General features: G+C 60.2%; 50 protein-coding genes and 5 pseudogenes. 32 read left to right on the top strand and 23 right to left on the bottom strand.

All coding sequences use genetic code 11. The features are described 5' to 3' along the window. Positions 1 to 977: IS66 family transposase (gene tnpC, locus NKH57_RS22590; protein WP_352947436.1), on the top strand; the 977-nt coding region annotated here is incomplete at its 5' end. A gap of 2 nt (positions 978 to 979) precedes the next feature. Then, positions 980 to 1213 (top strand): hypothetical protein, encoded by a 234-nt coding sequence (locus NKH57_RS22585; protein WP_352873429.1) that lies wholly within the window; start codon positions 980 to 982, stop codon positions 1211 to 1213. Between the two features lie 17 nt (positions 1214 to 1230). Here the strand turns inward: NKH57_RS22585 and NKH57_RS22580 are convergent, their stop codons facing one another. The 10 genes from NKH57_RS22580 to NKH57_RS22535 form a co-directional block, all read right to left on the bottom strand. Then, positions 1231 to 1596 carry a winged helix-turn-helix domain-containing protein gene (locus NKH57_RS22580; protein WP_352947433.1) on the bottom strand — a complete coding sequence of 122 codons (366 nt, stop codon included), beginning with the start codon at positions 1594 to 1596 and terminating at the stop codon, positions 1231 to 1233. A gap of 34 nt (positions 1597 to 1630) precedes the next feature. After that, positions 1631 to 2698, bottom strand: a complete 1068-nt coding sequence (locus NKH57_RS22575) for a hypothetical protein (protein ID WP_352947430.1) — start codon at positions 2696 to 2698, stop codon at positions 1631 to 1633. 1 nt (position 2699) lies between these two features. Beyond that, positions 2700 to 4304 carry a restriction system-associated AAA family ATPase gene (locus NKH57_RS22570; protein WP_352947428.1) on the bottom strand — a complete coding sequence of 535 codons (1605 nt, stop codon included), beginning with the start codon at positions 4302 to 4304 and terminating at the stop codon, positions 2700 to 2702. Further along, a complete protein-coding gene (locus NKH57_RS22565; protein WP_352947426.1) occupies positions 4301 to 5992 on the bottom strand; it encodes a restriction endonuclease subunit S in 1692 nt (563 codons plus the stop codon). Before NKH57_RS22565 ends, NKH57_RS22570 begins: the two co-directional genes overlap by 4 nt. Beyond that, positions 5989 to 7524, bottom strand: a complete 1536-nt coding sequence (locus NKH57_RS22560) for a class I SAM-dependent DNA methyltransferase (RefSeq protein WP_352947424.1) — start codon at positions 7522 to 7524, stop codon at positions 5989 to 5991. Before NKH57_RS22560 ends, NKH57_RS22565 begins: the two co-directional genes overlap by 4 nt. Positions 7525 to 7589: 65 nt before the next feature. After that, positions 7590 to 11003, bottom strand: coding sequence for a type I restriction-modification system endonuclease (hsdR, locus tag NKH57_RS22555; RefSeq protein ID WP_352947421.1), 3414 nt, complete (start codon positions 11001 to 11003; stop codon positions 7590 to 7592). Between the two features lie 343 nt (positions 11004 to 11346). Continuing rightward, positions 11347 to 11997, bottom strand: a complete 651-nt coding sequence (gene thcA, locus NKH57_RS22550) for a Thoeris type III anti-phage system protein ThcA (protein ID WP_352947419.1) — start codon at positions 11995 to 11997, stop codon at positions 11347 to 11349. After that, complete coding sequence (gene thcB4, locus NKH57_RS22545) at positions 11997 to 13157, bottom strand: Thoeris type III anti-phage system protein ThcB4 (protein ID WP_352947416.1); 1161 nt, start codon at positions 13155 to 13157, stop codon at positions 11997 to 11999. The genes thcA and thcB4 overlap by 1 nt, the downstream gene beginning before the upstream one ends. Continuing rightward, positions 13154 to 13750, bottom strand: coding sequence for a TIR domain-containing protein (locus NKH57_RS22540; protein WP_352947413.1), 597 nt, complete (start codon positions 13748 to 13750; stop codon positions 13154 to 13156). The genes thcB4 and NKH57_RS22540 overlap by 4 nt, the downstream gene beginning before the upstream one ends. A 15-nt stretch (positions 13751 to 13765) precedes the next feature. After that, the gene (locus tag NKH57_RS22535; protein WP_352947410.1) at positions 13766 to 14275 is read right to left on the bottom strand and encodes a toll/interleukin-1 receptor domain-containing protein; all 510 of its coding nucleotides are present in this window, start codon (positions 14273 to 14275) and stop codon (positions 13766 to 13768) included. Positions 14276 to 14971: 696 nt separating this feature from the next. On the opposite strand from NKH57_RS22535, the gene NKH57_RS22530 reads away from it, so the two are divergent. Continuing rightward, positions 14972 to 16084 (top strand): GmrSD restriction endonuclease domain-containing protein, encoded by a 1113-nt coding sequence (locus tag NKH57_RS22530; protein WP_352947408.1) that lies wholly within the window; start codon positions 14972 to 14974, stop codon positions 16082 to 16084. Beyond that, entirely contained in the window at positions 16084 to 16548 is a 465-nt protein-coding gene (locus NKH57_RS22525) for a HEPN domain-containing protein (protein WP_352947406.1), read from the top strand. Before NKH57_RS22530 ends, NKH57_RS22525 begins: the two co-directional genes overlap by 1 nt. A 431-nt stretch (positions 16549 to 16979) precedes the next feature. Here the strand turns inward: NKH57_RS22525 and NKH57_RS22520 are convergent, their stop codons facing one another. Continuing rightward, positions 16980 to 17198 carry a hypothetical protein gene (locus NKH57_RS22520; protein ID WP_352834168.1) on the bottom strand — a complete coding sequence of 73 codons (219 nt, stop codon included), beginning with the start codon at positions 17196 to 17198 and terminating at the stop codon, positions 16980 to 16982. 1 nt (position 17199) lies between these two features. Between NKH57_RS22520 and NKH57_RS22515 the strand changes: the two are divergent. From NKH57_RS22515 to NKH57_RS22500, 4 genes and pseudogenes are all read left to right on the top strand, one after another. Further along, a pseudogene (locus NKH57_RS22515) lies at positions 17200 to 17565 on the top strand (RpiB/LacA/LacB family sugar-phosphate isomerase); the annotation flags it as partial. 181 nt (positions 17566 to 17746) lie between these two features. Further along, a complete protein-coding gene (locus NKH57_RS22510) occupies positions 17747 to 18823 on the top strand; it encodes a sugar ABC transporter substrate-binding protein (protein ID WP_352947403.1) in 1077 nt (358 codons plus the stop codon). Between the two features lie 8 nt (positions 18824 to 18831). Beyond that, on the top strand, positions 18832 to 19869 hold the full coding sequence (locus tag NKH57_RS22505) for an ABC transporter permease (protein ID WP_352947400.1): 1038 nt from the start codon (positions 18832 to 18834) through the stop codon (positions 19867 to 19869). Next, entirely contained in the window at positions 19866 to 20654 is a 789-nt protein-coding gene (locus tag NKH57_RS22500) for an ATP-binding cassette domain-containing protein (protein WP_352834162.1), read from the top strand. Before NKH57_RS22505 ends, NKH57_RS22500 begins: the two co-directional genes overlap by 4 nt. 7 nt (positions 20655 to 20661) lie before the next feature. On the opposite strand, the gene NKH57_RS22495 is transcribed toward NKH57_RS22500, so the two are convergent. After that, a complete protein-coding gene (locus tag NKH57_RS22495; RefSeq protein WP_352834159.1) occupies positions 20662 to 21903 on the bottom strand; it encodes an ROK family transcriptional regulator in 1242 nt (413 codons plus the stop codon). Between the two features lie 225 nt (positions 21904 to 22128). Between NKH57_RS22495 and tkt the strand changes: the two genes are divergently transcribed. From tkt to NKH57_RS22470, 5 genes are all read left to right on the top strand, one after another. Then, positions 22129 to 24189 carry a transketolase gene (gene tkt, locus NKH57_RS22490; protein ID WP_352947397.1) on the top strand — a complete coding sequence of 687 codons (2061 nt, stop codon included), beginning with the start codon at positions 22129 to 22131 and terminating at the stop codon, positions 24187 to 24189. Further along, positions 24186 to 25781 (top strand): FGGY-family carbohydrate kinase, encoded by a 1596-nt coding sequence (locus NKH57_RS22485; RefSeq protein WP_352834153.1) that lies wholly within the window; start codon positions 24186 to 24188, stop codon positions 25779 to 25781. Before tkt ends, NKH57_RS22485 begins: the two co-directional genes overlap by 4 nt. 196 nt (positions 25782 to 25977) lie before the next feature. Then, positions 25978 to 26994 (top strand): substrate-binding domain-containing protein, encoded by a 1017-nt coding sequence (locus NKH57_RS22480; protein WP_352834150.1) that lies wholly within the window; start codon positions 25978 to 25980, stop codon positions 26992 to 26994. A 102-nt stretch (positions 26995 to 27096) separates the two neighbouring features. After that, on the top strand, positions 27097 to 28107 hold the full coding sequence (locus tag NKH57_RS22475; RefSeq protein WP_352834147.1) for an ABC transporter permease: 1011 nt from the start codon (positions 27097 to 27099) through the stop codon (positions 28105 to 28107). Then, positions 28107 to 28928, top strand: a complete 822-nt coding sequence (locus tag NKH57_RS22470) for an ATP-binding cassette domain-containing protein (protein ID WP_352834144.1) — start codon at positions 28107 to 28109, stop codon at positions 28926 to 28928. The genes NKH57_RS22475 and NKH57_RS22470 overlap by 1 nt, the downstream gene beginning before the upstream one ends. Positions 28929 to 28935: 7 nt before the next feature. Here the strand turns inward: NKH57_RS22470 and NKH57_RS22465 are convergent, their stop codons facing one another. After that, positions 28936 to 29133, bottom strand: a complete 198-nt coding sequence (locus NKH57_RS22465; protein WP_352947392.1) for an SDR family oxidoreductase — start codon at positions 29131 to 29133, stop codon at positions 28936 to 28938. Next, positions 29130 to 29285, bottom strand: coding sequence for an SDR family NAD(P)-dependent oxidoreductase (locus NKH57_RS22460; protein WP_352947390.1), 156 nt, complete (start codon positions 29283 to 29285; stop codon positions 29130 to 29132). Before NKH57_RS22460 ends, NKH57_RS22465 begins: the two co-directional genes overlap by 4 nt. Here NKH57_RS22460 and NKH57_RS22455 point away from each other — a divergent pair. Beyond that, positions 29218 to 31152, top strand: coding sequence for a helix-hairpin-helix domain-containing protein (locus tag NKH57_RS22455; RefSeq protein WP_352947388.1), 1935 nt, complete (start codon positions 29218 to 29220; stop codon positions 31150 to 31152). The two genes, NKH57_RS22460 and NKH57_RS22455, sit on opposite strands and share 68 nt — an antisense overlap. 64 nt (positions 31153 to 31216) lie before the next feature. After that, entirely contained in the window at positions 31217 to 31558 is a 342-nt protein-coding gene (locus NKH57_RS22450) for a hypothetical protein (protein WP_352947385.1), read from the top strand. 1363 nt (positions 31559 to 32921) lie between these two features. Here the strand turns inward: NKH57_RS22450 and NKH57_RS22445 are convergent. Beyond that, positions 32922 to 33128, bottom strand: coding sequence for a helix-turn-helix domain-containing protein (locus tag NKH57_RS22445; RefSeq protein ID WP_031260989.1), 207 nt, complete (start codon positions 33126 to 33128; stop codon positions 32922 to 32924). Between the two features lie 434 nt (positions 33129 to 33562). On the opposite strand from NKH57_RS22445, the gene NKH57_RS22440 reads away from it, so the two are divergent. Then, positions 33563 to 33952 carry a hypothetical protein gene (locus tag NKH57_RS22440; RefSeq protein ID WP_352487005.1) on the top strand — a complete coding sequence of 130 codons (390 nt, stop codon included), beginning with the start codon at positions 33563 to 33565 and terminating at the stop codon, positions 33950 to 33952. 109 nt (positions 33953 to 34061) lie between these two features. Beyond that, positions 34062 to 34418, top strand: coding sequence for a hypothetical protein (locus tag NKH57_RS22435; RefSeq protein ID WP_352487004.1), 357 nt, complete (start codon positions 34062 to 34064; stop codon positions 34416 to 34418). Positions 34419 to 34561: 143 nt separating this feature from the next. On the opposite strand, the gene NKH57_RS22430 is transcribed toward NKH57_RS22435, so the two are convergent. From NKH57_RS22430 to NKH57_RS22410, 5 genes and pseudogenes are all read right to left on the bottom strand, one after another. Beyond that, the gene (locus NKH57_RS22430) at positions 34562 to 35149 is read right to left on the bottom strand and encodes an NADPH-dependent FMN reductase (protein ID WP_352487003.1); all 588 of its coding nucleotides are present in this window, start codon (positions 35147 to 35149) and stop codon (positions 34562 to 34564) included. A gap of 593 nt (positions 35150 to 35742) precedes the next feature. Then, positions 35743 to 36021, bottom strand: coding sequence for a hypothetical protein (locus NKH57_RS22425; protein WP_352947381.1), 279 nt, complete (start codon positions 36019 to 36021; stop codon positions 35743 to 35745). A gap of 197 nt (positions 36022 to 36218) precedes the next feature. Next, positions 36219 to 36560, bottom strand: a complete 342-nt coding sequence (locus NKH57_RS22420) for a hypothetical protein (RefSeq protein WP_156938616.1) — start codon at positions 36558 to 36560, stop codon at positions 36219 to 36221. Positions 36561 to 36572: 12 nt separating this feature from the next. Further along, positions 36573 to 36818 (bottom strand): annotated as a pseudogene (locus NKH57_RS22415) (MFS transporter); the annotation flags it as partial. Between the two features lie 395 nt (positions 36819 to 37213). Further along, positions 37214 to 37372, bottom strand: a complete 159-nt coding sequence (locus NKH57_RS22410; protein ID WP_156938615.1) for a hypothetical protein — start codon at positions 37370 to 37372, stop codon at positions 37214 to 37216. A gap of 113 nt (positions 37373 to 37485) precedes the next feature. Here NKH57_RS22410 and NKH57_RS22405 point away from each other — a divergent pair, with 113 nt between their 5' ends. Both NKH57_RS22405 and ligD read left to right on the top strand, forming a co-directional pair. Then, positions 37486 to 37662, top strand: coding sequence for a hypothetical protein (locus NKH57_RS22405; protein ID WP_023762019.1), 177 nt, complete (start codon positions 37486 to 37488; stop codon positions 37660 to 37662). A 495-nt stretch (positions 37663 to 38157) separates the two neighbouring features. Next, positions 38158 to 39165, top strand: coding sequence for a non-homologous end-joining DNA ligase (ligD, locus tag NKH57_RS22400; protein WP_352834122.1), 1008 nt, complete (start codon positions 38158 to 38160; stop codon positions 39163 to 39165). A gap of 29 nt (positions 39166 to 39194) precedes the next feature. On the opposite strand, the pseudogene NKH57_RS22395 reads toward ligD, so the two are convergent. Both NKH57_RS22395 and NKH57_RS33855 read right to left on the bottom strand, forming a co-directional pair. Further along, a pseudogene (locus NKH57_RS22395) lies at positions 39195 to 39781 on the bottom strand (SOS response-associated peptidase); the annotation flags it as partial. Then, positions 39760 to 40083: a hypothetical protein gene (locus NKH57_RS33855; protein WP_502907329.1), complete on the bottom strand. Its 324-nt coding sequence runs from the start codon at positions 40081 to 40083 to the stop codon at positions 39760 to 39762. The pseudogene NKH57_RS22395 and the gene NKH57_RS33855, both read right to left, overlap by 22 nt. A gap of 539 nt (positions 40084 to 40622) precedes the next feature. Between NKH57_RS33855 and NKH57_RS22385 the strand changes: the two genes are divergently transcribed. The 12 genes and pseudogenes from NKH57_RS22385 (at position 40623) to NKH57_RS22330 (ending at position 53386) form a co-directional block, all read left to right on the top strand. Further along, positions 40623 to 41624, top strand: a complete 1002-nt coding sequence (locus tag NKH57_RS22385) for a LacI family DNA-binding transcriptional regulator (RefSeq protein ID WP_352947377.1) — start codon at positions 40623 to 40625, stop codon at positions 41622 to 41624. Positions 41625 to 41816: 192 nt separating this feature from the next. Next, positions 41817 to 42830, top strand: a complete 1014-nt coding sequence (locus tag NKH57_RS22380) for an SIS domain-containing protein (RefSeq protein WP_352947375.1) — start codon at positions 41817 to 41819, stop codon at positions 42828 to 42830. A gap of 28 nt (positions 42831 to 42858) precedes the next feature. Then, positions 42859 to 44181, top strand: coding sequence for an ABC transporter substrate-binding protein (locus NKH57_RS22375; protein WP_352834118.1), 1323 nt, complete (start codon positions 42859 to 42861; stop codon positions 44179 to 44181). An 8-nt stretch (positions 44182 to 44189) separates the two neighbouring features. After that, on the top strand, positions 44190 to 45152 hold the full coding sequence (locus tag NKH57_RS22370; RefSeq protein WP_352834115.1) for a carbohydrate ABC transporter permease: 963 nt from the start codon (positions 44190 to 44192) through the stop codon (positions 45150 to 45152). Continuing rightward, positions 45149 to 46009: a carbohydrate ABC transporter permease gene (locus NKH57_RS22365; protein ID WP_352834113.1), complete on the top strand. Its 861-nt coding sequence runs from the start codon at positions 45149 to 45151 to the stop codon at positions 46007 to 46009. Before NKH57_RS22370 ends, NKH57_RS22365 begins: the two co-directional genes overlap by 4 nt. 21 nt (positions 46010 to 46030) lie before the next feature. Then, positions 46031 to 46885 carry a sugar phosphate isomerase/epimerase family protein gene (locus NKH57_RS22360; RefSeq protein ID WP_352947371.1) on the top strand — a complete coding sequence of 285 codons (855 nt, stop codon included), beginning with the start codon at positions 46031 to 46033 and terminating at the stop codon, positions 46883 to 46885. Continuing rightward, positions 46882 to 47748, top strand: coding sequence for a PfkB family carbohydrate kinase (locus tag NKH57_RS22355; protein WP_352947369.1), 867 nt, complete (start codon positions 46882 to 46884; stop codon positions 47746 to 47748). The genes NKH57_RS22360 and NKH57_RS22355 overlap by 4 nt, the downstream gene beginning before the upstream one ends. Continuing rightward, on the top strand, positions 47745 to 49163 hold the full coding sequence (locus tag NKH57_RS22350; RefSeq protein ID WP_352947366.1) for an NAD(P)/FAD-dependent oxidoreductase: 1419 nt from the start codon (positions 47745 to 47747) through the stop codon (positions 49161 to 49163). The genes NKH57_RS22355 and NKH57_RS22350 overlap by 4 nt, the downstream gene beginning before the upstream one ends. A 307-nt stretch (positions 49164 to 49470) precedes the next feature. After that, positions 49471 to 50298, top strand: coding sequence for a transporter substrate-binding domain-containing protein (locus NKH57_RS22345; protein ID WP_352486984.1), 828 nt, complete (start codon positions 49471 to 49473; stop codon positions 50296 to 50298). Between the two features lie 144 nt (positions 50299 to 50442). Continuing rightward, complete coding sequence (locus NKH57_RS22340; RefSeq protein ID WP_352486983.1) at positions 50443 to 51723, top strand: NAD(P)/FAD-dependent oxidoreductase; 1281 nt, start codon at positions 50443 to 50445, stop codon at positions 51721 to 51723. 19 nt (positions 51724 to 51742) lie between these two features. Continuing rightward, a complete protein-coding gene (locus NKH57_RS22335; protein WP_023762005.1) occupies positions 51743 to 52714 on the top strand; it encodes an amino acid ABC transporter permease in 972 nt (323 codons plus the stop codon). Between the two features lie 181 nt (positions 52715 to 52895). Beyond that, positions 52896 to 53386 (top strand): annotated as a pseudogene (locus NKH57_RS22330) (SOS response-associated peptidase family protein). Positions 53387 to 53461: 75 nt separating this feature from the next. On the opposite strand, the gene NKH57_RS22325 reads toward NKH57_RS22330, so the two are convergent. Continuing rightward, entirely contained in the window at positions 53462 to 53704 is a 243-nt protein-coding gene (locus NKH57_RS22325) for a DUF982 domain-containing protein (RefSeq protein ID WP_352947363.1), read from the bottom strand. A gap of 409 nt (positions 53705 to 54113) precedes the next feature. On the opposite strand from NKH57_RS22325, the pseudogene NKH57_RS22320 reads away from it, so the two are divergent. Further along, positions 54114 to 54694: pseudogene (locus NKH57_RS22320) on the top strand (hypothetical protein); the annotation flags it as partial. Positions 54695 to 55258 lie beyond the last annotated feature (564 nt).

Genomic DNA, 55258 nt, shown 5'->3' with positions numbered 1-55258 from the left:
TCAGCCTGTCGACGCTCGCCGACCAGGTCGGCGCCGGCGCCGCGGCGCTGATGCCGCTGTTCAAGCGACTCGAAGCCCATGTGCTGGCCGCGTCACGTCTGCACGGCGACGATACGACGGTGCCGGTCCTGGCCAAGGGCAAGACCGATACCGGCCGATTATGGACCTATGTGCGTGATGACCGACCATTCGGCGGTGTCGATCCGCCGGCGGCGGTGTTCTATTATTCCCGCGATCGCCGAGGCGAACATCCCGCGGCGCATCTCGCCGGCTGGAGCGGCATTCTGCAGGCCGATGCCTATGGCGGTTATGGCGATCTCTATGCGGCGGCCCGTCAGCCGGCGCCTATTCTGGAAGCCAGCTGCTGGGCCCACAGCCGGCGCAAAGTGTTCGAGCTGGCCGATGTCGAAGCGGCGGCGCGCAAGAAGGCGCACGGCGAGAAGCCCAACCTGGTCTATCCGCTGGCGGTCGAAGCCGTGAAGCGCATCGATGCCCTGTTCGATATCGAGCGCGCGATCAACGGCCTGTCGCCGGCCCAACGCCACGCCGTGCGCCAGGAGCGGAGCGTGCCGCTGGTCACCGAGCTCGAGACCTGGTTGATTGAGACGCGCGACAAGCTGTCGCGCGGACATGATCTGACCAAGGCCTTCAACTACATGCTGCGCCGCTGGTCATCCTTCGCCCGGTTCCTCGACGACGGGCGGATCTGCCTATCGAACAATGCAGCCGAGCGAGCCCTGCGCGGCATCGCTCTCGGCAGAAAGTCCTGGCTGTTCTGCGGTTCCGATCGCGGCGGACAGCGCGCTGCCGTTCTCTACAGCCTGATCGTCAGCGCCAAGATGAACGATATCGACCCGCAGGCCTGGCTCGCCGATATCCTGGCGCGCATCGCAGCCCACCCAGCTCATCGGATCGATGATTTGCTGCCGTGGAATTGGAGATCCGCACAACTGCGGACCCAACCAGCGGCGGCCTAATCATGCAGCGCAATAAGGTGCATCACGTCTATACCGTCGACCGTGTCGCCAGGGACCTCGGCGTCAGCGAAGCGCTCATCCAGGACCTGACCCTCGGTCTCGAGCCCGAGGACGGCGTCATCTGGGTGTACGGCGCCAACGATGACGGCGGAATCTTGGCCTTCGCCGATGAAGGCATCGAGGAGGTCAAACTCCTTCTCGAAGAATATCATCGCGTCTCCCCATCGAAAGCTTGACCTCAGCACCGCGGTGCTCAAGGCCGCCGGATACGCACGTCTGCGGTCTTCACCGGATGCGTACGAAACTCCGGCTCCCGCATCAGGAGAGGCACATCGATCCGCTCTGGCTTGGTGTCCAACAGCGCCTTTCCTCGATCTGTCGCGACAAAGCGGCCACGCGCGGGCGAGGAGATCAGGCCAGCCTTGCTCATGTAGAACTTCGCCCAGTGAATGCGGTTGTGCAGCACGCGCTGCCGCCCGCTGGGCAAGAGCTCGTCCCGCTCCTCCGGCGTAAGTTTCAGATCGTCGGCGATCCGCTCCGCGACGTCAGCGACGCGGGATTCGCCGACAGCAGCGATGCGCAGAACCGGGAGCATGAGGCTCTGATAGTCCGGGATCATGATATCGCTCTCCGAAGAGTACCTGTCCGGCGGATCACGCAGATTCGATCAGGAAATTGTGCATTCGATCTCCGCCGACTGGATCGTTAAGCGCATTCTCTACCAGCGCGAAGAAACTAGCCTTCAGCCGAGCGACCGTGGGAAGGCTTTCCATGTCGCATGTAGCCTTGAATTTCGCTATCGCCTCAATCGCTCCGTCCTTCCCTGCGATGTCTATTCCATTTCTCTTCGCATAAACGGTGAAGTGCTTAAGCCACATCTGATATTGCTTCTCGAGAACGTTCGCCCTGATCCGGGCTTCGAGTTTGAAGATGCGCCGCCAGTTTAGAGATTTTAGATCTGGATCGAAGGTTAGCGCCCACGCGGGCCCAGCGCCCCCACCAGGAAGAAGCACTGTGCCATCCAATGACAGTGTAACATGTTCGTTCCCATATGGATCAAAGCACTCCGCTTTTTGGTGTTGTTCATCCAAGAGGATATCCTGGGCACCTTTGTATGAACGATTACAGTTCGTTCCCATCGCTGTCAGATTGCGGAGATTTGCCCCCGCGAAAGGGTATTTCGATACGGCCAAGTAATGGTCGAGATCCGGGTCCACGAGATCCGGATCCGGTGCCTCCATAATTTCAAGCCCGCAGAACGGGCAGCAACCGCTCGCAAAATGATCGTGGACGAGGTGGTGGTAGCGGCCTCTTACAGTTTCACCGCTGCCTGGCGTCTTGAGGTCCGAGAGCTTCCCGAATGCATATTCAAACAGGCTTCGAGCCGCATCGTGAACGGTGGGGAGGGTACCCGCAATGCCGTGAGATGGAGCATTGATGGCAAAGAGTTCAGGGAACTGGTTTTGCCCCGCCAGCGCCAACACAATGTCGTCCCGCTGTTCCGCTTGCAGAGGCCGGCACGTTTCGACAAACGCACCATAAAGGGCCGGAAACTTGTGGCACCGAGCGAATTCCGATTTGTAGGGCTCTGGAACCGACGCCTGGAAGCCGAGTGGCTCTTCACCATGCTGAAGTGCTACCAACGCGTCATGTAGGACTGCCAACAGTGTTGAGCTGAGCCAATTGTCATTTGTGGCCGCGATCGGATACGTGAAGAACATGCTATTTTTGGCTTTTCAGTTCGAATAGGCGGTCCGCGAGCAGCGCTTTCTCGACCGAGGAACCGATCCGAGGCATTTCTTCCTCGATCTCGTTGGCGGATGCGGTCGTTTTCAAGCGGTTGATCTTCTCCTGCGCTAAGTGTGAGATCGGGGGATCAATGTCGAAGCAGTGACTGAGGATGGCGTCGTAGGTCGCCCCGAAGGTTTCGATCTCCGGTTTGCGAGCCGATAATTTTTCGTCTTCCTTGGAAAAAATACGGACCTGCTCACGACGCATGTCAGAGGGAACGAAGGGCGCGTGCGTAGTTAGAATGAACTCTTGTTCGCCCAGTCCCTGTATCGGCAGTTCCATCAGTCTGGTGATCAGCTTGGCGCGCCATTGGGGGTTGAAGTGCGATTCAGGCTCATCGAGAAGGAACAAGGTATTTCTGTCCCGAAACATTGCAACGATCCCGAAAAGCTGGGCCTGTTGATGTTCCCCATCCGAAAGGGAGACATAGTCAAGATCGGACGACGTACCGGATTGCCCCGTTTTCTGAAAGCGAACTTCCTCGATCTTGAAAACCTTCGTCTCATCCTGAGGCTCCGGAAGCTTGGAAGCGAACTTTCGGACCTTGATGTTCCTCCGTAGGCGCTCTCGAGCCTTCTTCGGTATCATGAGGTCGTTCAGCATCGCGAGTTTATGCAGCGACCTGAATAGCCCCACCGTGTCGGACCAGAGTTCACGAAACGCCTTGCGGCTCTCGGCGTCGACCAAGTAGTCGAGCGTGTATACCTCCTGTTTGGGATCGTAGTCCCAACACGTCGCGGCATTGCAAAGGCGTTTGATGTACCCCTCCAACTCGTCAGTTAGTTGAATTCCCTTCCGCAACGATTTTTTTGCTCTGACTTTGGGCGCATCTGGATGGTTGAGTTGGATCACCAACCGGAAAGAATGCAGGGCTGCTAATCCGGCGTGCCGCACCAGGTCGACCCGAAGGTCGTCCGTACCGGACATCAGGTTGGCGATGAGCACCTCGAGATGTGTAGAATAATCTAGCAACACCAGTCTGTTGTCGGGGACAGTCGCATTAGAATCCTTCATCGCGGCGGTCGCGACAGATGCAGCGTAGCCTGATCGGCTGACATAGAAAGGAACGCTCAGGGTTTCATTGTCGCCCGACGTGTACGCCACGACGAGAGGCGGAAGATGTTGTCCAAACTCGATGTCTTGGTTGTCCGCCAACGGACGATAATCGTCGTCCCGTTTGACCTCCATCCGCATCTTGCCGATACGACCTGATGGATCCCGTACCCTACTCAGCTTGACGCGCCGGACGCCCTGGTCTCCTGGCAACTCTACCTCGTAGATGATCTCAAATAGCAGTTCGGGATTGGCCGCCGCCGCCTCTTCCTGAGGGCGATGCTCATGCCATGCGGCCTGAAACAACTCTGCAATGATTTGTAAAAATTGAGACTTCCCGGTGCCGTTCTTTCCCAACAGGCAAATCGGCAAGAAATGTGCATTCTCATGGCCTGTGCGAGGCCGAACTAACTCAATGTCCAAACCGTCCAACAAGCCGCCGCAACTAGCGGCCTCGAAAATCTTCACCCTGACGATCTTCATCGCCTATGCTTTCTGAGCATCATTAACGACCGCGTTTCGTCGAAGACCTGCTGCAACGTCGGCTTGTCATCGGAGATAGAGGCGAACACCGCCTCCTTGAGGTCATCATAGTTGCCCCTGAACTCCCCCCGAAGATCCTGGAAGCTGACCCCCTCTTCTGGCCAATTCTGCATGTTTTCTTTCAGGAATTCTCGAGCCGTCAACATGGCGCTCTTCCGTCTAAATGGTTTCGGTTTTTCTTTCGCCTCCGCCGCGCGCTCGGCGCGGATGCGCGCGAGCAGGCGTTCGGCGGGTTCGTCGTTTTCTACCTGGGGGACCAGTACGCCGCGGAAAGCCTTTGCCAGGATCGCCTCGTCCAGTCTGCCCACCAGCTCCAGCGCGCGCTTTGCCTCTCCCGCCAGCCGGTCAATTCTGGCGAAAGCGGATTCGATGCGGCGGACGATTTCGTGTTGTTCTTCGAGGGGCGCGAGGCATATCTGCATCGCCCGCACCTCGGGGAAATAGATTGTTGTGTGGGTGGTCCCCTTGCCGAACTCTCGGATGTCTTCGCCCTCTGCGATCAACGCGTACATCAAGAACTTTGGCACCAAGGCTTCTGTGCAAGTCCAAGTGACGAAATCCTGGCTTGTCGCCATAGGCTTGCCCATGATCGTCACGTAACCAACGGAGGCCGTTCTAGAAAGGCAGACGGTTCCGGCTGGTAAGAGGCGTGCCGCGGAGTTGGCCAAGCCTTCTTTGTTGGTTGTCTGGATCGTATGTTCGATTACCTTTCCATGATGCGCTCCGGCATCCTTGATTCCGATCCATGGGATGTCACCGCCCCACCACTCGGGGTGCGACCGGCTTGGAGTGTGTCCCGTCTCCTGCCGCGTGATACGATTTAGGGGGACCCACTGCCATTTTGGAGGGGCTTGACGAGTCGAAGTGTTGACCGCCAATGCAGCCTTTCCTTGGATCGCCCTATCGGTTGCCTCCCTGCCGCCTCTGGGCTGATGCGGCGTCGGGGTGCTGGCGATTAGAGCTGATGCAGCCTGGAGGTTTATCTTCTTTGCCCTCCACTCCGATGTCATCCTCCCTAGGAAGGCAGACCTGAGCACGACCTGCCTATAGCGGGACACGAGAATTTCGACGCGTGCGAGTTCGGTGCGGGCGCGGGCGGATTTCGCGTTCAGCGCATCCAGTTTGGCCACGATGCGCTTTTGCTCGGCTAGGGGCGGGAGGGGAAGCTTGAAACTTCGGCACTGAGACAGCGATATATTTACTTGGCCTGCTGAGCCGCGGGTCTCATTGATCACGCTCTTGACACTGTCTCCACCGCAAAGGAAATAGTATAGCCATTCAGACGTAATGGATGCGTTCGGGCGAAAAATCGTCAATGCTTGATTGACGTTCCAAGTCGGGTATGTATCGGGTACTACGGCGACTTTTCCCAGGGGTGGTCCTACGATATTCATCAGCACGTCACCAGGAAATGCCTGTGATTTCGCCATCGAAGAGTGATGAATGTCGACATTGATGAACTGAGGCCTGTACTCAAAGTCGATCTTCTGACCAACGATGTTGTACACCTTCAGAAACGGCACGCCGGGCCTGTCAATAAAGCCCTCTTTGGGAGTGCCTCCACTTTGCACCAAGTCACAGATTTCAGAGGCTTCGTATTCGACCCACCCCCTCGGCAGCCCGGTCATTCCGCCGCCTCCGGAATCTCATCGGCCAGTTCCGCCATCAGCGCCTCGATCTCCAGCGTTGCGGCCTGCAGATGGCCGAGGATGGCGGCGGCGATATCCTCGGGCTCGATCAGGCCTTCTTCGGCCTCGTCCTCCGCCTCGCGCAGCCAGGCGACATCGAGATTGTCGCCACGCTTGGCAATATCGTTGCGGGCGAATAGGCGCCAGCGGCCGGTCTCGCCTTCGTCGGGGCCACGCTCGGCGCCAAAGGGGTCGTTTCCGAAGGCCTTTTCGAACTTCTCGAAATGGGCGGCCGTCAACGGCGTGGTTTTGCCGAATTTCGGCATCTGGGCGCGAAGGTCGTAGATCGACACGGCCTTGGTGTTGCCTGTCTCGGTCTTGCCGCGCGTCAGGAAGATGACGTTGGTCTTCACCCCCTGCGCATAAAAGATGCCCGTCGGAAGCCGCAGGATGGTGTGCAGGTTACACCAGTTCATCATCATCTGGCGAAGCTGCTTCCCTCGTCCGTCTTCGAACAGAACATTGTCCGGCACGACGATGGCCGCGCGACCACCAGGCTTCAGGGCGCGAATGCAGTGCTCAACGAACGGAAGCTGATAGGACGAGACACTAGCCGTTACGGAGAGATCGTCCCGCGTCGGCGCGCCGCCTGCCGGGCCAAAGGGAGGATTGGTGAGGATGAGGTTGGCGCGGCCGAGGCTCTTGCCCTTGTCCGACAGGGTGTCCCCCAGATCGACATGATCGCTGTCCAGGTCGTGGAGGTAGAGGTTCATCAAGAGCAGGCGCAGCGTGCCCGGGACGTTTTCCATGCCGTGGAAGGCATGGTGCTTTTGGAACTCCTGCTCCTTCTCTCCGAGATCAAAATAGTTGTCGGTGCGTGCGCGCATATAGCGGTCTGCGGCGATCAGAAAACCGCCCGTGCCCGCCGCGGGATCCTGGATGACCTCACCCGGCTTCGGCTGCATGAGGCGCACGAGGAGCTCGATCAGCACGCGCGGGGTGAAGTACTGCCCGGCACCGCGTTTGGTCTCTTCAGCATTCTTCTGCAGCAGGCCTTCATAGAGATCGCCGAACTGGTCGCGCTCCTCGGAAAACCAGTCCAACTCGTCGATGGCGGTCACCAGCGTCGTCAGGTTCTGCGGTTCGCGGATGAAGGTGGAGGCGTTGTCGAAGATCTCCTGCACCATCTCCGGCAGGGGTCTCGCATCGGCATAGCGCTTGCGCTCCTCCGGCGAAGCCCCATCGGTGGGAGGCAGAACCAGGGCGTCCTCCTTGCCGAGACGGGTGCTGGTGGCACCGAGCGTCACCAGGACCTTGCGGTAGTGCTCCAGCTTGGCGAGGCCGTTCGTCGCCACCAGATCTGTCCAGCGCATGCCCTTAGGCAGGCTGCCCGTCTCGCGGTTGCGCTCTGCCATCATCTTGAGGAACAACAAGTAGGTCAGCTCGGTGACATACTGCTGATAGGTGATGCCGTCCTTCCTGAGGACGGTGCAGAGGCGCCAGAGTTTCTGGACGATGGCATTGGCATTCATGGTTGCGGCGCAGCCTGTCTCTTGTTGGGTCGCATGCTTGTAAGGGATGAGCGATCTGGGTCAACTCATGCCGCGGAAGGGCCCCAGATTGCCTCGTTGAATTGGTGCAGCACATCGTCCAGCGCGCCGTCGAACTCCTGTGAGATTCGCTTGAAGCCGCCCTTGTCGGCGAAGACGCCTTGGTCAAGCAGCGTGGGATCGGCCACGGGCTTGTCCTTTAGCGCCCGGCCGATACGGCGCAGCCAGTCCTTCTGCTTCGGCGTCCATGTGCGGGACTTTTCGATGGCGAGGATCGCCCGCTCGACACGTGTCGCGTAGGGCACCAGCGGATCGCCCAATGCGGCCTGCCGGACGAAGCCGATGATGTGGGCGGCGATGTCGGCGTTGCGCGCCTTGCCATAGGCCGCACGCAACATGGATTCGGAGTAGTTGCCCTCGTCGAGCAGACCAGCCAGTTCCGACAGCTCCCGTCGTGTCAGGTCCCGCGGCCGCTGCGTGACGGCGATCAGTGCCGGAACCTGGTTCATGTTCTCGCGGACGAAACGCTCGAAGCCGGAAATGTAATCTTCGGGCGTGGTGTTCTTGCCGAAGATCTCCTCGATGCGCAGCAGCTCGTCCTCATGCGTCGAGATCACCACGCCGTCGTTATTGCGGACCGTGCTGCCGGAAGGGCGACGCTCCAGGATTTCAACCGCGCGCGGATGCGCCGAGAGCCAATCGGCAAGATCCGCCCCGCTCCGGGTAGCCAGCCGTTGGATGGCAGGCTCTGCCTGTTCGCCTGTGTGGCGTTCGAAGCTCTCGCGGGTTTCGGAGTCCATGCGCTTGGCAAGCGCACGCATGCGAACGATCACCTGGCCCGCAACCCAGCGCCTTTCCTCATCGTCCGCCGCCTCACCGAGATCGGTGACGAGCTGGCCGAGCGAGATATCCGGTTTCAGCACCACCGGGCGCATGTCGGTCATCTCTTGCAGCTCGGCATAAAGGTCGACGGCGTCGAAGATACGGAAGTGCTCCTTGCCGATCTCGGGGCAAAGCCGGGTCGCACGGCCGATCATCTGGTCGTAAAGGATTCGGCTTTTCACCCGCCGCACAAAGACGAGGTTGGAGATCGCTGGAACATCAATGCCGGTGGTGAGGAGGTCGACAGTGACGACGTACTTCGGGAGAGGATCGTTCTTGAACCGCAGGATCAGCTCGTCGGCCTTGTCGATCGTGCCAGTGATCTTCGCCACCATCTCGTGAGGGATGGCGTCCTTGCCGTACTCATCCTGCAGTTCCTCGGTCAGGAGCCGCACGATGTCGTCAGCATGGGTGTCGCGGGCGGCAAAGATCAGCGTCTTACCAGGCTTGTCCGGGGGGATCTCGGTCGCAATGGCTCGGCAGACGATGCGGTTGAAGGACTCCGAGTAGACGCGCCTGTTGAAGTCGGCGAGATCATAGTCGAGGGACACGTCGTCGGGCAGAGCGAAGAGGTCAATCTGTCCGGTCTTGCGATCGACGATTTCGACTTCTTCGCCGCCCTCGAAATGAATGCCCGCTTCCGAGAGCGCTGTCGTGACGCGCCGCGGCGGCAGGTGGTCGGTGAGATAGCCTTCGACGACCGCCTGGCGGTATCCATAATGGAAGACTGGGTGTCCGAAGATCTCGCGCGTGTGGAGCGCGGGCGTCGCGGTGAGCGCAATCTTCACCGCGTCAAAATAGTCGAGAATCTGGCGGTAAGCCGACTGGTAATCCTCGAGATTCCGAAAGCCGATGTCGCTCTCGCTTAACTCGGCATCGAGCGTGTAGCCGCGATGAGCCTCGTCAACGATGATGCAGTCGAATGTACCTGGAGTGGGTCGCTGCGAAACGTCCGGCTCATTCAGGATGCGGGCGATCAAGGACTGCACGGTCGCCACCTGAACCTGATCTTCCGGTTCCGGAACCTTCCTATCGAGGCCTGCCACCTTGTAGATCTGAGCGAAATTCAGGAGCCCCTCGATCTCGGTTGTTTCTAGCGCATCGCCCGCCTGTTTGCCGAGAGCTTTGCGATCGACCAGGAAGAGGATGCGCCGGAAGCGCTTATGCTTGAGGAGGCGATACATAAGCGCGATAGCCGTACGGGTCTTGCCTGTCCCCGTGGCCATTGAGATCAGAATTTGACGCTGGCCCGCCTCAACGGCGTGTTCGATCGCGGCGACAGCATCTTCCTGGTAGGGGCGAAGCTTGCCCTTGCCTAGGCTTTCCTCAGCAAGCCCGCGAACGGCGGCATCGACGTCGGTCCGCAGCTTGGCGACAAGATCGTTAGGGGAAAACCACTGCGGCAGAGCCACAGGATGGTTGGTCTCTCGTCGCACGTCCCGGTACCAGATGCCGGATTTCGTAAGCCATTGCCGGACAAAGGGGCGACCGTTGGTGGCGAAGACGAAAGGAACGCGAAACGGCTCGTCGAGTCCGTGCTGCCATGGCCCGTCTGGTTGTTGCTGCCCCGGCGCAAGCAGGATGGTTCGGGCATAGCGTTCAGCCTGGACGAGGGTGGAAGGGACGTCAAAAGACCCGCGCTTGGCCTCGACCACGCCGATGCAGACCATGCCGACGAAAAGGGCATAGTCGACGCTTCCGCCCACGCAAGGCCATTCGGCGATAGCCAATGCCCGTCCGTCTTCCGGTCGTGTGCCAGCGGAATGGCGCAAGGCGTCCGAATCGGCTTCCCACCCCATCTCGCTCAGCTGAACATCGATCAGAAGGCGCGTCTGCTGCTCGTCGAGCTCGACCCGACTTGCTGCTTCGAAGCCTGCCTGTTTCAACTCTAGCCGCTGCTGCTCGGGCACGGTCTCGGCCGTCGCCTGAAGCTCCGACAGCCTGCGTGTCAGTTCAGCCTGGTTGGCTTCGAGTTCGACCGCCGTCTGTTCCCAGACGGCGCTTTCTTCGGAGGCTTGGCGCGCGAGTTCCTCTGCCGCTGCGCGAGCCTTGGAGAGGTCCTCGGCCGAGGCTTCGAGTGTTCGAAGCCGTTCCTCTGATTCCCTCACTTGCTGACGCAGTTTGTCCAGTTCCTGTCGCGTCGAATCGTCGGTGTCCTTCGAGGGCTTCGGAGGAACGAAGGGCCCCGGCTTGAACTGCGGGTCGCTACCGTATGTTCGCCGATACCAGACGCCGAGTGTCCGGCAGAATTTAAGCGCGGCCAAGGCCTCCGCTGGGGTTCCCCCGAAGTCGTGATTGGCTTCGTTCCCGCTCTTGCGGATGGCATGGAAGATGTCACCAATCTCGCGCGGAACGATCTGCGCAGCCCGAAGGCGCCGCAGCAGTTCGAACGTTGTTTCACGACGATCCGGATTATAGGCCCCGGAGAGCGCCGCAATCTCCTTAACCATGTATTCGCCAAATTGGCGGCTCTTGACCAGCGAGGTATTAGCGTCCAGCGCAAAGAATCGCTCGGCAAGTACAGCGAGACGATGGAGTTCAGGACTGAGCTCCTTCAAGTAATCGAAGTTGGCCGACAATGCCCCACTCACATGCATTCTATGCCCCGCACCTTGACGATGGCACATCTCACAAAGGTAGGCAAACAAGCGCCGCAGCCACTAGCTGATGATGGAGTGGATCGTTGCTACCACTCGCTGTTCGTCCGTAACGTCCGGTTTCGGCCCCGGCTACGTTTACCCATTCGTCTCACATGTGGCGCGTGCCCCCATCTGCTTCGCGCCAGCGTACAGTCCGCTTTCGGGCGAAGGCAAAGTTTGCCAATAGGTCTGACTTGGGCGCAATGCTGCCCGGCAGCATTGGGGCACGTTAGCGGACTGTCCGCTTCTCAATCACGGTTGGCGATAAGCTGCCATTCGCCATCTAGTTCGCAGGTCGCCAGAACCGCTCCTCGACGACCGCTGGTTGATCTCCAGGAACTCTGAAGCGCTCCTCTCTCACGGAAATGCCGAGGTGCTCGTGGAACAGCGCGACGTAATCGCGTTGGTCCTGGAAGTCAGACGGCACCTTGCCTAGCTTGCCGGCTACGTCGAGGGATGCTCCTCCGGTAGAGGTCACCGGGATGACTTTCGCATGCGGCTGAAGTTGCCTGAACATCTCGTATTCCGCGACGATTCCGCCCATGCCGCCGATGAAGACCGCCGCCCTGAACTCGTGCTCCTCGAACATGCGTTGCCGCATGAGCCTCAAACTCGCCTCACGATCATTATTGAGCCTCTCCGTGAAAACGACATTCCGGAAGCGCTTGTTGTCTTCAGGGAACTCGTCCTTGAAAAACTCGGACTGATAAAGCGTCACCCATTCCGCGTAGTTGATGCTCATGCCCTCGGACATGACGAAGATCATTGGAGTGATCGCCGGATGGCCGCCCCAGATAAGGCGCCTGCGCCCCAGCGCCACGTATACGAGAGCGGACACCGCGGCGGTTATGGCAACGGTATCTGCTGTCGCCGCGAATTCCGGGCCACGCCGCGGATCGGGAACCCCCGCCGATAAGAAGATCGCGTCAGCCATTAGTCGTCCATACCTGCCAAGGCCCATCCTGCCTCGGACACCCGTATCGTCTTCACTGCCTTAATCTGGTCGTCCAACCACGCGAGATGCGCAATCCAACTATCGCGAATTCCGATGTGATCGTAAACAAGTACGGGCACCCCGCCCTGTTCGGCCTTCTTTGCCTTCGTGGCGACGTCGTTCAAGGTCTCGGCCGATGGGATACCAACGATCGGATAAGCCCAGATAAGGCGATCGTTCAGCAGCCGCACGGCAATTGCCCGGTGGGCGCCCACAGCTTCGACCGCGGCGCCGATTTTCTCGACGTCCGCCCTAAGCTTGCCTGTGATCGACATGTATCGCGCGGCGATGCTCATGCTCCGGAGTCGCTCGACGCGAAGCACGATCGAATCTGCCGTTGCATCGACGATCGGGCCATCAGGACCGAGGAGTTCTTCAGGATCGAGATATACAGTCTCAGCCATATCCATCAGACGACTCGGCGTATGCTCCGGCCAGATGACACGAATGACTTGAATCTCCTTCGCCCGAGCACGACCAATCTCCTGCCGCGTCCATCGGCTCGCGAAGTAGCTGGGGGTATCAAGCATAACGACAACGTCAGAGTCGACCAGCCGATGCCACAGCACATCCTGGAAAGGTTCGCCGGGGCGTATGTCATGCGTGTCGAGGAAGACGTCGAACCCACGAGAGTTGAGGAGGTCATGAAGCTGCAACGCCGCCGCTCGGGACTCCGTTCGTCTGTAGCTGACAAAAACCCGGCGCTGCGCACGCAGAAGGCCAACGCATTCCAAGGCAACTCCCGAAAGCTCCGTCAGAGCCGGATCGTCGGACCGGCGTCTCAGCCCGTTCGCGAACTGCAGCGAGGGCGGGATCGCAGCGCCAAAATCGCCCAAGTGATCGACCGTAGGGATGATTGGCAAGCTTGCATCTTTGAGTTCGTTTGCCACGTCGACATCGAGTTCCTTGTCACCGCCGAAATAAACGGCCGCAAAAGCGTTTCGTGGATCTCGCTTCCGAACGGACTGGCCGTCATGAAGCAGAACTTCCGTCCCGACCGACAAGCCAAAATCCGCGATCATTTCTCCGATCGTGGCCGCGAGCACGATGCGTTCTTTCTCGGTCGGCGATCCAAGTATTGCTAGTTCGTAGAAGCTCATCGACCTGCGAGCCCCGCGGCGGTTTCAATCCATCCGCCTATGTTCTGATGTCCGCGCTGCTGCGTGTAGTCATATGCCATACAGTGCTTCGAGATCTGGACGACGCCCGCCTTGGGAGCAGCGAACCATAAGTCACGCTCTGGGACGGCGCGTGTATAGTCGGAATAAGACACCCACTTTCCGCCTTTCCACTCGGCGAGATAGATGGAGCCACCGCTCCGGTAGACACCCATCTGCGCCAGTGGATCGAGTCCCTTGGTAGAAGTGTATCCGCTCCTGTCCTTGACACCATGGATGTAGACCGTCAGCAAACCGTTGCCCTTGATGATGCTGCGCGCGATCTCGTAGCGCACCCAGCGCCTCCGCCAAGTGTCCGTTCCAGTCAGGACGCAAGTCACCGATGTATTCTCGAGTCCTTTGCGGAGAAAGGCCTTAAGCGTGTCGTCATTTTCGCGTTTGGAAGCCTCGAACACGCTTCTATCGAAAAATCCGACGCTGACATGGTCAGGCTTCGCCACCCATGAATTGCGAACATTCCACCCACGCCAGACGTCGGATAGATAGTGGAAGGAAAAGAAGGTTTTACGCGCCAATGGCTATTTTCCTACTCAGGGCGTCTGACTGCCGTAAAGGCGGATACCCTTCCCCGCCACGTCGAAGCTCCCAATCCCGCCAGTCGGAACCTTATCGAGATGTCGGTAGAGCTCCAGATATTCATTGCCGTGCGTGACGCCCCGGCCGTCGCGTGTCGGAATGACAAGGATGCGATTCAGGATTTTGACTCCGTCCGCATACCCGACCTCCCAAGGACACCAACGGCTGCCCATGGAATTCTGGGTCGCGAGTAAGAAGAACATCTCGAGGTCACGTATCTTCGCCTGGATCTTTTCCGCTGTTCGGCGATCCGGTCGCTCCGGCATCGTCCCGTCTTCCCAGTCGATGTAGACCTCCCATCCATTTCTGTGGAGGTAGCCCTGCAATCCTTTGGCGAGTTCGGCGTCAAGGTGGCTGTGACACAAAAACGCCGTACGTTTGTTTTGCGCCCGCCCTTCGCTCGCTGATTTCCTTACCGTCGAGTAGCTCGCCGAGCTACGAATGTCGTTTTGGTCAATGGCCATGTAATCCCCGCGCTCTAGCAAGGGTTCTTGCCTGATTCGGCACCCTCAGGCGAGCTCCCTATCTCGATCTTAAAGCGAAATTGTCCGTCTGCGACCACAAAGTGGATCAAACCAAATAGTCGGAAGCAAAATGTTATTTAACGCAGAATCAGGTTTGAATTCATGCTAAGTTTTTGGGTAAATATTTCTCTGAGCTTCTTTTTGGGATCTGACACAATCGACTCTATTGCAATTCGCATCGAATAGGATGACCGATCAAAAATCGGCTTGGCAGAGAGCAGTCCAACAGCCTGTTACGGAAGGGCCGTAATTCCAATCTGCGAACGTATGCTTCAAGACAAGCTAGCTGACTGTTAAAGGTCCGGGATTGGGCGCATTGCTGCCTGGCAGCCCTGGGCCGGAAGCGAACTGGCCGCTTTCAGGCGTCGATCAAGGGTTGGTGGAGTCGCCAGCGTCAACTTCCGAACGCATTGTTGCCGCTCGTAGTGTCTCTATTGCAGCCCGAGACTTGCCGCTCGTCCAGTTTCGCGAAACAGCGGAATTGTGGACTATTCGGTCTGGCTACTATCCCTTGGCGATTGTCGCGAAGCCGCTTTCGCGATGATCGACAATACCTTAGCAGATTCTAGGTTCTCCTTGCGGCGAGGGACGGGGTGTGGTGTGTGTAATCTAACCATTCTTTTGAGGACGTAGTTCGTGAGCATCGGCGCGCTAAATGACATCCGAGACGATGACGTTCGAAAGGACGAGTATGATCTGGCGCTGGAAGAAGGCATCGATGACGAAACGCTTCGCGACGATCCGGGGGCAACCAAATTCAGCATCTCAAGCTACGGAGCCGACTACACAGTAGACAGCCTCGTCAAGCGGATGCGCGGGGGAGCGTTCCGCATCCCAGAATTCCAACGCCAGTTCGTCTGGACCCCAAAACACGCCTCGAAATTCATCGAATCCCTGCTCATGGGCTTACCAGTTCCGGGTGTCTTTCTCTACAAAGAGGCTGATACGAACGAGCATCTGGTGATCGATGGACAGCAGCGCCTTCGAACACTGGAAGCGTTTTACGACGGCGTCCTCCGCGGCAAAGAATTCAAGCTTCAAGGCGTTCGCGAGCCTTGGGTCAATCAAACTTATAAGACGCTCGACCCCGCCGACATTCTGAAGCTCGATGACTCGATCGTCCATGCCACGATTTTTAAGCAAGACAAGCCGGAAGACGTACTAGACAGCATCTACTTTGTATTCGAGCGCATCAACACGGGTGGTATCCGCCTGTCGCCGCAGGAAATCCGCAATTGCATAAGCCTCGGCCCGTTCATTGAGCGCGTGCACCAATTGAATACATTCCCTCCATGGCGTTCGGTGTTCGCCAGCCAAAACAACCGCGCGAAGGACGAAGAGTTGATTGTGCGTTTCTTCGCGATGTATCGTGACGGAGACAAATACACCCGACCGATGAATGGCTTCCTGAACAAGTTTTCTGCCGCCATGAATAAGGTCGGAAAGGACGAGCTAGACCGGCTGTCGAAGGTTTTCCAGACTACGATCGGTAAAGTTAACACGGCGATAGGCGCACGTGCCTTCCGCATCATCCGCTCGCTTAACGCTGCTGCCTTCGATGCGGTAATGGTCGGGTTGGCGAAACGCCTTGATGCCGGCCCAGCCCCCACAGACAACGATGTTGGCGCAGCGTACGATAAGCTGATCGCGGATGATGAGTTCAAACAAGCTTGCGAGCGAGCAACTGCCGACGAGGAGAATGTGCGTAAGCGCTTGGCGCTCGCCACTGCCGCTTTCGCAGGCATCTAGTGCAGCACTCGATCGAGAGCCGTCAACGGAAGCTCGATACCTTCTTTGGGCGCGCTAACGCCGTGAAGGACGACGAGCTCAAGTCGGATATGGCGCGCTACGGCATTGTGCTGGTGTGCGGCTATGTCGAGCGGTGCGTCGAAGTCATCATTCTCGATAGGCTGACCACGCGAGCACAGCCACAAGTGCTGCAATTCATTAAGACGCATTTCAAGAAGGGAACGAACTATGACTGCGAAGCAATCTGCCAACTACTGATCCGCTTCGACCAATCCTGGTCAAATGCTTTTCGAACGACGATCGAAGCGAACGAGCAATGGGACGCTTCGCTCACCTCGGCTTACGCCATCCGCAACTCAATCGCCCATGGAGGGGAAGGAAACAAAGGCTTGCCAGGTGTCGAGGCGTTCTATTCCGACTGCAAGAGTATCGTCGCCGCCCTCATCGAGGCTACAAAGAAATAGAACGAGACTCAAATGTGACGGGCTCACTATCGAGTAGCGAGCGGTCTATAGGACAAAGCCAGCAGGACGGCGAGACCTGCGCTGGAAGCAGCATCGTGTCGTATTGCTGCCGAGAACCAGTACCGGAGGAAAGGCAGCCTTCACAAAATAACCACCCACGCAGTCCGTCCGCAAGCCACCTCATGTTGGCCATCGACCCCCCTCGGTGGGTATGGCAGTTTTTGGAAGATGAGTGTCCGGCCCTTGAGCGTCCGAAACAAGGCGCGAAGCTGACGCCAGCGGCGAATTTGAACCGAATACCCCGTCATCCCAGGTTCATGATTTGTGCTTCGAAAGTCGCATAAAAGGCAGTCTGGAACGTTGCAGCCCGGAGGTATTGAAGCGGCCATAGTTTCGGTGTGATGGCAAGCTTGGGAGCATCTGCGGCTTCATCAAGAGCGATCCTGGAATCGGTCCCAGCCGTGCATACGGTTGGCGACCTGCACCGCGATCGGATGGAACGGGACCGGCTTCATATTGGTGACCGGAAGCGACATCTGCTCATTCGTGCGCCGACCTGCCGCCCAGCGACCGATTTCCTGGCCAAGCGACATGGAGAGTGCCACACCGCGACCCGAATAGACGCCACCAAAGACAAGGCCGGGCGCCAACGCCGGCGTCTCGGTAACGGATCTAAGCCAGCCTGGCCTTTACGCCGACATCTTGCAGAGGCTTGCTCAACGGGTTGTCGATGGCGAATTCGAGCGCGGTTTGCTGTTCTGCGGAACCGGCATCGGAGTTTCGATTTCCGCCAACAAGGTGCCGGGAATACGTGCCGCCCTGACCCACGACACCTATTCGGCAGAACGGGCCGCCAAGTCCAACAACGCTCAGATCATCACCATGGGCGCACGCGTGATAGGGCCCGAACTGGCGAAAGCGATTGTCGACAAATATCTGGCCTCCAGCTTCGACCCTGCCGGCGCTTCGGCGGAGAACGTCAAGGCGGTCGACCGCCTCGACCAGATCAAGCGCTAGTCTCCGGCGATCACGGGCAATTGGCTGACCGAACCTCTGACAGAGGTACGCGGAAGGCCATCGATCTTTGCCCTCCAGTCCGTCACGCTCTATCGCACGACCGGTTCAATCGGGAGCCGGAGCAAACCTGCGTCGGCATAGAGTTATGCTTAAAAATGAACAAAATCAGCCCATAATTTAGATGAAGATAGACATATTGGTGGAGATGGCGTATCGTCAGATGGAGGCTGACTTCGGGAGGGCCTCGACACCCAGGGAGGAGATAAAAATGAAATCGAAGCTGGTTTTGCACGCTTCCGTCGCGACCTTGCTTGCGGCAGGCTGCTGCGTTGCCTTTGGCGCTTTTGCAGGTGAAAAGCCCAAGGGGCTGATGCTCTTTTCGTACCTCGGCGATCAGGCCTATGTTCGCCAGTACAATGTCGCCAAAGGCCGGGCAGGCAAAATTGAAGATGTCCAGATCGACGTCAAATCGGGTACCTCGCGCGGCGACGTCAATTTCTTCATTCAGGAAATCGTCAACGCCCCCGCTGAAGGCTACAACGTTATCGGCGTCAACACCGGTGCCACCTCCAAGGAACTGGTAAGCGCGCTCAACGATGCGACCAAGCAAGGCATCAAGGTGCTGTCCTTCGACGGCGCGCCACCGCCGATCGACGACCTGACGGCGCAGGTGAATTATGATCCCGTCGGGGCCGAGAAGGCAGTCGTGCAGGAGTTTGCCAAACAACTCCCTGCGGGAGGCGAGATTGGCGTCATCCGCTGTATTGCGGGCCTGGCGGATACCGACGCGTTCATCAATGCTTTCAAGGATGCGTTGAAAGGTACGAAGTTCAGCATCGTTGCCGAGGGCGACGCCCGTTGCGACCCCGAGAAATCGCGCACGATCGCCGAGGGCATGTTGAACGCGCATCCAAATCTGGTCGGCATCTACGATATCTTTGACGTCTCGGCACAGGGCACGCTGCAGGCGCTCGAGGCAACCGGCTCCAATGTCATCGTTGGTTCGGTCGGCGGCCAGGAGTACGCGCTGAAGGCGATCGCTAAGGGCAACAAGAACTGGAAGTTCACGGTCCCTTACCCGTTCGAGGTGATCGCCAGAACAGCCACGGACACCACTGCTGACCTGGTGCGCGGTAAAAGCGTTGAAAAGCTTGTGGTGGTGCCGGCGCAGCCCGTCCAAACCTCGGAGAATGCTGGCGGCATGCTGAAGACGGTCTCCGACGTGGTGGCCGGCAATGTTGATGACGTCGTGAAATAGCGCCATCCATGGAAGCACATGTCGACATTGTGGGGAAGTCGCCTGACACGGCGGCAGGACGCCGCGACCACCTCTCTGTCTTGCTGTGGCTGTTGCAGGCCGGCCCGATCATAATTCTGGTAACGCTGATCGTGGCATTCGGCCTGCTTGCCCCACATTTCCTATCGGTGCGCAATCTTCAGAACCTGCTGGCCCAAAGCGCGATTGTCTGCGCCTTGGGCCTAGGGCAATTCCTCGTGATCCTGGTTCGCGGCATCGATGTCTCGGTCGGCAGCGTCATAGCGCTGAGCGTCGTGACGGCGGCCACGCTCACCGGTGTCGATCAACCCAGCTCGATTGCGCTGGTCATCTATCCTCTTGTTGGTCTGATTGTCGGACTGATCAACGGCTTCCTCATCGTCAAGGGCGGCATTCCGCAGCCCCTCGTGGTCACCGTCGCGATGCTCGGCATTGTTGCCGGTGTCGCATTGCTCATCAGCGGCGGCAACACGCTCGTGGGTGTTTCGCCCGCCGTGCATTGGCTGGCAAACGGCAAGATGCTGGGCATACCTGCCGGCGCCTTGATGGTCCTGGTTCTTGCAGGGTTGTTCTGGCTCATGTTGCGGCGTACGCAATGGGGCCGCTGGCTCTATGCGGTTGGCGGCAATCCGGATGTCGCGCAATGGGTTGGGCTTCCGCGCGACAGGTTGATCATGAGCGCGTATGCCATCTGTGGTACCACAGCGGGCATTGCAGGCATGCTGTATCACGGTCGGACCGGGTCGGCTTCGCCTCTTTCGGGCGTCGGCTATGAGCTGGACGCCATCACGGCGGTGGTTGTCGGCGGCGCAAGTCTCTTCGGCGGTCGCGGCAGCATCACCAACGTGCTGTTCGGCGCGCTCGTCATCGCCACGATCCGCAGTGGCCTTCAGCAACTCGACGTCTCTCCGTTCTGGTCATCGGTGGCAATAGGCATCGGCATCCTGCTGGCACTTGAACTCGATGTCTTGCGCAAACACATCGAGACCCGCATTCGAACGCTGCGCGCGAGACAGGTGAGCCAATGAGCATCGCCTCGCCAGACAGCATTTCCAACGTGGCCTCCGATGCGCGTCTGGTTCTCTCGGTGCGGGACGCGCGCAAGGCCTACGGGTTCGTCACGGCGCTGGCTGGTGCGTCGCTTGACCTTCATGAGGGCGAGATTGTTGCCTTGCTCGGCGATAACGGTGCCGGAAAGTCGACACTCATCAAGGCGATCACCGGCATCGTAACGCTGGATTCCGGTGACATCGAGCTTGACGGACGCCCACTGCGGCTGCGTTCGCCCGCCGACGCGCGTGCATCGGGCATCGAGACCGTATTTCAGGATCTTGCTGTTTTCGACAATCTGACCGTCTCCGACAACTTCCTGATTGGACGCGAGCAGACGTGGCCACGCTGGCTTGGTCCGCTGGGCTTCCTTTCCGCCGGACAAGAGCAGAGACAGTGGCGGGAGCATGCGAGCGCGCTAAGCGTCAGCCATGTCTCACCCTCCCAGGAGATCGGACTGATGTCGGGCGGCCAGCGTCAAGCTGTGGCAGTTGCACGGGCGGTGGCGTTCGCCCGCCGGGTGGTCATTCTGGATGAACCCACGGCGGCACTTGGTGTGCGCGAATCCGACGAGATATTGACGATGGTAAGACGCCTGCCGGAGCGAGGCCTGTCAGTCATTATTGTAAGCCACAACATGGACCACGTCGTGCGCGTGGCGGATCGTGCTGTCGTCATGCGGCAAGGCCGAAGTGTCGGCGAGATGACTATACGCCAAGGCGTTCAGAAGGATCTTGTCGCGATGATCATGGGTGTCACCTGAAACAGCGTCATCCGGAAATCCTGCCGCCTTGTGAAAGTGGATTGGCGCGGTCGATGGCAAGTCGATCGATGAGTTCCTCCACTTTCCTGAGGCTGAAGATATCCTCAAGCGCCAGATAGGTAGCGCCAAAAAGGGCACTATCCTTCTGCGGGTTGGCAAGCACGATCTGCAACTCGCGCGTAGCAAGTGGAAGGCATCGCTGGTAGACGAGTTCGCGGATACCCGACAACAGAAACTCTCCACCCTTGGCGAGTGTGCCGCCCACCACGATCAGGTTTGGGTTGAGAATACTGACGACATCTGAGGCGACTTCGCCGATCACCCGCCCAGCGCTGCGCAGCAGCATCAGGGCTTCCGGCTTCTGTATTTCGACGAGCGATATGACATCGCGTGCGTTCTCCGCCTTGAAGCCTTTGCTCGAGAGATCCCGGGCAATCGCCCAGCCGCCGGCGCGGGCTTCGACACAACCGAGCTTGCCACAGCGGCACAACGGCGGGTTCTCGGAGTTGAACTGGATATGGCCGATGTCGCCGGCCGCGCCCTGAGCGCCGCGAAAGATCTTGCCGCCGGCGATGATGCCGCTGCCGATACCCGTTCCAGCCTTGATGAAGAACATGTCATCGACATGCGGGAAGTTCTGGCGATGCTCGTGGATCGCCATGAGGTTCACGTCGTTTTCGACATAGATTGGCACATCGAAGCGACGGCGCAGCCAGCTGATGATGTCGAATTCGTCCCACCCGTGAAGCACCGAAGGACCGACGACGCGGCCGCGTTTGAAATCGACCGGCGTGGGCATGCTGAGGCTGACCCCGAAAAGCGAGCCATGGCTGGTCCGGGCCTTCGCTGCGAGGATGTCGAACCCGTCGGCAATCTGCTCAAGGGAAACCGCCGGTCCGTCCGACGCGTTGAACGGTATTGTACTTTGCGAGACGACAGCGGGTTCGAGGTCCATGGCGGCAAGATGGATGTAGGTTTCGCCGATGTTGGCGACGAGAAAGAAGCCCGCCCGTTCATTGATTCCAAGCACGCGCGTTGGCCTCCCGCCGCTCGGCATGGTGCGCGCCGTCTCGCGGATCAGGCCGGAGTCGATCAGCGCATTCAGGCGCTGGGTGACGGTCACGCGCGACAATCCCGACGCCTCGAGCAACGCCGACCGGGACGTGGCGGCGCCGGTGGCAATCAGCGAGAGAATTTGCCCGCTGTTTGCAAGGGCGGGATGCTCCGCCGTACCATTTGTCCTGACCATTCCGCACTTTCCCGTTCGCCCTGAGATTTAGCCATAAACCCCGGGGAGATAAAGGCATGTCTGCAAGAAAGCTGCATAACTTTTGTACAAAAACATGCAATAACACGTTGACTTAAAGATATATCGGCAGCTAAGAGGATGTCGTCCGGGAGGAACGGATGAACTTGCGTGGGCCGCCCCGCGCTGTTGCGATGTTTCTCCGTCACTCGATCGACGGAATCTCACATGTTGTCAGCGCAAAAGGACTTCGCCCGCCCGGATCTCCTGGCGAATGCCATCCGTGCGCTGTCAATGGATGCGGTCGAGAACGCCAAGTCCGGCCACCCAGGCATGCCGATGGGCATGGCCGAGATCGCAGTCGCGCTCTGGCACCGGCACCTTCGTCACAATCCATCCAATCCGGCCTGGACCGACCGCGACCGCGTTGTGCTCAGCAATGGCCACGGCTCGATGCTGCTCTACAGCGTGCTCCATCTCACTGGGTACGATGTCTCGATCGATGATCTGCGGCAGTTTCGGCAGCTTGGTAGCAGGACGCCGGGCCATCCCGAATTCGGCTATACGCCGGGAGTTGAGGTTACGACCGGGCCGCTCGGGCAAGGCCTCGCAAATGCTGTCGGCATGGCAATTGCCGAAAAGACGCTGGCCGCGAAATTCAACCGATCCGGACACGACATTGTCGACCACCACACCTTTGTCCTGGCAGGCGACGGCTGCCTGATGGAAGGCATTTCGCATGAGGCGTGCTCGCTTGCCGGAACGCTCGGTCTGGGCAAGCTGATCGTGCTTTACGACGACAACGGCATTTCCATCGACGGCCATGTCGGCGGCTGGTTTTCTGACGATACGCCCAAGCGCTTCGAGGCCTATGGCTGGCAGGTCATTGCCGATGTGAACGGGCACGATGTCGAGGCGGTCGACCGGGCGATTTCCGCGGCAAAAGCGCATGCAACCCGCCCGACGCTGATCTGCTGCAAGACCACGATCGGCAAGGGAGCGCCGACGAAGGCGGGCAGTCACGATTGCCATGGATCTCCGCTGGGCGCCGCCGAAGTCGGCGGGGCTCGGCTTGCTCTCGACTGGCCGCATGCGCCGTTTGACGTTCCAAGAGAGATTGGCGACGCGTGGAACGCCTCGGTCAGAGGGGCTATGCTCGAGGCCGACTGGCGCCGCCGCTTCGAGACATACCGCGAGGTCTACCCCAATGAAGCGGCGGAGTTCGAGCGGCGAGCCAAATGCGATCTTCCCACGGCCTTCGCCGCCAAGGCGGATGCGTTCGTTGCGCAAACCGTCGAAAAAGCCGAAACGCTGGCCACACGCAAGGCAAGCCAGAACGCCATTCAGGCCTTTTCCGGCTTCCTTCCCGAGCTGATAGGCGGTTCGGCAGATCTCGCCAGTTCGAACCTCACCCTTTGGAAGGGAGCCGAGCCGATCACCTCCGTCTCGGGTGGCAACTACATTTACTACGGCGTTCGCGAGTTCGGAATGGCCGCGATCATGAACGGCCTGATGGCCCATGGCGGGTTTCGTCCATTCGGCGGCACGTTCCTGATGTTTTCGGAATACGCGCGCAACGCCCTGCGGATGGCAGCGCTGATGAAGCTCGGCGCCATCTATGTCTTTACCCATGATTCCATCGCGCTCGGTCAGGATGGTCCGACGCATCAGCCCATCGAGCAGGTGGCGACGCTCCGGCTGATGCCCAACATGGACGTATGGCGACCATGCGACACCGTTGAGACGGCGGTTGCCTGGCAGGTTGCGCTGGAGCAGGCGGCGACGCCGACAAGTCTCGCGCTTAGCCGCCAGAACCTGCCGTTTCAGCCGCGCGACCAGGCCCAGGTTCAAGCTGTGCGCAGGGGCGGGTATGTGCTGCGCCGGGAAGATGGCCGGCTGGACGCCGTCATCATCGCGACCGGGTCCGAAATACAGCTCGCTGTCGGCGCACAGGAGCAGCTCGCGAAGCAAGGAATCCAGGCTCGTGTGGTCTCCATGCCGTCCACCAGTGCCTTCGACCGGCAGGATGACGGCTACAAGGCCGAGGTGCTGCCGCGCGGCGTTCCCCGCATCTCCGTCGAAGCCGGCGTCACCGACTATTGGCGCAAATATGTGGGCCTTGAGGGTGAGTGTGTCGGCATCGACTCCTTTGGCGAATCGGCCCCGGCCGAGATGCTCTACGAGCATTTCCACCTCACCGTTGAGGCGGTCAAGAAGGCGGTTTACAGGGCGCTTGAGAAACATCGTCGCGCTGCGTCGCCGGAGTTGGGAGGGCAGCAGGCGAGATGACCGCAACTTACGTTATCGGACTGGATTACGGCACCGGCTCAGCTCGCGGCGTCCTTCTGGATGCAGCAACCGGCGAGCAGATCGGCAGCCACACGCATGCCTACCGTCATGACGTCATGACCCAAAGCCTTCCTGATGGCACGCCGTTGCCGCGGTCATGGGCGTTGCAGAATGCCGCCGACTATCTTGAGGCGACGGAAGAAATCCTCGGCGTGCTTGGGCGTGGCCGGGTCATCGAGTCGATTGGGCTCGGCTTTTCGGCAAGCTCGCCGATGCCGACCACCACCGACGGCACGGCCCTTTCCGACCTTTACCCAAGCGAGCCTCATGCCTATGTCAAACTGTGGAAGCATCGCGCCGCGCAGCCCTATGCGGATGCGATCAACCGCCGGGGCGGGGCCTTCCTGCGCAATTTCGGCGGCAAGCTTTCCGGCGAATGGCTGCTGCCGAAGGCGGCCCAAATCGCGGACGAAGCACCGCGCATCTGGAAAGCGGCCGGACGGTTCATCGAATCCGGCGATTGGCTTGTCTGGCAGTTGACTGGCTGTGAAGTGCGCAGTCTGGGTTTTGCGGCCTACAAGGCCCAGTATTCCGAGGCGGAAGGCTATCCCCAGGGGATCGTGCCAGGTCTTTCCGAAAGGCTGTCGGAGCCGCACCGTATTGGCACTCCGGCTGGAAGCCTATCCGAGCCATGGCGGATGCGCACGGGGATCACTGGCCGCGCCGTCGTGGCGGTGGCGGTGATTGATTCACACGTCGTGCTGCCCGCGGTCGGGGCCGTGTCGTCCGGCTGTCTCGTCGGCGCGCTCGGAACATCGGCGGTCTATCTCTTTTTGAACGAGCAGTTCCGTCCATTGCCACCCGGCATCGAAGGCGTGGCCAAGGATGGATCGGTTCGCGATCTCTGGTGCTACGAGGCCGGGCAGGCGGGGTTTGGCGACACGCTCGCCTGGTTCGTGAAGGCCTTTCCGCGTGGTTCCGACGAGGCGGAAAGTTTCCGTATCTACAACCGCGAGGCAGCCACGCTCGAACCCGGCACCAACCATCTCGTGGCGCTCGACTGGTGGAACGGCAACCGGGTGCCGCTTGCGGATTCAGACCTCAGCGGCCTGCTTCTCGGTCTCACCACCGAAACCACCGGTGCGGGCATCTACCGTGCACTGATCGAGTCGCTGTGTTTTGGCGCTCGCACGGTGGTCGACCTCTTCGAAGCCGGCGATTTTGCCATCAACCGCGTCATCCTGACCAGCGGGCTGGCCCAGAACAATCCATTGCTGGTGCAGATCATGGCCGACGTGCTGGGGCGCGTCGTGGAGGTTCCAAGCATTGCCCATGCAACGGCCGTCGGCGCGGCGGTTCATGGTGCGGTCGCGGCCGAACTGGTGAGCGGCTTCGCCGAAGGCACGGCCCGGTTCGGCGCGCGCACCTTCACGCCCTATCACCCCCGCCGCGAAGGCGCGGCCGCCTATCGGTCCCTCTACAAGAATTATAGGCAGCTCAGCGACAGCCGGACCGTACGCAACGCCATGCACGATCTGAACAGGGCGGCGTCGCTCGAGCGGCCGGAGGAAGAAGCGAAATCGGTGGCCTGAACAGAGCGATTGCCAGCCCCGTCGTTTTGCGGAATCGCCGTCCTCGTCGTGCAGAGCACGTCCGATATGGGGCGCGTATCGTGGATTATGTATAAAAACATACATAATTCACGATATAATGTTTGACTGTATGCAAAACATGTGCGTAACTCGGTGAGCCTTTGAGGAGAAAGGTTCAACAACTTGGGAGGAGTTCATGTCCACTTTGCCTATGTCGACCGGTGCGAAATCCGGAACCATCGCGAAATCAGCCGTTGCGGGCCTGGTGTTCTTCGGGACCGCCTTTGCAGTGAGTGGCCATGCCTCGGCTGAGGAAGTCATTGTCGGCCTCGTCACCAAGACGGAGGTCAACCCGTTCTTTGTGAAAATGCGTCAGGCCGCCGAAGCGGAGGCCAAGGCCAAGGGCGCCAAGCTGATCGCCCGTGCCGGCAAGTTCGACGGCGACAATGAGGGCCAGGTCACTGCGATCGAGGATCTGATCAGCGCCGGCGCCAAAGGCATACTGGTGACGCCGAACAATTCGACCGGCATGCTGGGTGTCATCAAGAAGGCGCGCGATGCGGGGGTGCTCGTGATCGCGCTCGATACCGCGACCGATCCGGCCGACGCCGTCGACGCGACGTTTGCCACGGACAATTTCGAGGCCGGCGTGCAGCAGGGCGCCTATGCCCGCAAGGCGATCGGCGACAAGAAGCCGGTGCTGGCGATGCTTGATGGAACGCCTGGCGGCACGGTCGATATGTTCCGGCACAATGGATATCTGAAGGGCTTCGGGCTTGCCGAAGGCGATCCGGCCATTGCCGGCTCGGCTATCACCAATGGCGCGCAGGACAAGGGCCAGGTCGGCATGGAAAACCTGCTCTCCAAGAACGGCGAGATCAATGCGGTCTACACCATCAACGAGCCAGCCGCCGCCGGCGGCTATGCGGCGTTGAAATCCTTCGGCAAGGAAGCCGATGTCATGCTGACCTCCATCGACGGCGGTTGCGCCGGCGTTCGCGACGTCAAGGCCGGCAAGATCGCCGCGACGGTCATGCAGTTCCCCTACAAGATGGCGGCTATGGGTGTCGATGCGGTCGTGGACTATGCCGCCAGCGGCAAGAAGCCGAGTGGGTTCGTCAATACGGGTTCGTTCCTGATCACCGACAAGCCTATTGAAGGGATCGACTCCAAGGATACCGAATGGGGCCTCAAGAACTGCTGGGGCGACTGATTTCTGAATCCTCCCGGCGGGACCATGCCGGACAGGCCGTCGACAAGACGGTCTGTATCGGCATGGTCCCGTTCGTTTTCCGGCCCAACCCTTGAGGTAGACATGGCGACCGTTCCAGAGGGCACTATGAATTCGCCATCGGCACTCTCTTTCGGCAGGATGTCCAGCATTGCCAAGAAGGTGATCGGCACGCCATCGGTGGGCCCATTGCTGGTGCTGCTTGCTTTCGGCGTGATCTTTTCGCTGACTAATCCGCGGTTTCTCGCGATGCAAAACCTGTCGATCATTCTCCAGCAGACGGTGATCATCGGCACCTTGGCCATTGGCCAGACCTTGATCATCCTGACCGCCGGCATCGACCTCGCAGTGGGGGCGATATGCGTACTGGGCACAATCCTTGCCGGAAAGCTGGCGAACAGCGGCTATGATCCGGTCGCGGCCATGGCCCTGGCAGTTCTTGCCTGCACAGCGGCCGGAGTCGCGGCTGGGAGCCTGATCAGCGGCCTGCGCCTGCCGCCCTTTATCGTGACCCTCGGCATATTGGGCATCATCACCGCCGCCCTCAGGCTGATTTCGGCGGGCGGGGCTTTTGCGGTCAACGACGACTTTCTCGGTTGGACGGGAAACACCATCCGCCTGAACGGTTTCATCGTGACCTACGGCGTCATCATCATGCTCCTCCTCTATGGAATGGTCTGGTTCCTTCTCAACCAGACGCAATGGGGACGGCATGTCTACGCGGTCGGCAACAATCCGGAAGCCGCCCGGCTCGTCGGTATACCTGTTGGCCGGCTCCTGCTGTCGGTCTACGTCCTAGCGGCGTTCATTTACGGGATCGCGGCCTGGCTGGCGCTCGGCCGAATCCCCAATGCCGACCCCAATGCCTTGCAGACCGCCAATCTCGATTCCATCACCGCCGTCGTCATCGGCGGCACCAGCCTGTTCGGCGGCCGGGGCGGATTGATCGGCACCCTGATAGGCGCGCTGATCGTTGGCGTCCTGCGCAATGGGCTGACGCTCGCCGGCATTGACCCGCTCTGGCAGGATCTGATCACAGGCATTCTCGTGATCGTGGCGGTCGCGCTCGATCAGTTGACCAGGGGGAGGCGGTGATGACGCCTGTCGAGCCGAGAGCGCCAGTGGTGACCACCCCGGGTGGCGTCATCCTCGAAGCCCGCAATTTGGTCAAACGCTACGGCCACGTCACCGCTCTCGACGGTGTCGATTTCGAACTGCGCGCCGGCGAAATCCTGGCGGTGGTCGGTGACAACGGCGCTGGAAAGAGTTCGCTGATCAAGGCGCTGACCGGCGCGATCGTCCCCGACAGCGGCGACATCCTGCTGGACGGCCAACCCGTCCACTTCAAGGGTCCGCTGGAAGCACGCAAGCTCGGCATCGAGACGGTCTACCAGGATCTCGCCGTTGCGGCCGCGCTCGACATCGCCAGCAACCTGTTTCTTGGCCGAGAACGCCGCCGCCGCGGATTTCTCGGCAATGTACTGCGCATGCTCGACAAAAAGGGCATGCGAGCGGAGGCGGAACGCAGCATGGCGGAGCTGAAATTCCGCCTGCCGTCGATCGGCAGCGCCGTGGAAGCGCTGTCAGGCGGCCAGCGTCAGGGCGTCGCGGTCGCCAGGGCGGCATTGTTCGCCAGGAAACTTGCGATCATGGACGAGCCGACGGCAGCGCTCGGCGTGCGCGAAACCGGCCAGGTGCTCGACCTGATCCGGGCCATCCGGCAACGCGGACTGCCCGTGGTCCTGATCAGTCACAACATGCCGAACGTCTTCGAAATCGCCGACCGCATCCAAATCATGCGCCTGGGCAAACGCGCGGCCGTGGTCAGTCCGAAAACCCACACCATGGCCGATGTCGTTGCCATCATGACCGGCGCGGCGAAGTTCGAAGAACCGGCAGCATCAGCTTTTCTCTAGGACGATGTCACAGGCCCCATCGGCACGTGTAGCCGCCGTCGATGGGAAGGTGAATCCCGGTGATCATCGAAGCGGCGTCGCTGAGCAGAAACACGATTGGGCCTACGACTTCATCTTCCGTCGCCCAGCGGCCGAGCGGCATCTGTTTCAGGAACGGCTCGGCGACATGCGGCTGACTCCAATGGCCCAATGAGATCGGTGTCATGACTGGTTGGGTTCACGCTGTTGACCCGGATATTGTATTTGCCCAGCTCTGTTTTCCAGCGCGGCCTTGGATGAGCGGTAGGAAATGTGGCCGTCGAGCGCGACCAGCGCCGCCTGGCTGGAAACGTTGACGATCGCGCCTCCCTTGCCCATCGCCACCATCGCCGCGCAACTTGCCGGCACGCCGCGTCATCTCTCGCAGCATCCGGGCGGCTTTGTCCTGACGCATGACCGGCTCGACGGCCTCGTGCCGATCGAGCCGGCGGCGATGAAGGATCGCCAGGTCGTGGAATGGGACAAGGACGACATCGACGCCCTCAAATTCATGAAGGTGGATGTCCTGGCCCTGGGCATGCTCACCTGTATGAAGCGGTCATTCGATCTCCTGTCCGAGCACAAGGACATTGTCCTCGATCTGGCGACGATCCCGGCCGAGGATCCGCGAACCTATGCGATGATCCGCAAGGCCGAGACGCTTGGCGTGTTTCAGATCGAATCCCGGGCGCAGATGTCGATGCTGCCGCGCATGAAGCCCAGGACATTTTACGACCTGGTGATCGAGGTTGCGATCGTCCGTCCCGGCCCGATCCAGGGCGACATGGTCCATCCCTACCTTCGCCGGCGCGATGGGACGGAAGAGGTGACGTTTCCGACGCCGGAGCTCGAGCGCGTGCTCGGCAAGACGCTCGGCGTCCCGCTGTTTCAGGAGCAGGCGATGCAGGTCTCGATGGTCTGCGCCGGCTTTTCCGCCGGCGAGGCCGATCAGCTGCGCCGCGCCATGGCCACCTTCAAGCACACTGGCGGCGTCTCGAAATTCCGCGACAAGCTGATCAACGGCATGATCGCCAACGGCTACACGCCAGAGTTCGCCGAAAAGACCTTCTCGCAACTCGAAGGGTTCGGCAGCTACGGCTTTCCCGAAAGCCACGCCGCCTCCTTCGCTCTGATCGCCTACGCCTCGTCCTGGGTGAAATGCTGGCATCCCGATGTCTTTTGTACCGCGCTTCTGAATTCGCAGCCGATGGGTTTTTATCTGCCGGCCCAGATCGTGCGTGATGCTCGCGATCATGGCGTCGAGGTGCGTCCGGTCTGCGTCAATGCCAGCCGCTGGGATTGCACGCTCGAGCCGACCGATGCCGAAGATCGCTTCGCTGTCCGGCTTGGCCTGCGCATGGTGAAGGGTCTCGCCAATGATGACGCGGCCGCAATCGTCGCGGCGCGGGCCGACGAACCCTTCCTCTCGGTTGACGATCTCTGGCGCCGCGCCGGCGTGCCGGCGGCTTCACTTGTCCAGCTCGCCGAGGCCGACGCATTTCTGCCGGATCTGAACCTTGCCCGCCGCGATGCGCTCTGGGCGATCAAGGCGCTGCGCGATGAACCTTTGCCGCTGTTCGCGGCCGCCACGTCCCGTGAACAGAAAACGGTGCCTGAAATCCACGAGCCTGTCATCGCGCTGAGGCCGATGACGGCGGGCCGTGAAGTTGTCGAGGATTACGGTCATGTCGGGCTGACCTTGCGCAGCCATCCGGTGTCGTTTCTACGCGCCGATCTACGCCGGCGTCGCATCGTGACTTGCCAGGAAGCCATGCAGGCGCGGGACAAACGATGGCTCGAGGCCGCCGGCCTGGTGCTGGTGCGGCAAAGGCCGGGCTCGGCCAAAGGCGTCATGTTCCTCACCATGGAGGATGAGACCGGCGCCGCCAACGTCGTTGTCTGGGTAAAGGTGTTCGAGAAATTCCGGCGCGTGCTTCTTTCGTCGGCCATGCTCGGCGTGCGCGGCCGCATCCAGCGGGAAGGGGAGGTGGTGCATCTCGTTGCCCACGAGTTGACCGATCTATCGGCCGAACTCGCCAGCGTCGGAAACCGCGACACGCCATTTCCATTGCCACACGGCCGCGGTGACGAGGCCCATCATGGCGGATCGGGCGTTGATCCGCGCGGCATGCCGAAAACGCGCGATATCGTCGATCCCTACGAGCACATCGACCGCATCAAGGTGAAGACGCGGGATTTCCGATAGAAGCTGCAGCGGATATACCGCCATCATGTGGTAGTCTCGCCCGCATGACGACGCTTTATGTGAATTGGCGCGCAAGACGGTGAGTCCTACAAAGCCGAACACAACGCATCCGCCGAAATGGATCGAGCCCCAGCTCACGCGTCTCGTCGACGAAGCGCCCGACGGCCCGAACTGGCTTCACGAAATCAAGTACGACGGATACCGCATGCACGCGCGCCTTTTGCGCAACCCTCTCAAGGCGCTTCCATTTCCGGAGCCTCACACCGGCGCCGCCGCCATCCTAACCCGCTATCGCCATCACAAGTCCTACGCCAAGGCCGATTGCAACGCCCATCAGCAGCTTGCCGGCAAGATCAAGGGCCGATGGCGCGGACAGGGCGCCACAAGTCCTGGCGGGGCTCTCTGAGGGCGGCAGCGATGTCATCGAATGCCCGTTCCATGCCGAGCAACATACATTGAAACCCGGAGGCTGTGAATCCCCACGAGATGGCGTCATCGCACCAGCTATTAGCGAAAGCTAAATTGGCGGACTGAGGCGTAGCGGGGTGGCATTTTAGCGCAGACTAATGGAACAATTGGCGGCTCACGAAGTTTTGAAGCGGGAAGCCCCCTTCGAGCTTCCGCAGCCCGTCTCGTCCCACCGGACAAAAGGTGCTCCGAGGCGGGCTGGAAGGCCTGCAGCGGGAGCGAAACCGCGACTGGAAGCCGACTTTCGATCGAAGGGAACATTAGCGGCTTCTAAAAGTTGAAGCTTGCATCAGTGGTGCCTCCATCGCCTGCCAAAGATCAGGCCTCGGAGAGGCGCGGGCTTCCTAAACCGGAGAATGATCATGAACAATATCATTTGGATCGTTGGAGCGATTGTCATCGTGTTGGCGATATTGAGCTTCTTCGGGCTCCGATAGGTCACGACAAGCCGGGCCACGACCTCTATCGTCAGCGTGTTCGACAAGCCCCGTTGGCGCACGATCTTGACGACCAAGGACAAGGCCGAAGCGGACGCGCTTGAGCAGGCAATGGTGCAGGACGGCGTGAACGCCCGGGTGGAAGAGATCACGACGAAGCCGAAGCGACGTTAGGGCCTCGCCGGAAGCACCAGCAACAAAACCGCGAACGCTGCCATCAGGAGGCAGACGGACATCCCTAGCATGTCGCGCTGCCTATAGCGCCAGACCGCGCCAGCGAGCATCACGACACCGATTGCGGCGATGTAGAGCGGAATCACTTCTGCACGTTGCCCTTGAGTATTAGCCTCTTAACCAACCAGTCTGCGTGAAGTTATCGACAATCACCGAATACCATGCTGCGTCGGATTTGCTGGCTGAGAGGGATCGGTATTCGCACATTGAAAGGCCACGAACCGGCGTTCCATAGGCGTTGGGGGGCGTCATAGGCGATGAAGAGCGTGAACTTTGTCGGCGGATTTTTGCGACCGGAGTCGTCGCTGTACATCCTGGTCCATAGATCCCGATCTGATTCGGTGGTGGCGTCGCGGTCCTTTAAATAGTCTTCCAAAGGTATGGGTTCGGAACTTTCCGAAGTCTCTACCCGCTTATAGCCGGCTGGCGCGTGAAGTCGTTTCTTTAGGACTGCTTCGCAAGCTCGGCTCATTGGCGATGCGAACGGGTTGTAGTCACTGTTAAGCACAAAGAACGTCGCAACTGCCGCGATAGCAGCGCTGAGGCCATCAAAAGCCAAAAGCCCTCCTATCTCTGCGATGGACAATCGCGCAACTGGCGCGCACGCGCAAGCCGGCTCCCCTCGGGATCTCAGGGCTTCTGCAGCCTCACCCCGGCGCCGCCGCCATTCTCGGCGATGAACTCGATGCCGGCAGATTCGAGGGCGCGCTCGATTGCAGCCAAGGCATCCTCCGAACCGCCATACTTGCCTGTCTCGAAATTTGAGATGGTGTTGCGATGAACTCCGGCGGCCTTTGACAGGTCGGCCAACGACCAATTCAAAGCGGCTCTAGCCATCCTCACTTGTGCAGGCTTCACAACTCTTCGCTCTTGTGCTATTTTCACAAGTGTAAGTATCACAACTGAAGGGGAATTCCAAATGCCGTTCACCTAGGTTCCGGCGGCCCGCGAAGCTATGCCCGCTGCCATCGGGAGATTTTCCCGCCGCACCATCCTGGCCCGTATCGGTGCCGCCTCCATCGCAGCGGTAACCTCACGTAAAGCCGAATCATCTGGACTGACAGAAGCGGCGGGTTTCCTGGAGAGAAGGAATATCCGATGAACATGATCAATCATTCGCACTTCGAAAGCGCAGACACCGAGCTGTTCCGGCTCGAAAAGGAACTGGAACAAGCCCGCACCCGGAGGGAAAGAGCGGCGAAGGTATGCAGGAAGGTTGGTAGACGATGCGAAAAGCTCTACCCGCCGAGACCTTCGGCGTGGAAGGAGACATGCCGGAAGACGTGAGGACTGCGTTCAACGCCATGACGATTGCAGACATGGCGCACAACAAGAGGCCGGCCATCTACGCCGCATGGTCCAAGCAGATCGAAGAACAGAAAGCTGAGAACAAGGCCTTGCAGGATGCGCGCACCGCCAAATGGGAAGAGATCAACCGCGAAGACGGGGTTGACGCTGCCGAAGAAGCATTCAACGCGATTTGCGACGAGGAATGGGAAATAGGCAAGCGCATTTGCGCGGTCCCTGCCCATACCCTTGAAGGCATGACGGTAAAGCTTCGCGTGAGCGACATATTGGGACTAGAGGATTTTGGCGATCCGAACGCGGCGTTCCTGTCGATCGCCACAGATATCAGGCGCCTTGCAGCTCGCCTGAGTTGAGCGCGAAGGCAACTGGTGGCCCGCTGCCTCACGGTGGCGGGCTTTTTTCGCTGACAGGAACCTTACGCAGCGGCCAGCCGTTGAGCATGACAATCAAGGGAGGTTGAAAATGGCCGCCGACCAAAACGAAGCCGCGACACCGAGACCGACCCAGCGCGAAGCTCAGGAAGCCTTGGAGAAGCAGGTCGCTCAGCTGAAGCGGGAAATCAACAAGATCAATCGAACGCTGGCAGAGCGCGCCGAAGAGGCCATCGAGGAAGCCACAGGCTGGTATGACCGCGCTGCCGATCGCGCTGGCCGTACAGCCCAGGTGCTCCGGACTGGGGCTCAATCTGTTTCCGGTGCCGTCGAAGACAATCCGGGTACGGTGTCGAGCGCCTTCATTCTCGGCGCCGCATTAGGTCTGCTATTGGGTCTCATCCTCAACGCTACTGGGCCTAATCAGGATCGCTGGTTCTATAAGTGATCATCAGGCTGCGCTGGATATGCCCAAACAAAGTCGAAGAACCGGCAACCAAACGAATTCCAATCGCGGGGGCGCGACGAGCCCGCTGCCCCACGGTGGCGGGGTTCTACGGCATGTGTCGGGGACTTGTGGACGCCAAGCCCCTATTCGACAGGCGTTAGGTCCGGTCTGGGAAGGGCGGTATAGACCCTTGCAATGAAGCCGTGGAATTGCAGCATGTAGTCGCGCAGGAACTCCTCGGTCGTAGGGTCGGTGACCTCACCTTCGTCGGTGATCAGGCTGGGTTTAAACTGGATGTAGGCCTCGATCGAGTTCATCTGTGGGGAGTTGCAGAAGCCAAGAACGCCGCGAAGGCTTTGCTGCGCCAGCGCGGTGCCGATCGAACCCGGCGAAGTGCCGATGACAGCCGACGGCTTACGGGTGAACGAGTTCTGACCGTAGGGACGGCTCGCCCAGTCGATCGCGTTTTTCAATCCGCCTGGGATAGAGCGGTTGTACTCCGGTGTGACGAACAACACGGCTTCGACCCCGGCGAGTGCATCCTTGAAGGCCCTTGCCGGCGGAGGAAAATTTGCGTCGTAGTCGTAGCTGTAGAGCGGTAGGTCCTTGAATGGGATTTCAGTCATCGAGAGCTCGGCCGGCGCTAAATTCACCAGCGCCTTGGCCAGCTTCCGATTGAGTGAGCCCTTGGCAAGGCTGCCAATGAGATAACCGACTTTGTACGCGGTCATAGGGGATACCTCCTCGGGAGACTGCCAGTATGCGGCTGACAGCGCAGTCCCCATGCTCGAACGCACGCACCAGACATCGGTTCCCGAATGTTTGCAGCCCTATGGGCGCTGCCGCTTGTGGCGGCCTTTTAGCGGTGGGGACTAATGGGATTAGCGGGCACAATCCCCAAGCGTCGATTGCGCTTGGCGCCATCCCGCCAGATCATTCCGGGATGGGAGGCACCGACCTCACGGTATTGCTGTCCGAAGGTCTGATCCTCCTCAATGAAATGAGCGATTGAGTTGAGGACCCCTTCACCCCTTCCGGACAGGCGGGCCAACTGATTGCGCTTGTCGTTGGGGTCGGGCTACGTCTCGATCAGGCCAAGCCCGGTTTGACGTTGCTTCTTGGTGCCATATCCTTCAGTTTCATCGACGGACCTCAGGGCAGCGAAATGACGGCCTGACGGCCCACCGGGAGCGAGGTTGCCGAGCGTATTCGGCCAGTTGGTCGGGGCGGAGAGCGATGAGGAGAAACAGGCGCATCTGTCGGACACGCTGCGCGACGGAACGACCGTCACCACGGTAGCCACCAACTGCTCTGGCACGGCCCCTCACGCCGGCAATCCCGCCTTGGTCAGTCCTTCGCGGAGAAGCTCTCGGTCGTCGGCGTGTTCAAGGAAAACGCTCTTGCGCGTGTATTCGACCGTCGAGAAATTGGGCTGCAGCCGCAGGACCTCCGCCACGGCTGCCTGTGCCTCTGCTGTCCGACCAAGCTGGGCGTAGCACGCCGCGAGCCGCGCGACCGACCGTGGGGTTGGCACCGGCGTCAGTTTGAACGCATGGGCGGCCTCTTCAAAGCGCCGAAGGGAAAAAAGGGCGATGCCGGACAAAGGACGGGACCAGCGAGAGCGCAGTGGATTGAGGCGATCGGCTGCCTCCAAACAAGTCAATGCCTCTTCGTGTCGCCCACGACAGGTCACCAACCGACCCTTCATGAGCAGTCAGTCTGCATCGTTGGGGTTGCGCTCGTAAGGCAGATCGGCTGAAGCTAATCTACTGGGATGGCTCCGGTATCGTCATGGCAGCTTCACCTGGCCTCGGTATCAAGGATGGACTGATGATACTGACCCACGCCCAGTTCGAAGCCATGTTTGCAGGTCTCGATTGGCGGCGGGTTCATGCCATCAAGACGAGAACGCCGGACATCGACGCCGACGCGACGGATCACCCTATAAGTGCGTTGACCAATTGCGGCGGCTTCCCCGACGTATTTGCGAATTCGGAACTGTCCCACGTTTGGCTGATAGCCGACTTTGACCGTGTCGCTGAAATTCAGGACATGCTGCGTCGGATACACCTTGAGGAACGTCATGCCGATTGTGACATATGGACAATTTCGAGATGGCAAGGGGATGACCGGCTGCGGCATCCCACGATCGCATCAGGCTGACCTTCGACCAACGACGCTCGCGATCGCCAGCGCCAGACACATCAGGCCAAGCGTGATCGGCAGCCCACCGGCACCCAGCACATCCATGGCGGTGCCCGCCAACGGCGCCACCGCAATGCCGCCAACGCCCCACATCAGCGAGAAGGCGGCATTGCCGGCGACCAGTGTCGAGCCGGTGAAGCGCTCGCCGAGCTCGATGATCGACATCGTGTAGATGCCGTAGGAAACCGCGCCCCAGGATCCGCTCCAGCATCCGAACCAATACGAGCTCGAGGGTGCGAAAGCTTTTCAAGGACCGAATGCCGATCTCAGCAATCAGCGAAAAGAGATCGCCTTGCTCCGAGAGCCAGGCGAAGAAGGCTTCGACATCAGCAGCGGGGGTTGCGAGATATCGATCAGCGCACTGAGTCCCGGATTGGCGCAAAGCAACAGACACTGAGCGAGGCTATATGCGGCAAGGGACGCTCGAAAGCTCTCGCCATTCAGGCGGCCCCTCTCCGGCGAACATTGTGGAGCGCAGATGACATCAGCAACCATCGCCATAGGCCGGCGGCACCGGTCAGGTTCGTCGCCTCAGCCGGCCGGAATTCTACGGCATCAGATCCCCGACCTGCGGCCGGCGAATGACAATGTCAGGTCGGATCGCCGTATTCCGCATCGCTCTTTGTCGATCGATGGCGATCGTAATCGACGGGAGGCGACAACATGACTTCTGCCTCGGCTCTGCCGAACTCCCTACCGATTTGGAACATCGCCCAGAGCGCGCTAAAACCAAGTAAAAATTTTAGCATGATCGTCCTCCCTTCAATCGAGAAACCAATGCGGGGGGCAGATAGTTCCATAGGTCCGGAACAATGCTCACCGGCGCTCGTTGCCTGTGATCGATGGGCGAGGAGCGCAGAATATGGTCGCCAAGAAGACGAACGACACAAGCCGCGTGGTGAAGGGCGCAGAACTGGAAGTTGAGCACCTGGCGGAGGTGACCGACGTCTCTCCGAAACAGGCCAGAGCGCTGCTTCGCAAGCATGGCGCGGACTGGCAGAAACTTAAAGACGAGGCAGAGGCTTTGAAGGAAGACTAGGGGCAATCCTTCGGCGACGGCTATTCTGCTCTACCCGCATGCCCGTCATGCGCAACCAAAATTCCGAATCTTTGATTAATTCAATCAAAGTACCGTCCGCACATTGCGGGCGGCATTACAGCTCGAGGGAGCCGCCACCACTGGCTTAGGCCGGGCCCGTTTCGATTTTATTCTCGCGCCAAAACTTGAGAGTGTCTGATCGGCAACGCCCTCCTGGTTGCCTTGCAGGGGATCGCCGGTGGCATCCAGAAAGCTGCCCTTCCGCTTTCCACCCGAACGGAGACTCGACGCCGAAGATCGTGACTATGCCGAGCCGCGGCGGCGTTTTCTACCGGCAGTCCCGCGGCTTAGGCAGTTTGATCGGCATAGTCTCCGATTCGGGATAAGACCCCTGCGAGCACATCGACCGCATCAACGTGAAAACGCGGGATTTCCGATAAAGCTGCAGCGGTTATCATGTGGTAGTCTCGCCCGCATGACGACGCTTTATCTCAATTGGCGCGCAAGACGGTGAATCCCACAAAGCCGAACAAAACGCATCCGCCGAAATGGATCGAGCCCCAGCTCACGCGCCTGGTCGACGAAGCGCCCGACGGCCCGAACTGGCTTCACGAAATCAAGTACGACGGATACCGCATGCACGCGCGGATCGACGGCAGCGACATCCGCTTGCTTACCCGCACCGGCCTCGATTGGTCGCATCGCTATCGAACGACGATAGCGGCCCTGCGCGCGCTCCCGGTGAAAGAGGCATATGTCGACGGGGAGCTGTGCGCCGTTCGGGCAGACGGCGTCACCTCCTTCAGCCGCCTGCAGGCCGGCATGGTCGAAGGCCGCACGGGCGATCTTGTCTTCTTTGCTTTCGACCTTCTGTTTCTCAACGGAGAAAGCATTGCGAAGCTGCCGCTGATAGATCGCAAGGCGCGACTGGAGGGCCTGTTTTCGTCCGATATGCCTGGCCTGCGTTTCAGCGATCACGTGATCGGCGACGGGCCTGCGTTCCGCAAGCACGCCTGCCGGCTTGCACTCGAGGGCGCTATCTCAAAGCGGATCGCCAGCGCCTATGCATCCGGCAATCGCGGGCTATGGGTCAAGTCAAAGTGTCTCAACAGAGAGGAATTCATCGTCGTCGGCTGGACCGATCCAACTGGAAGCCGCCCCCATATCGGCTCGCTGCTTCTCGGCTACTACACCTATGATGGTCGTCTGATGTACGCAGGCCGCGCCGGCACAGGCATCACGATTGCAGAGCTCAAGCGATTGGCTGGCCGGCTTGGACCACTTCAGGTAGATCGAATGCCGCTCGACGTCCCACCGCCACGTGAGAGCCGGTTCGGCTCGCCGCTTGAGCTGTCGCGCGTCCATTGGGTCAAGCCTGAAATGGTGGTCGAGGTCACCTATCTCACCTGGACTGAAGACAATCTCCTGCGTCAGGTCTCGTATCAAGGTGAGCGGCAGGATAAGCCGGCCCGGCAGGTGGTGCGTTCCGTGCCCCATCCCTGATCGGCATCGGTCGCCGACCGGTTCATCCATCCGACTTGCTCTACCTGCAGCGTGCCGGGTGAAAGAGGCTTGATCAGCGACTTGGCCGACACCGAAGGGTCGAGCCAATCCGCCCACGCGCTGCGATCGAGGATGACGATCTGCCGGTCGTGGTAGGGCGCGATGTCGGGTCCTGGCTCCATCGTCAGCATGGTGAATGCCTCGCCGACCTCAGGCGTTTCACGCCAGATGCCAGCGATGCAGAAGATCGGCTCCTCCTTCTTTGTGAAGAGCCACTTGTCCTTGCGCTTCTTCTTGGGGTCTTCGGGATCGGTGAATTCGTAGAAGCCGTCCGCCACGATCAGGCAGCGACCGGAGGTGAATTCTCGGCCCTCCGAACGGAAATTATAGACCGGCCGCCTGTTTGGTCCGGCCAGCTCCAGCGACGTTGCATCATATCACCTTCGCCTCGGACGCCCTCGATCGTCCTGATGATCGGCGCCACGTCCGTGATCTTGATGTCCTCGCGCGCCTCGAGGTTCGGCGCTCCTTCGCCGAAGCGGATTTTGATCTTCAGGTCGGCGAAGTCCTCCACGATCGAAGCGACATCCACGGTCAATCGATAGTCATTGCACATCGGTCCTCCGTGGGTCCTCCGTCTGATCGCATCGCACCGCGATCGGGTTCCTGTTTTGTTCGCGCGGACATGAGCGCGAAGGTTTTCGATTCCACACATCGCTCGATGAACGCCGTCTCATCATAAGGCGCTCCGGGAGCGATCTTGGGATGGCAGAGCTGCCTTGGGGTCTTCAGCCCAGCGAAGTTGGAGGCAGGCCGTAGCCGGTCGACGGTCGACTCGACTACGCCTTGTATTTGAGTCTCCCGCTTGGCCCACAGGCGTGTTGTGGCGTTGCGTTCCTTGGCCAGGTCCTCCTGCATAACAGAGAACTTTTCGACGATGGCCTCGACGCGGTGGCGGAACCCGAGGGCCGATCAGATAGCCATAGACCTGCTCCATTTAGGTGGCTTGGCTGTAACGCCAGAATCGTCCACACAGCCGGAGCAACGAAACGACCAGAGGCCGATTCGAAGCGTAGAGAATTGTACTTTCTTCTCAGGTTATTAGGTTGGTGCTCGGCCGACCGTGTACCAACAAAGATACCAACAAAATATTTCTGGGATTGGTTCCGTTCCCAAACGTCGCCCTACTCGCTCGACGAGCCCCCACTCCTTGTCTGGTTTTTCGAGCCAGGATAAGGCGCCGCCGGTGAGCCGACCGGCCAGAGTTCGCAGTTTCAGCACTTCTTCCAAAATCGATGATAGGACGCTTGAGGAAAGAGCGTGCACAAGCTGCGTTGGAAGTTTGAGAATTCGCGGATATGCCGCACAAGATAAATGCAACGCAGAGCCGGAAGCACGATGCGATCAATGTCAGGGTTGCAGGAGGACAAGTAGCCGTGACGCAGAAAGGGATCACCTTGAAGGACGTTGCCGCCGCGGCCAATGTGTCGCGCGCCACGGCGGCGCGTGCGCTCAACAGCTACGGTTATGTCGGCGACGAGACCGCGCTGCGGGTTGTGGAAGCCGCCGAAAAACTGGGCTATCGGGCCAATCTCGTGGCGCAGGCCCTGCGCAGCGGTCAGTTGCCGATCGTCGGCTTCGTGCCCGGCGATATCCAGAATCCGTTCTTCGCACGCATCGCCCACGACATCGAGGTTGAGCTCCGCAAGCATCGCCACAACCTGCTGATTGCCAGCAGCGAGGAAAATGTCGAACAGGAAAAGGAGCTGTTGGAAAGCCTGCGGTCGTTGAGCATCCGCGGCTTCATCCTAGCGCCAACCTCCGCAACCGACAGCGAGCACATCGTCCAGCTGGTGCGTGAAGGCGCGCCGGTCGTGCTGATCGACCGCGTCGTCAAAGAGCTGCACTGCGACAGTGTCGTCGTCGACAATGAGGGCGGGGCGGGCGAGGCCGTGGACTACCTCGTCGCCAATGGCCATCAACGGATCGGACTGCTGCGCGACGAGTCGCCCATCTTCACCGCGCAGGAACGTCTTGCCGGATACCAGAATTCATTGCAATCGCATGGCATTGCGCTCGACGAATCGCTGATCAGCGTGTCGCGCTCGACCGTCGAACATGCCGTCGACGCAACCATCCGCCTGTTCAGCCGCCGCAACCGCCCGACGGCCCTGTTCACCGTGGACAGCCTGATGACCCAGGGCGCACTTCTCGGTCTGCGCTCGATGGGCCTGTCGATCCCCCACGACGTGTCATTGGTGGGCTTCGACGACTTCAATCTCGCCACCTTCACCGACCCCCAGATCACCGTGGTGGCCCAGCCGATCTCGGAGATCGGGCCGCTGGCTGCCAAGCTTCTGCTGGAACGGTTGGCCGGCAAAAAGATCGCGCCTCGCCATATCCGGTTCCCGACGCGCCTGATCGTGCGCGGTTCGGTTGCTCGATTCAGCAGGCGCTGACAACGCCGGGATTCCTCCGTTACCAACAATTTTGTCGGCAAGGGCTTGCCAACCGCGGAATTGCATGGCCATTATCCGGATGTGAGATCGATCTCACATTGGCCGGGACTGATCAAAGGCTGGTGAGACGGGCGCTTCGATCCTTGCGCCTGGATAGAGGCTCTACCGCATCCGAGTACAAGGAAGAACTACATGCTGAACTTCGACAAAGATCGCTTCATAAGGATTCAGAGCGGGGCCGTTGCCATCGCGGGCGAGGCGCGCTCGCTCATGCGCACGCTGATTTCGGAGGGCGTCGAGCGACTGTTTTTCATGGGTACCGGCGGCGTGCAGCTCCTGACGCTCCCGGCGATCGAATTGGCGCAGCGTTACTCCACCTTCCCGGTATGCGCGGCATATCCGGCACAGGTCGTGCTTGACCCGCCAGCCGGTCTCGACAGCAAGGCTGTGGTCGTCGTCCCTTCATTGTCGGGTACGACAAAGGAAGGCGTCGAACTCATGGCCTTCCTAAAAAAACGGGGCGTCCGCACGATCTCGCTCACGGGCCATTCGGACTCGCCGATAGCGCGGGAAGCTGACCACAACTTCACGAATTTCGCCGAAGACGACACATCATCGGAATCGTTCTACCTGCAGACGTTACTGATCGTCTTGGCGCTTCTGGCCGAACGTGGCGAATATGACGGCTTCGATGCGACCGTCGCCGAGCTCAAGCTGTTGCCGGGCCTGCTCGCCGATGCCAAAGCCGCGTTCGAGGGCAAGGCCGCCGAACTGGCGGGGACGATCAAGGACGAAACCTATCACATCTTCACGGGCGCAGGATCGGTTTGGCCCGAAGCCAACTACTACGGCATGTGCATCCTCGAAGAGATGCAGTGGATCCGCACCCGCCCTGTGCACGCCGCGGACTTCTTTCATGGCACGCTCGAACTGGTCGAGCCAGGCGTCAGCGTCTTCGTGTTCAAAGGCGAGGATGCGCTTCGCCCGTTGGCCGACCGGGTCGAAAATTTTGCCAAACGCTACACGGACCGTGTTCGTACGCTCGACGCGGCCTCGGTCAAGTTGCCGCGCATTTCCGCCCAGGTGCGGAGCATGATCTCGCCGGTCCTGCTTGCCACCTTGCTCGAGCGGCTGAGCGCGCATCTCGAGGTGCTGCGCAATCACCCGCTGACGACACGTCGCTACTACAAACGCGTTGAATACTGATCCACTCTCACCTCTGAAGGAGCTGCTAATGGAACGTTCGCTGCAAGTCGTGGCGGTCACACTGGCCGCGGTATCATCATTGGGGCTGTCGATGGTCGGCAGTTTCGCCGCTTCAGTGCCGGTTGCGGCCGACCCCAGCGCCAAGGTCGAGTATAGCGGCACGCTGTCGGTCCTGACCAAGTTCGGACTGCAGCAGCTGTCGCCCTATTTCGTCAATCTGGCGCACGACTATGAAAAGCTCCATCCGGGCGTGAAGGTCGAACTCATCCAGGAGAGCGACGACAGCGTGAAGGGCAAGACGAAGACCTTGGTTGCTTCGAACTCGCTGCCCGATATCTACTTCTCCTGGACAGGAAGCTGGGGCGGCAACTTCGTGCGCGGCAATCGCGCAGTCGACCTGAGCGCCGTCATCGGCCCCGACACCGACTGGGGCAAGACGCTCTCTCCGGCCGCTGTCAAGGCATTCGAATACAATGGCAAGTTCTATGGCATTCCGCTTTACCAGGATGCCAAGTTCATGGGCTACAACAAGCAGGTCTTCGCCAAGCTCGGCCTCAAGGCGCCAGCCACTTTCGAGGAACTGTTGACCAGCTGCGACGCCATTCGCAAGTCTGGCGCGACACCGATTTCGTTCGGCAACAAGGAGGCCTGGCCGGCAATCCACTTTGCGGGCCAGTTGCTCGCCTACAACGTGCCGCAGGCAAAACTGGAACGCGACTTCGACCCGGCCACCGCCGATTACAGCGATGCAGGTTATGTCGCAGCGCTCAAGCAGTTCAGCCAGCTTGTAGAGCGCTGCACCGATGGCGCCGGCGTCAACGGCACATCCTATGCCTCGGCTCTCCAGGCCTTCACCAACGCGCAGTCGGCCATGTATTATCAGGAGATCATCGAGTTCGATCAGGCCGCCACGCCGGATTCGGCCCTCAAACCCACCGATTTCGGGTTTTTCAGACTGCCCGTGCCGGAGGGGGCCAAGGGTGACCCCAAGTCGATCGAGGGCGCGCCGGAGGGCTACATGATCAACGCGGCGTCCAAAAACATCCCGCTGGCGATCGATTTCATGAAGTTCGCGACCTCCAAGGAAAACGCGCAGGTCCTGTCAGCGCCACCCTACGGCCAGCCGAGCGCCACCATCGGCGGCGCCTCGGAAAAGAACATGAGCGCTGCTGTCGTTGATGGTCTCAAGGACATCAACGCGGCCTCCTATCTCATGCCCTGGTTGGACACGGCCAACCCGCCACGCGTCGCCGCCGTCTGGCTCTCCAGCCTGCAGGCGCTGGCAGGTGGCTCGATGACGCCCGAACAAGTGATGGATGAGGTGCGCAAGGCCGCATCCGCAGTCAAATAAAGCAGACCATGGCAAGGGCCTCGGACACAATGGAGAGCGGCGCCGTGCTTCGCGGCGTCGCCAGGCCGCAACGGCCAAACAGGCCGCGGGCCCGCTTCGCCAATCTGTCGTCGTTGCGATGGGCGGCGATTGCACTCATCCTCATCGGCTGGTTCGTTTACTATCCGATCGTCGACAATTTCATCGTCAGCACCACCGACCAGGACATCTATACCGGCGAGGTCACCAATGTCGGCCTTGCCAATTACGACCGGCTGCTGCATGACCCGGTCGTGCTGCTGGCGCTGTGGAACAACTGCCTCTACGCCATCATTTCCGTTATCTTCCAGGTCTTCGGCGCGTTCCTGCTGGCGGCCATCATCGAGGACCTGAGGAGCGAACGCTGGCGCCGTCTGTGGCGCGCCATCTATTTCGTGCCGTCGGCCATCTCGATCACCGTGACCGGACTGCTGTTCTATTTCATTTACCAGCCGCAGATCGGCTTGCTGGATGCCGCGCTCAGCCGCGTTGGTCTGAGCCAGTTCGTCATGCCCTGGCTCGGCAACGAGTACACCGCCATCTATGCCATCATCGCCATGAGCCAATGGCAGGGATTTGGCTACTCGACGCTCTTGTTTGCCATCGCCATCCAGAAGATCCCGCGCGACCTTTACGATGCCGCAACGATCGATGGCGCCGGTCCGCTGCGCCGGCTGTGGAGCATCACCTTTCCGCTGACCCGGGAAATGACGGGGCTGATGATCATTGTCACGATCACCGGCGCCTTCCAGGTGTTTAACGAGGTCATGGTCATGACCGCGGGCGGGCCAAACAACAGCAGCCAGGTGCTGGGCACATGGCTCTACCAAAAGGCTTTTATTGAGGACAATTTCGGCTATGGCGCGGCGATTGCCGCCGTCATCTTCGTCCTCACCATGCTCACCGGCGCGGCACAGCTCTGGTACACGAAGCAACGGCGGGTGCAGTTATGAGTGCGACGGTCGCAGCCGGTCGCAGCCGGCGTGTCACTGTATGGTCGGCCATCGCCACGACTTTGCTCTATTCCTTCCTGGTCTGCCTCGCTGTGATCGTCATCTATCCGCTGATCTGGATGGCGCTGAGCGGCTTCAAGGACAATGCGCAGATCTTCGGCGATCCCTTCGCTCTGCCTGTCCATTGGTCGTGGAACAATTACGTCCAGGCGTGGAACCAAGGGGTTCGTGGATATGTGACAGTCTCGGTGCTGGTGACCGTCGCTTCGGCCATATGCACGGTGCTGATCAGTGCCTGGACGGCCTTCGGCCTGACCCGCACGAAGATGCCGGCAAAGCCTCTGGTTATTGCCATCGTTCTTGGCGGCTTGATGCTCAGCCCCACCGTGGCGATCATACCACTGGTGAAAATGTTGCAAGCGCTCGGTCTCTATAACACCTACTGGGCGCTGATCATTCTCTACACGGCGTTCCGGGTCCCGTTCACCACCTTCCTGATCCGTGCCTACATGCTGGATCTGCCTGAAGACATCGACGAGGCGGCGACGATGGACGGCGCCAGCGAGGGTCAGATCTTCTGGCGCATCACCTTGCCGCTGTGCCGGCCGATCATCATTTCGTGTGTCATCCTGCACGTCCTTTTTGCCTGGAACGAATATCTCTTCGCCATGATCTTCACGAGCGGCAGCGATGTGCAGACGTTGCCGGTTGGACTGACGTCGATCATGGCAACGCACGGAACCAACTATGCCGTGGTCTTCGCGGCCATGACGATCTCGGCCCTGCCCATCGTGGTCGTGTTCTTTGCCGCGCAACGCTACTTCATCCGTGGCTTGGCCGAAGGCATCGGCAAATAACAATTCCCGAAAGGAGCCTTCATGCCGCAGCTTGCTGCCCATCAGCTGATCGGAGCCAATTTCAGCTTTCAGCACTTTCCGTTTGATGAGGTTGCCAGGACGATCCGCGACTTCGGCATGAGGGAGATCGAATTGTGGGGGATTGCCCAGCATCTCGACCTCTTCCACGCCACCGACACACGGGTCGAATCCGTTCGTCGGGTGCTCGCCGACAGCGGCTTGTCCACTTGGTGCTTCACGCCAGAGCAGGTTCTATATCCGATCAACATTGCCTCAGGCGATGAGGACCTGCGCCGTGACAGCATCGAGCGGTTCTGCCGCGCGGCGGACATCTGCGCGGCACTGGGCGCCCGTTACCTGTTCCTGACTCCGGGGCGAGGCTACGAGAACGAGGCGCCGCAGGTGGCATGGGATCACGCCCTCGAGGGGCTTGCCATGATCGCCGCGCATGCCGGCCGAAACGGTGTCCGGTGCCTGCTGGAGCCACTGCAACGATTCGAGACCAACGTCATCAATGACGCTGCTGGCCTGCGCCGCATGCTCGACCAACTCGGCGCTGACAACATGGATGTTGTGCTGGACACGGTTGCCATGGCCACTGCCGGCGACACGGTGGCCGGCTATGTAGACCTGTTCGGCGCTCGGCTTGCGCATGTCCAACTCGTCGACGGCACGCCGAGCGGACATCTTGTGTGGGGCGACGGCATACTGCCGCTCGGCCGCTTTGTCAGCGAATTGGCGAGCGCCGGATACGCGGGCAAGATCACCTTCGAGCCGTTCGGCAATGGATGCTACGCGCTGGATCCGATAGGGGCCTGGACGCGCTGCCTCAACGCTATCGAGCCGTACCTGAATCGCGCAACGGTGCTGGCATGACGTTGAAGAAGCTTGTCGCTGTCGGGGATAATTGCCTCGACGCTTACCTGACCAGCGGTCTGCTTACCGTCGGTGGCAACGCCCTGAACGTTGCCGCGCAATGGCGGCGCAACGGCTGGACGGCACGGTATTTTGGCGCTGTCGGCGAGGATGCCGAGGGTGACATGGTACTTTCCGAATTGGTAGGCGTCGGCCTTTCGCCGGATGACGTCGAACGTCGCCCCGGCGACACCGCGGTCACCTTGCTTCGCGACGAATCCGGGGAGCGCAAATTCCTGCACGAATCCTTCGGGGTCGGTGAGAGCTACATGCCGTCGCCGGAGCACTATGCGATCATCGCCGCAGCCGACTGGGTGCATCTCGGCACCAATGCCAACAGAGACCTTGTCCGCCGGATGGTCGCGGATCGTGTGCCGTTCAGCATTGATGTATCGACGGCACATCTGGCACTGCCGCTCGGCGGCGTGCCGATGCTGTTTGCCTCCGGCCCAGACGATGTCGATGTCCCCATCGAGCCATTGCTATCCGCGCTCAGGGCCGCCGGCGCGAGCCAAATGGTTTTGACCTGCGGCCGTCGCGGATCCTACTTTGACGATGGCTCGAATGACATAGTGCATGCGCCGGCGACGCTTGTCGATGTCGTGGATACGTGTGGGGCCGGCGACAGTTTTATCGCCACTTTCCTCGCCGGCTTCCGTTTCGACGGCCTTCGCGCCTCGGAGGCATTGCACGAGGCTTCAATCGCCGCTGCGCAGACCTGCACACATCTCGGCGGGTTTCCCCAGAGACCGCGTCCCATACCAGATTGGCTGCCGGCCAAATATGCCAGCTTCATTGCCGACGCCCAGGGAGCCCGGCCGTGACGACACTGCGTCTGCGACAGCCGAAGGTGGCGCTTCCGTGCGACCGGTCCTTCTGGCTTCAGGACATCGGCGCCGACACCGCGACCGCACCGTTGAGAGGCGACGAGCGCGCCGACGTGGTGATCGTCGGTGGGGGCTATACCGGCCTGTGGACGGCGCTGCGCATCCGTGAATTGGCGCCGGAAACACGGGTCATCGTGCTTGAGGCCGATCTATGCGGTTCAGGAGCTTCGGGGCGCAATGGCGGCCAAGTTCATTCCTGGTTCGCCGAAATCGACCAGATCGGTGCCGTCGTCGGCCTCGAAGAAGCGCGACAGCTCTGCGCCGACACGGTGGCATCGATTGCGGAGCTGAAGGCGCTGCAGCAAAACGGCACCATAGACATGGACCTGAGGCTGGACGGATGGCTGTGGACCGCGAGCTCAATTGCGCAGGAAGGCGCCTGGGAGAACGCCGTTGCCATGACCGCGGCTGTTGGAGAAAACCGTTTCAAGCCGCTGACGGCCGACGACATTCAACGCCGCACCGGTTCATCGGCATCCTATGTCGGAGTCGTCGAGACCAATGCCGGCACGGTCCATCCCGCCAAGCTTGCCATCGGATTGCGCAAGCTGGCATTGGCCCGCGGCGTCATTATCCACGAGCGCAGCCCGGTCCTCGACATCGAAACCGGCAGGACGTGCACGCTGCGAACGGCACAAGGCAGGGTGCGGGCAGAGAAAGTTGTGCTTGCCGCGAACGCATGGCTCTCAGCGCTGCCGGAACTGCGCCGCCATCTCTACGTCATCGACAGCGAAGTGGTCGCAACCGCCGCCGTGCCCGAGCTGCTCAACAGCATTGGTTGGCGCGATGGTGCCTCAATCTGCGATTCACAAGCACAGGTCCTCTACTACCAGCGCACCAGCATGGGCAGGGTGATCTTCGGCCGCGGCAGCGGCAATTTGGCGTTCGCCGGAAACTTCGGGGCCAGCTTCAACCGCAGCCCGGAGCATGGCCGTGACAATGTGCGGGAACTGCACAGAGTCTATCCGGCGCTGCGTGGCGTGCGGGTCGAGTATGACTGGTCAGGTCCCATCGACTGTGTACCCGAACACGTTCCGGTCTTCGATCACCTGCGCGGCCATCCGAACATCTTCTACGGCATGGGCTTCAACGGAACCGGCATCGCGCAAACGCCGATTGGCGGGCGGATACTGGCCAGCCTCGTGCTGGAGCGCAACGATCGCTGGAGCGCCAGCGGGCTGGTCGGCATCGAGCGTCGGATGTCGCTCCCGCCCGAGCCGTTCCGCTATCTCGGCGCCAAGCTCGTCCGCGGCGCGGTGCGCCGCAAGAATGAGGCCGAGATCCGCAACCGGAAGGCGGACAGGATCACCAATCTGCTGGCTGGGCTCAAGCCGGGCCACCGCAAGAAATAAGCGACGTCCAGAGCGTCTTGTCCTTCACGCCACCAAGGAGGATACGATGGCTGATCTGCCCTTGATGCAAGTCCCGAAAACTTCACGACAGTGCCGCCGATGCGTCGCTGTAGCCGCCGATTGTCGGCGCGTTGCCGGCAAAATAAAAGCTGGCCGGGTTTTCTTTCCAATCGCTGAAAAAGGACTTGATCCCCTCGTCGATATGTGTACCTAGTCTGATATGAGATCGATCTCATGTTGCGCTCTCAAATAGCCCTTTCTCTATGGGAGAGGGCGCATATATCTAACGATGAAGAGGGAGGTTTAAGTGAGGAAATTGATCGCGTGGCTGGCCTTGGCCACTACCACGCTAGCGTTCGCGTCTGCGGCGTCGGCGGGTGAAACCATCGACCGGGTTACCTCGAAGAAGGCAATGGTGGTCGCCACAAACAGCGGCTGGCCGCCGCAGAGTTTCCTCGACGACAGCAATCAGTTGGTCGGCTTCGACATCGACGTCTCGAAGGAGATCGGAAAGCGCCTCGGCGTCGAGGTCAGTTTCGACACGCCGGACTGGGCGACGATGACGGGCGGTCATTGGCAGGGGCGCTACGATCTGGGTGTCGGCTCGGTGACGCCGACCAAGGCGCGCGCCAAGGTGATCGATTTCGAAGGCATCTATTATTACAGCCCCTACGTTTACGTGGTTCACAAGGACAGCCCGGCCAAATCGGTCGCCGACCTTAACGGCAAGATCATCGGCGTCGAGACCGCCACCACGTCGGAGGATTTCGTCCGCAGACAGCTTGAGATCGATGCTCCCGGCTTGCCGCCCATCGAATACAAGCTGGAGCCCGGTGAGATCAGGACTTTCGCCGACTCAATGCTGCCGTTCGACGATTTGAGGCTCGGTGACGGCGTGCGCCTCAACGCGGTCATCGCACCAGAACAGACAGCTCAGAACGCGATAAAGAACGGCTACCCGTTGCGTATCCTGGAAGGCGGCTATGCCTTCCGTGAGCCACTGGTGGTGATCGCGGAAAAAGGTGATGCCGAGTGGAATGCCAAGATCGGCGGCATTCTCGACGAGATGAAGAAGGACGGTACCCTCACGAAGCTGACTACCGAGTGGTACGGCAAGGATTACAGCGCCGACTGAGGAGCGTCGTGGACGAAGCTTGGGCGGGATGCATTCAAATTGAACATCCCGCTCCATCTGTTTTGTTCAACCGCATTTCTGCGACACCGGGCGGCTCCGCCCGGCTTCAAAATGCTCTAGTGCCGCCATCTCATCATATCGATCATGACATATCCTGACACTTATTACCGACGCACGCTTGCCGACAACACCATCAGACCGCCGCTGAGCGGCGTTTCGCAGTGCGAAACAGTCGTTATCGGCGGCGGACTGGCAGGCCTGACGACGGCGTTGCAGCTGGCTCGCGCCGGCCAGCAGGTCGTCGTGCTTGAGGCGCAGCGCATCGGCTTCGGCGCTTCCGGTCGCAATGGCGGCTTCGTCAATCCCGGCTTCGCCACAGGCACCGACAACATCGCCGCGATGGCCGGCGTGGACGCGGCACAAAGACTGCACCGCCTGTCCATCGAAGGCGTCGATTTCGTGCGGCAGACGATCCGCGATCTCGACATCAAGGCGGCAGGGCCGCGCTCCGGTATGTTGAGCGTGCTTCGCCACGATGGCGGCGCCGCGCTCAAGGCATATGCCGAGCAACTGGCGCGGGATTTCAACTATCGGCTCGACTATCTCGAGCGCGACCAGGTGCGAGCGGTGCTGCATTCCGAGCGCTACTACCAAGGCTTGCGCGACCCCAGCGCCTTCCACATGCATCCGCTCAACTATCTCCGCGCCATTGCGGGAGAGATCGAACGGCTGGGCGGCAGGATCCACGAGAGATCGGGGGCCGTTGAAGCCAACCTTGACGGCGCGGAAAAGATCGTGCGCACCGACGGCGGCCACGTGCGCGCCCGCCAGGCCGTATTTGCCACCGGTGGCTATACCGGGCCACTGGTCGGCAGGCTGAAGCGGGCGTTCCTGCCGATCGCCACTTACGTCATGGTGAGCGAGGAGGCGCCTGACCTGATCGCCAAGGCGATTACGACAACCGACGCCGTTGGCGACAACCGTCGCGCTGGCGATTATTACCGCATTCTCGAAGACGGCAAACGGCTGCTCTGGGGCGGGCGCATCACCACGCGGGCGGCCTCACCGGGCGTGTTGGCGTGGCAATTGCGCCGCGAGATGGTCACAACTTATCCGCAGCTCGAAAAGCTCAAGACCGAACTCGCCTGGTCCGGGCTCATGTCTTATGCCCGCCACTTGATGCCCCAAATCGGCGCGTTGCAGCCGGGCGTCTGGTACCTCACGGCTTTTGGCGGCCATGGCATCAACACCACGGCGATCGCCGGCAAGCTGATCGCCGAGGCCATACTGGGAGAATCGGACCGCTACCGGCTGTTCGCACCATTTGGGCTTGCCTGGGCAGGCGGCCCGGCTGGACTTGCAGTCGCGCAACTTACCTACTGGAAGCTGCAGGCGCAGGATTGGTGGCGCGAGCGCGCCCGCTGACCATAAGGAGATCGAGGACGTGATCGGCCGACTGTTGCTCAACCACCCGGACGCGGCGCGCCGCGTTGGCGTGTTCTTCATGCTCGCCGCCATCGCCGCCGGCCTGTACGGGCTCGGCATCAAAGCCAGTTGGCTCGGCAAGCTTGTTCCGGGGACAGTCGAGTGTCTCGCCGCCAACCCTGAGATCGGGCGGGCGGTCTCGGCGGTGCTGATCGCATTGATCGTGGCGGCGAACTGGAACGCGCTGCGGTATCTCAGCCGCAAACAGCAGATTGTGGCGGTGTGGATAGAGCTGTTCGTGTTGTTAATGCTGTTTTTCTATTCTTTCGACCTGTCCTTCGCGTTCATCGCCAAGAAGATCGGCTTCCTCGTCTCGAAGGGCGTGGTGACGACCCTCTACATTTCGGCCATTTCGATCGCCATCGCCACCCTCATCGCCTTCGTTGGCGCCATCGCCAAACTTTCCCGCAACGGCGTGGTCTATGGCTTGGCGACCTTCTATACCTCTCTGTTTCGTGGCTTGCCGTTGCTGATGCAGATCTACATCATCTATCTCGGCCTGCCGCAGATTGGCTACGTGATCGGCGCCGTGCCGGCCGGCATCATGGCGCTGTCGCTTTGCTACGGCGCGTACATGACCGAGATCTTCCGTGCCGGCATCGAAAGCATCTCGCGCGGCCAGACCGAGGGTGCTACGGCGCTCGGCCTCAGCGCTAACCAGACGATGTTCCTGGTCATCCTGCCGCAGGCGATGCGCGTCATCGTACCGCCGACCGGCAACCAGTTCATTGCGATGCTGAAGGATTCTTCGCTGGTCTCGGTGGTCGGGGTCTGGGAGATCATGTATCTCGCACGCACGCAGGGCCAGACCGAGTTCCGCCACATCGAGATGCTCATCACCGCCTCGATGATCTATTGGCTGCTCTCGATGGGGCTCGAGTTCCTGCAGTCGCGGATTGAGGACCGGTTCGGGCGCTCACTCAAGCGCTGATCGTCATCCGTGATTTTCGCCAAAGCGAGTTGCACAGCACCGCAACAGCCAACTTCGGAGAGCAGCTGCAGATTGTACGCGACAGCATGCCGTTCGGCGACGTCCACCGTCAAACGATAGTCGTTGCACATCAGTCCTCCGTTTGATCGCATTGCAGCGCGACCGTGTTCTTGTTATGACGATGAGTGCAATGGTTTTCGATTCCGACGCATCGCTCGACGAAGGCCGCGCTATCATAAGGCGCTACGGCGGCGATGTTGAGATGGCAGAGTTGCCTTGGGGCCTTCAGCCCAGCAAAATTGGAGGCAGGCCGTTCACCGTCATGCGCGCTAGGGCAGGACGTTTCGCAGTCACCGTTGCCTCGTTCCGGCACCGGAGCAGGGGCAAGGCCTATAGCTTCTCGCTCGCCGACGGTGACTGGTCTTTTTCGCCGGAATCTGGCGCCCGGCGACACGTGACTGGCGTGAGGCTTATGCCATCCTGACGATCGAGGCGAACGACGACGTTGCGCCCTTCCACGACCGACAGGTGGCAGTGATGCGGCGCGATCAACGGGTGGCTTGGCTCGACAGGACCTGCTTGGAAGAAGAGCTGCTTCGGCCGTTGCCGGCCGGCACGTTCGTGGTTTCGAAGCCGCGCGAAGCATCTGCACAGGCGGTGCTAGCATTTTGAACCAAAACTCGAACTTGGTGATCTCGCCGGCCATCCGCCGCTGCCACTGTGATCGAGGCTAATATTATTTGGACCTCAGTCGCTGCGCAGAATTTTCGCTTCTAACGCCGCTGTAACGAAGGCGCGTCTCGCTACCGGCGTCTGGGCTTCACCACGCAGAACCTGAAGACATGCATCCATAGCCAGTTTTCGGTTCTCCGTCGGACGAGGGACACTTCGCAGCAGGATCGTGGCTGCGTCGTTCACATCGAATATGACGCGCTCACGGTCATGCCGGCCAATTTGCACCGCCACGGGCCGGATGAAACTGCTCGACATGCAATTACTCTCTCAGTTTCGACTTCGATACCTGTCTTCGCGTATCATGACGTGGATCAATTCATACATGTATGGGCTAAGCTCGAAGAGAACTTGCAGTTGCTCAATCAGACAAATTGCCTGTGCAATTTCAGCAGGCCGCTACCCAAAATCGGATGGGTCCCGGTCTTGGTGCGCAAGAAAGCACAGCGGAATTCTGCCGCGTCCGGAAGGTCAAGCGGCGCTTGGTCTTCGGACTTTCCTGATGCCCGTGCCTTCTCTCATGGTGTCAGCCTTGACCCGGCCGCTGCCGCAATGCCGATGCTTCCTGTGGCGCGCCGATGCCGGGAGAGGGAGAGGGTGGGCGGGCCGCGGCGGCGGGTGAAGGTCCGGGAGAGAGTCTCCCGGCGCCCGCCGAGGAGCGACACCCATGACCAAGATGGAAATTCACACGCCCAAGGGCAACGAGCGGGCCGGTTACAAGGTCGACGTCGGCCGCGGCCAGCGCATTGGCCGCGTGTCGTCAGAATGGTTCAACCGGCCGGCGGACGAGCGCTACCTGTCGCTCACCGACCTTTGGAACTCGGTGAAGGCCCGGTCGGAGCGCAGCAAGACCCGCATCGTCGAAAGTGAGCTAATCCGCGTCGAGGCCAGTCGCGACGATCCCCGAGCGCCTGAGGCTAATGCTGCCCGGTGCGCTTGCCCCGGTTGCCCCCACGCATTGGAGTTTTACTCGCCGGCCTGGTCGGCGCACCAGCCGCCTATCTGCGGCAGCTTCCAGCCCCGCTCGCGGCGATCAACCTTCAGCACGGTCTGCTCAACCACCGAGCAGAGCAGGTGAAGACGCTGGAAATCGACAATGGACGCCTCGAGTTGCGAGCCGTAACCGGTCCGGACTATGGCAGAATACTTGACTCAGAACTGATCGACGCCGTGCAGAGGATCGCTGACAACGGCACCGGGGACACGCGCTGGAAGGTGCCGGAAGTCCTCGATTGGTCAACGGGAATTTTACCTGGCCGCCGGCGACGAGCTCGGCCGCCGTGCGATGGCCATAGTCGGCGATCGGTTCATTGCGATACCAGTAGATCGCCTTGTTGACGTCGCCGGTGAGCTCCGTCGCGGCTGAAATCACATTCACCATCTCACGCATCCGACCCTGCAGTCGCTCCGATGATGGACGGGGCGGAATAGTAATAAAATCCGATAGTTACGAGATGTTGCGTGCAAAAATCGCACACGTTCTGCTTCCCTTCTTTTTTCGTTCACCCGACGGAGCCGCCGATAGCCCTTTTCGGACGCTCTTCTGCCGACGATATTGACCGCGCCAACGCGGATGTCCGCCGAGATATCCGTGACCTTCATTGTCCGCCGCCGCGTTCGGTTTGCCTAGGGGTTCTTGGTTCTTGGAAGCTCTTCGAACTTTCTGTCTTACTGCCGAATTGCGCGTGCTTATGAAAGAGATTGGGACGCCCGGTCACGCTGTGGGACAAACGTGATCATCGGAAACGTTCGCTCGCCATCGGGGGTTCGAGTCGGGAGACCGCTTCACCGCGAGACCCACTGCGGCAGGTC

Origin of the sequence: Mesorhizobium sp. M1050 (assembly GCF_040318715.1) — a bacterium.
Lineage (GTDB): Bacteria > Pseudomonadota > Alphaproteobacteria > Rhizobiales > Rhizobiaceae > Mesorhizobium.
This window is presented reverse-complemented; position numbering and strand designations above follow the sequence as displayed.

What these genes read in the sequence shown, in the direction of transcription:
- NKH57_RS22470 (WP_352834144.1), top strand. Translation starts at nt 28,107, where the DNA reads ATGACGCCTGTCGAGCCGAGAGCGCCAGTGGTGACCACCCCGGGTGGC.
- NKH57_RS22465 (WP_352947392.1), bottom strand. Translation starts at nt 29,133, where the DNA reads ATGACACCGATCTCATTGGGCCATTGGAGTCAGCCGCATGTCGCCGAG.
- NKH57_RS22325 (WP_352947363.1), bottom strand. Translation starts at nt 53,704, where the DNA reads ATGTCGAGCAGTTTCATCCGGCCCGTGGCGGTGCAAATTGGCCGGCAT.
- NKH57_RS22580 (WP_352947433.1), bottom strand. Translation starts at nt 1,596, where the DNA reads ATGATCCCGGACTATCAGAGCCTCATGCTCCCGGTTCTGCGCATCGCT.
- NKH57_RS22565 (WP_352947426.1), bottom strand. Translation starts at nt 5,992, where the DNA reads ATGACCGGGCTGCCGAGGGGGTGGGTCGAATACGAAGCCTCTGAAATC.
- NKH57_RS22460 (WP_352947390.1), bottom strand. Translation starts at nt 29,285, where the DNA reads ATGGGCAAGGGAGGCGCGATCGTCAACGTTTCCAGCCAGGCGGCGCTG.
- NKH57_RS22430 (WP_352487003.1), bottom strand. Translation starts at nt 35,149, where the DNA reads ATGACCGCGTACAAAGTCGGTTATCTCATTGGCAGCCTTGCCAAGGGC.
- NKH57_RS22500 (WP_352834162.1), top strand. Translation starts at nt 19,866, where the DNA reads ATGAGCATCGCCTCGCCAGACAGCATTTCCAACGTGGCCTCCGATGCG.
- NKH57_RS22370 (WP_352834115.1), top strand. Translation starts at nt 44,190, where the DNA reads ATGGCAAGGGCCTCGGACACAATGGAGAGCGGCGCCGTGCTTCGCGGC.
- NKH57_RS33855 (WP_502907329.1), bottom strand. Translation starts at nt 40,083, where the DNA reads ATGCAGGAGGACCTGGCCAAGGAACGCAACGCCACAACACGCCTGTGG.
- NKH57_RS22585 (WP_352873429.1), top strand. Translation starts at nt 980, where the DNA reads ATGCAGCGCAATAAGGTGCATCACGTCTATACCGTCGACCGTGTCGCC.
- NKH57_RS22420 (WP_156938616.1), bottom strand. Translation starts at nt 36,560, where the DNA reads ATGCCGCAGCCGGTCATCCCCTTGCCATCTCGAAATTGTCCATATGTC.
- NKH57_RS22495 (WP_352834159.1), bottom strand. Translation starts at nt 21,903, where the DNA reads ATGGTCAGGACAAATGGTACGGCGGAGCATCCCGCCCTTGCAAACAGC.
- NKH57_RS22575 (WP_352947430.1), bottom strand. Translation starts at nt 2,698, where the DNA reads ATGTTCTTCACGTATCCGATCGCGGCCACAAATGACAATTGGCTCAGC.
- NKH57_RS22380 (WP_352947375.1), top strand. Translation starts at nt 41,817, where the DNA reads ATGCTGAACTTCGACAAAGATCGCTTCATAAGGATTCAGAGCGGGGCC.
- thcA (WP_352947419.1), bottom strand. Translation starts at nt 11,997, where the DNA reads ATGGCTGACGCGATCTTCTTATCGGCGGGGGTTCCCGATCCGCGGCGT.
- NKH57_RS22505 (WP_352947400.1), top strand. Translation starts at nt 18,832, where the DNA reads ATGGAAGCACATGTCGACATTGTGGGGAAGTCGCCTGACACGGCGGCA.
- NKH57_RS22560 (WP_352947424.1), bottom strand. Translation starts at nt 7,524, where the DNA reads ATGAATGCCAATGCCATCGTCCAGAAACTCTGGCGCCTCTGCACCGTC.
- NKH57_RS22375 (WP_352834118.1), top strand. Translation starts at nt 42,859, where the DNA reads ATGGAACGTTCGCTGCAAGTCGTGGCGGTCACACTGGCCGCGGTATCA.
- NKH57_RS22340 (WP_352486983.1), top strand. Translation starts at nt 50,443, where the DNA reads ATGACATATCCTGACACTTATTACCGACGCACGCTTGCCGACAACACC.
- NKH57_RS22480 (WP_352834150.1), top strand. Translation starts at nt 25,978, where the DNA reads ATGTCCACTTTGCCTATGTCGACCGGTGCGAAATCCGGAACCATCGCG.
- NKH57_RS22535 (WP_352947410.1), bottom strand. Translation starts at nt 14,275, where the DNA reads ATGGCCATTGACCAAAACGACATTCGTAGCTCGGCGAGCTACTCGACG.
- NKH57_RS22440 (WP_352487005.1), top strand. Translation starts at nt 33,563, where the DNA reads ATGCCGGAAGACGTGAGGACTGCGTTCAACGCCATGACGATTGCAGAC.
- thcB4 (WP_352947416.1), bottom strand. Translation starts at nt 13,157, where the DNA reads ATGAGCTTCTACGAACTAGCAATACTTGGATCGCCGACCGAGAAAGAA.
- tkt (WP_352947397.1), top strand. Translation starts at nt 22,129, where the DNA reads ATGTTGTCAGCGCAAAAGGACTTCGCCCGCCCGGATCTCCTGGCGAAT.
- NKH57_RS22445 (WP_031260989.1), bottom strand. Translation starts at nt 33,128, where the DNA reads ATGGCTAGAGCCGCTTTGAATTGGTCGTTGGCCGACCTGTCAAAGGCC.
- NKH57_RS22410 (WP_156938615.1), bottom strand. Translation starts at nt 37,372, where the DNA reads ATGCTAAAATTTTTACTTGGTTTTAGCGCGCTCTGGGCGATGTTCCAA.
- NKH57_RS22475 (WP_352834147.1), top strand. Translation starts at nt 27,097, where the DNA reads ATGGCGACCGTTCCAGAGGGCACTATGAATTCGCCATCGGCACTCTCT.
- NKH57_RS22405 (WP_023762019.1), top strand. Translation starts at nt 37,486, where the DNA reads ATGGTCGCCAAGAAGACGAACGACACAAGCCGCGTGGTGAAGGGCGCA.
- NKH57_RS22435 (WP_352487004.1), top strand. Translation starts at nt 34,062, where the DNA reads ATGGCCGCCGACCAAAACGAAGCCGCGACACCGAGACCGACCCAGCGC.
- NKH57_RS22360 (WP_352947371.1), top strand. Translation starts at nt 46,031, where the DNA reads ATGCCGCAGCTTGCTGCCCATCAGCTGATCGGAGCCAATTTCAGCTTT.
- NKH57_RS22485 (WP_352834153.1), top strand. Translation starts at nt 24,186, where the DNA reads ATGACCGCAACTTACGTTATCGGACTGGATTACGGCACCGGCTCAGCT.
- NKH57_RS22355 (WP_352947369.1), top strand. Translation starts at nt 46,882, where the DNA reads ATGACGTTGAAGAAGCTTGTCGCTGTCGGGGATAATTGCCTCGACGCT.
- NKH57_RS22510 (WP_352947403.1), top strand. Translation starts at nt 17,747, where the DNA reads ATGAAGATAGACATATTGGTGGAGATGGCGTATCGTCAGATGGAGGCT.
- NKH57_RS22455 (WP_352947388.1), top strand. Translation starts at nt 29,218, where the DNA reads ATGTGGCCGTCGAGCGCGACCAGCGCCGCCTGGCTGGAAACGTTGACG.
- NKH57_RS22570 (WP_352947428.1), bottom strand. Translation starts at nt 4,304, where the DNA reads ATGAAGATCGTCAGGGTGAAGATTTTCGAGGCCGCTAGTTGCGGCGGC.
- NKH57_RS22365 (WP_352834113.1), top strand. Translation starts at nt 45,149, where the DNA reads ATGAGTGCGACGGTCGCAGCCGGTCGCAGCCGGCGTGTCACTGTATGG.